The organism is Curtobacterium sp. UNCCL17, from assembly GCF_000686685.1.
Lineage (GTDB): Bacteria > Actinomycetota > Actinomycetes > Actinomycetales > Microbacteriaceae > Curtobacterium > Curtobacterium flaccumfaciens.
This window is the reverse complement of the sequence record NZ_KK366000.1, coordinates 1005349-1047958: the sequence shown is the minus strand read 5'-3', so window position 1 is coordinate 1047958 and position 42610 is coordinate 1005349. Positions and strand designations below refer to the sequence as shown.

The window sequence follows — 42610 nt, the reverse complement described above, 5'->3', positions numbered from 1 at the left end:
ACCTTGTGGGAGAGTAGGACGCCGCCGGACTTAACGTAGAAGAACCAGGGAACCCCTGACCATTCATGGTCAGGGGTTTTCTGCGTTCACGGCCCATCCACAGGGCAGGTGGGAGGGACAGGTGCCGCGGTAGGGTTGACGGGTCATGACTGCGCCATTCACCACCGCCTCCGGCTCCGACATCCGCGTCCGCTTCTGCCCGAGCCCGACGGGGACTCCGCACGTGGGGCTCATCCGTACGGCGCTCTTCAACTGGGCGTACGCCCGCCACACCGGCGGCAAGCTCGTGTTCCGCATCGAGGACACCGACGCCGCCCGCGACAGCGAGGAGTCGTACGCGCAGATCCTCGACGCGCTCCGCTGGCTCCGGCTCGACTGGGACGAAGGGGTGGACGCCGGCGGCGAGCACGGACCGTACCGGCAGTCCGAGCGAACCGCGATCTACGACGACGTGATCGCGAAGCTCAAGGAATCCGGCCACGTCTACGAGTCCTTCGTCACGCCGGACGAGATGGAAGCCCGCAACAAGGCCGCCGGTCGTGACCCCAAGCAGGGGTACGACAACCACGAGCGTGACCTGACCGATGCCGAGCGCCAGGCCTTCCGCGACGAGGGCCGCGAGCCGGCACTCCGGCTGCGGGTCCCCGACCGTGACCTGAGCTTCGACGACCTGGTGCGCGGTGAGATCACCTTCAAGCAGGGCACGTTCCCCGACTTCGTGGTGGTCCGCCCGAACGGCAAGCCGCTGTACACGTTCACGAACCCGGTGGACGACGCCCTGATGGGCATCACCCACGTGCTCCGGGGTGAGGACCTGCTGTCGTCGACGCCACGGCAGATCGCCCTGTACGAGGCCCTGTACGAGATCGGTCTCGCGCCCTCCATCCCCGTGTTCGGGCACCTGCCGTACGTGATGGGGGAGGGCAACAAGAAGCTCTCGAAGCGTGACCCCGAGTCGAACCTGTTCCACCACCGTGCCGCCGGCATGATCCCGGAGGGGCTCGTCAACTACCTGGCGCTGCTCGGCTGGTCGATCGGCCCGGACCGCGACGTGTTCTCGATCGACGAGATGGTCGCGGCGTTCGACGTCACCGACGTGAACCCGAACCCGGCCCGCTTCGACCACAAGAAGGCCGAGGCGATCAACGGGGACCACATCCGTCTGCTGGCGCCGGAGGACTTCCGGTCGCGCCTGCTGCCGTACCTGTCGGAGTTCATCAGTGACCCGGCGACCCCGGAGCAGTTCGAGGTCCTGACGAAGGCGGCTCCGCTCGTGCAGGAGCGCATGCAGCTGCTCGGCGAGGCACCGGCGATGCTCGGGTTCCTGTTCACCTCCGACGCCGACCTGGTGGTCGAGGACGACGCCCTGGCCTCGCTCAAGGGCGACACGGCGACGGTCCTGGCGGCGAGCACCGCGGCACTCGAGGGCGTCCAGGACTGGACCACCGAGGCCGTCGAGGGCGCGCTCCGTGCAGCCCTCATCGACGAGCTCGGCCTGAAGCCCCGCGTCGCCTTCGGCCCGCTGCGCGTGGCGGTGTCCGGACGTCGGATCAGTCCGCCGCTGTTCGAGTCGATGGAGATCCTGGGCAAGGAGTCCACCCTGACCCGGCTCCGCGCCCTCGCGGCGCGCTGACCGACCGTGAGCAGCACGGCGCACACCGTCCCGGTCGTGCACGACGTGGCGATCATCGGCGCTGGTCCGGCCGGGCTGAGCGCTGCGCTCAACCTGGTCCGTGCGAAGCGCACCGTGCTGCTCGTCGACGCGAACCGCCCCCGGAACGCCGCGACGCTCCGGTCGCACGGGTTCCTGACGCGCGATGGCATCTCGCCGCTCGAGCTCCGGAAGCTCGGGCGGACCGAGGTCGAGGGGTACCCGGAGGCGACGGTCGTCCAGTCCGTCGTCGACCTGGTGGCCCCGGACGTCGACACGGACACCTGGCGGGTGCACGGCTCGTGGCGGGGCACCGAGCACGAGGCCCGCGCCCGGACGGTCGTCGTGGCGACGGGGTTGCGTGAGGAGTTCCCGGCGCTGCCGATGCTCCGCGCGTTCTACGGCACCGCGGTGCACAGCTGCGTCGAGTGTGATGCGTACGACAAGGCCGGGCAGCCGCTCGCGTTCATCTGCGAGACCGACGACGTGGTCGACCGGGCGCTGCTCATCGCCTCCTGGACCGACGACCTGATCGTCTACACGAACGGGGTGGCGCCGCTCGACGACGCCGGCCGCGCTCGGCTGGCGTCGGCGGGGGTCGTCGTGGACGAGCGGGTCGTCGAGGACCTCGAGGGCGATCGCTCCGGGATGACCGGCGTCCGGCTCGCCGACGGCCACGTCGAGCCGCGGACCGGTGGGTTCGTCCGACCGGTGTGGCACGCCGACCTCGACTGGCTGCGCACCAGCGCCACCACGAGTACGAGCGCCACGAGCGGGAACACGGCCGCGAACGGCGACACGCCCGGAGCGCTCGAGGGGCTCCAGCGCGACACGCAGGGACTCCTCGTGGTCGACCGGGTGGGCCGGACGTCCGTCCCGGGGCTCTACGCCGTGGGAGACGTCACGCCTCCCGGGCCGGAGCAGCTCATCGTCGCCGCCGGACACGGAGCCGCGACCGCCGCCGCCGTGCACCGAGACCTGGTGGGTGGTCTTGCAGACCTCCGGGATGCTGTACAGTAGTTGATCGTGCCCCGGGTGACCGGGCCAGAAGGCCGACAGGCCTTTTGGGGTATGGTGTAATTGGCAACACAGCGGTTTCTGGTACCGTCGTTCTTGGTTCGAGTCCAGGTACCCCAGCACTCGATGAACAGCCCCCGGGATCTCCCGGGGGCTGTTCTCGTTCCAGGCTGTTCTCGTTCGCGGCCGCGCTGGTTCCGAGCGTCCTCATCGGGGATGCACGGCACATCCACGGTCACGCCACGGCTGATCCGGAGGTTGCGCGGAACCGCACGATCCCCGAGCCGGCGCGAGCCGCCGTGCGGAAGGCGCCCACGGCGGTGGTCCGGTCGTTCCGGAGTCGTACCGTCCGTGGCGGGCGCAGGCCACGCCTCCAGGCCGGTTGCGGTTCCCCGCACCGGACTCTCGACTGCTCGCGGGCGGGGGGAGCGCGGACCTACGGTCGGAAGACCGTCGCGGGAGTCGTGGCGGTCCGCTGCTGAGCACCCGAGGTGTCATCGTGACCTCCGTCGACCCGCTGACGACCGTCGATCCCTGGAACCACCCCGCAGCCGTGCCCGCGGCGGCCGACCACTCCGTGCTGGACCGCTGGGACCGCGTGGTGGCACTCCGGGGCGACGCCGCCGCGCTCGCGGGCGACGGCCGCCCGTACACCTACGCCGAAGCGGACCGGGCCTCGCGCGCGCTGGCCGCAGCCCTGGCCGTGACGCTCCGACCCGACGACCACAGCGGCGCCGGCGTCGGCGACACCCCGGGCGGGGCGTCGAAGCCGGTCGGGCTGATGGCGGGGCAGTCGACCGAGGCCGTGATCGGCATCCTCGCGCTGGTGCGTGCCGGACGGACCGTGGTGGTGCTCGACGACCACCTGCCCGCAGCACGCCTGGCGCACGTGGCCCGGCTCGCCGGCGTCGACGAGATCGTGGCAGACACCGAGCGTGCGGCGCTGGCCGCTGCCGTCGTCGCGGAGCGGGACGGCCGGGTGCACGCACTCGGCGAACTGCTGGACGCGGGCGAACCGCTGGACGCGGGCGAACCGCTGGACGCGGGCGAACCGCTGGACGCGGGCGGTCCCGGCGCGGCCCCGTCGGGAGACACCGTCGGCGTGCGCCCGGGCGGGCGGGACCCCTTCGCCATCGTCTTCACCTCCGGCTCGACCGGCATGCCGAAGGGCGTCGTCCTGACGCACCGGCAGCAGATCGCCGATGCCGAACAGGACGCGGTCGCGCTCGGACTCGGCCCCGGCGACCGGCTCGGTGTCGTCCTGCCGCTGTCCTTCGCCGCCGGGCTCCTGTTCTCGTTCGACACGTTGCTCTGCGGCGGCACCATCGTGCTGCTCGAGCCGCGTGAACTCGGTGTCGAGCGGCTGCTCGGGCGGTTCCGGGACGACGACGTGAACGTGCTCGTCTGCACCCCGCACCTGCTGCGGTCGATCATCGGGTCGCAGAGCGCCCCCGGGTCGCACGGGACCGCAGCCGGGACCGCACCGGTGCTCGGCGGGCTGCGCTTCCTGATGACCACGGGCGAGTCCGTCACCGGCGCCGACCTCGCCGCGGCTCGACCCCACCTGGACCCGGACACACTGCTCCTGAACGCCTTCGGCTCGAGCGAGACCGCGTGCGTCGCCTACTGCCCGGTGGCCCCGGGCGAGCCGGTGCCCGAGGGCGTCGTGCCCGCCGGGTGGCCGTTGCCCGGCAAGACGGTCCTCGTGCTCCGTGAGGACGGCAGCCCTGCCGACCCAGGGGAGACCGGCGAGCTCGTCGTGGTCTCCGACGCCCTGACCGCGGGCTACTGGGGCGCGCCGGAGAAGACCGCCGAACGGGCCGGACACACCGGCGAAGCCGAGGCCGTCGCCGGCATCCCCGTCGGGACCCCGAGCTGGCGGCAGGGCGACCTGGCACGCGTCGACCCCGACGGGCGGCTCGTGCTGCTCGGCCGATCCGACGACGCCGTGAAGGTCCGCGGCTACCTGGTCGAGCCGAGTGAGGTCGAGGCGGCGCTCCGCGCGGTCCCCGAGGTGCACGACGCGGTCGTGACGGCACAGGTCGACCCCGGTTCCGTCACCCGGCTCGTCGCCTACGTGGTCGGTCGCCCGGGGCACCGCACCCCGGCACCGGGCGCGCTCCGCCGGGCGCTCCGTGAGCGGCTGCCCGAGTACATGGTGCCGGCGTCGATCGTGCCGATGACCGAACTGCCGCGGAACGAGCGTGGCAAGGTCGACCGGGCCGAACTCCCCGGGGCGCCGAGCGTCGAGACCGAGATGGTCGAGGGCGAGTACGACCAGTGGGAGCTCGTCGTGGGGCAGATCTGGGCCGAGGTGCTCGGGCTCCGGGGCGTGCACCTGGACGAGGACTTCTCCGCGCTCGGCGGCGACTCGCTGTCCGCTGAGGAGATGCTCGCCGTCGTGCAGGACCGGCTCGGCGTCGACCTGCGCTCCTCGGACGTGCTCGAGCACCCGACGCTCCGCGCCTTCGCCCGACGGGTGCGGAGCGGGACGAGCGCGCTGCCGAGCCACCCCGACGTCGTGAAGGTGTCCGAGGCACGCGAGGGCGGCCGTCCGCCGGTGTTCTGCTTCGCCGGTGGCGGTGCCCTGGCGCTGACGTTCCTGCCGCTCTCGCGGCACCTGCCCGCGCACGACCTGTACGCGTTCCAGCAGCACGCCCTCGAGCGCCGCGGGATGCCGGACTGGAACATCGAGCGGAGCGCCCGCCGCTACCTCGCCCTGATGCGCATCGTGCAGCCCCGCGGCCCGTACCTGCTCGTCGGGCACTCGCTCGGCGGCCTCGTCGCGCTCGAGATCGCCCGGCTCCTGACCGAGAGCGGGGAGCAGGTGGAGCACGTCGTCCTGCTCGACACCTACCTGCCCCGCACGAAGTCCGAACAGGCCCGCCTGCACTTCGGCCGGATGGAGCCGCGCGACCAACCGAACACCGCCGTCCGGGCCGTGCAGCGGGGGCTCGACCGCGCCGTCAGGCGGGTGCTGCCCGCGGGCGTGCCGTACGGAGCGCTGTTCGCCAAGCGGCTCCGTGCGTACACGGCCGGCGTGCTGCGACACGGTGGGCAGAAGGACTTCGACGCGTTCTTCGACCAGGCCGAGATCGTCACCAGACGCCACCACCCGACGCCGTTCCACGGGAGGGCCACCTACGTCCTCGCCGACGCCAACCCCGACGCCGCCGGGTGGTCCGCCCTGCTGCGCGGGCCCACCGAGATGGTGCGGATCGCGAGCGAGCACACGTCGCTGCTGCGGGAACCGCACGTCGCCGAGCTGGCGGTCGCGCTGCGGGCCGCCTTCGAGACGGCGGACGTACCGCAGGTCTGAGACCGGCCCACGACCGGACGGGAGGCGCGGTGCCGGCTGGCACACCTCCCTCGCAGGCTCGGTCAGCGCGCCCCGCGCAACGCTTCGCGTTGCCGCTCTGCGGGGCGCGCCCGTCCGCTCGTCCTGCGTCCACCACCCGTCGGCCGCCGCGCCGGAGGGCCAACCTGCACGAGGGTTGCGGGTTTCCGTATCCGCACCCGGGTGTCCGCAAGGGACCGCACCGCGCATTGACCCTCCCGCTGGCCACGGCGATGGTTGGAACCGCGGGGGAGAGTACCCACTCACCCGCGGCAAGCAGGCGGCGTCGTACCCGCGTCCCGCTGCTCGACCGACGACGGTCACCGTCGTCGATGCGTCATCCGAGGACGCGCCGCTCGTCTCGACGAGCCACCACCCGACAGCAACCCTGACCCGACAGGACCGCGCCATGCCCGCACGTACCGTTCGCCCTGCAGACCCGAGGGTCTCCGTCGTCATCCCGGCACGGAACGAGGCCCGCAACCTCGAGATCATCCTCCCGAAGCTCCCGCCCGTGTACGAGGTGATCCTGGTCGACGGCAACTCCGTCGACGACACCATCGCCGCCGCCCAGCGCGTGATGCCCGACATCCGCGTCGTGCACCAGACCCGCAAGGGCAAGGGCAACGCCCTGGCCTGCGGCTTCGAGGCCGTCACCGGCGACATCGTCGTCATGTTCGACGCCGACTGCTCCGCGGACCCCGACGAGATCCCGCGGTTCGTCCAGGCACTCATCGACGGCGCCGACGTCGCGAAGGGCACCCGGTACTCGCTCGGCGGTGGCAGCGACGACATCACGATCGTCCGGAACATGGGCAACCGCGGCCTGAACATGCTCTGCAACATCATCCTCGGCACCCGCTACAGCGATCTCTGCTACGGCTACAACGCCTTCTGGGCGGACGTCCTGCCGGAGATCGGTCTGCTGTCGTCCGAGCTGCCGAAGCCGGCCGACGGTTCGATGCTGTGGGGCGACGGGTTCGAGATCGAGACCGTCCTGACCTGCCGCTGGTCGGCCGCCGAGCTCGCGATCACCGAGGTGCCGAGCCACGAGAAGCTCCGGGTGCACGGCTCCAGCAACCTCAACGCCGTGACCGACGGCATCCGCGTGCTGAAGTCGATCATGCACGAGCGTCGTCGTGCCGCCATCGGCCGTGCCGAGGTCCGTCGCGCGGCGATGAGCGTCGTCCCGCCGGCCGAGCAGCTCGCCGCGCCGGCTGCTGCTCCTGTCGCTGCTGCGCCCGTCGCTGCGTCGCCGGTCGCTGCGTCCGTCGCGACCCCCGTCGCCGCGTCCGCCGTTGCCGGGGCGTCCGTCGTCGCCGGGGCGTCCGTCGTCGCGTCCGTCGTCGCCCTCGAGGAGGACGTCGCGTGACGACCGTCGCGGTCGTCATCTGCGCCTACACCCAGCAGCGCTGGGGTGACCTGCAGGACAGCGTCGAGTCGGCCAAGCGCCAGCCCGAGGGCCCCGAGGTCGTCGTCGTCATCGACCACGAGCCCGAGCTCCTGGCCCGCGCCGCCGCGCGCTGGCCGGAACTCCGGGTCGTCCCGAACACCGAGGACCGCGGACTCTCCGGGGCCCGCAACACCGGTGTCGCCCTGACCGACGCCGACGTCGTCGCGTTCCTGGACGACGACGCCACCGCGGACCCCGACTGGCTCGGGCACATGCTCACCGCGCTCGAGGACCCCGACGTCGTCGGTGTCGGCGGTCGTGCCACGCCGTCCTGGCCGACCGCGACCGGCCCCGGCCCGTACGCCGACGAACTGCTCTGGATCGTCGGGTGCTCGTACCGCGGGCTGCCCGAGGCCCCGGGCGACGTCCGCAACGTCATCGGGTCGAGCATGGCGTTCCGCCGCGACGCGATCCTGCTCGCCGGCGGTTTCCGCTCCGGCATCGGCCGCGTCGGCAACCAGCCGCTCGGCTGCGAGGAGACCGAACTCTGCATCCGCATCGCCCAGGCCCGTCCCGGCGCGCGGATCCGGCACGAACCGCGCTCGAACGTCTCGCACCGGGTCTCCCCGGACCGTGTGACGATGCGCTACCTTCGCCGGCGCAGCTACTACGAGGGCATCTCGAAGGCCGTGCTGAGCCGTCGGGTCGGCACCGGTGACTCGCTCGCCAGCGAGTCGACCTACCTGACCCGCGTGATCCCGGGCGCCGTGCTGCGCGAACTGCGTCACGTCGGTCGTGGCGGAGGCCTGCGGGCGTACGCGATCGCGCTCTCCGTCGTCTCGACGGTCGCGGGCTACGCCGTCGGCCGGGTCCTCGGCACCGTCGTCGTGCGGACCCCGCCCGCACCCGCCCCGCTCCCGCAGCCGGTGGGCACACCGTGACCCGCGCGACCCTGGCGATGGTCCTCTCGCCGGTCGTGACCGGGCCGCTCGTCCCCACCTGGGACGGCGCGCTCTGGGTCGGCGAGGTCGACCGTGCCGACGTGCACGCGTCGAGCCACCGGGACGTCATCGCCCTGCAGGGATCGGCCGGGTACGGGCGTGCACGACTGCTCGTGCGCGACCACGGCGAGCCGCTCGGCTTCGTCGAGGCCGAGATCACCGAACGCCGCCGCATCGGCGGCACCATCGACGTCCGTGCGCTGCAGCGCGCGATCCGGCCCATGCCGGCACCCGAGCGTCGGCCGGCAGCAGGTCTGGTGCTGCCGTCCGTCACCGTGGTGCTCTGCACGGACGGTGCCGCCGGCACGACCATGCGGTCGGTGCTCGCGAACGGGCACCCTGACTTCGACGTCGTCGTCGTCTCGCACGGCGCCGACGACGACGGTGTGGCGACCGTCGACATCGGCGGACGCCGCGTCACCACCATCGCCGCGCCCGACGGCGGCCTCGCCGCCGCGCGGAACGCCGGCCTGCTCGTCGCGACCGGCGACGTCGTCGCGTTCGTGGACGAGGGCGCCGTCGTCGACGGCAGCTGGATCGCCGCGATCGCCCGTGCCTTCGCGGCCGACCCGGACGTGGCCTGCGTCACCGGGCTCGTGCCGAGTGCCGAGCTCCGGACGCCGGCGCAGCGCTGGCACGACGACCGCACCCCCGGTGGGCGGACCGTCCGCCGCCGGGTGTTCCGGCTCGACGACCCGGTCGACGACCTCCCGCTGCACCCCTTCGCCGCCTCGGCCTACGGCACCGGCGCGAACCTCGCCGTGCACCGCGCGACCGCGCTCCGGATCGGTGGGTTCGACACCGCCTTCGGCCCCGGCACCCGCGTCGGCGGCGGCGACGACCTCGACCTCTTCACACGACTGCTGTTCGCCGGATCCGCGATCGCCGTCGAACCGGCCGCGATCGCGTGGCAGCGATCGGCGGACGACGTCGCGTCGCTCCGCGCCGCCGCTGCCGCGCACGGCCACGGACTCGGAGCCTGGATGACCAAGAACGCACTCGACCGCGACACGCTGACCGCCTCGGTGGACGCGGCACCGGAGGCCATCAGCGCCTTCGCGCGCCTCGGCCTCGAGCAGGGCGACGACGCTGCCGACGCTGCTCCGGCGAACGGCCACGGGACGGGCACCGCGCGCGACGCGGACACCGTCGACGCCGTCGACGCGGAGTTCGCGGCGACGAAGCGTCGGTTGCGTCGCGTCGAGCGGCGCTCCGTGCTCACCGCTCCGGTCCTGGCGCTCCGGGAACGCATGGGCGGCGCGGGGACGATCGACCGCACGGCGCACGGCCGCCACGAGCTGCAGCGCGGCCTCGACACCGCGGGGCCGGCGCGACCGACCCCCGGTGGCGCGATGGGGCCGGCGGCGCGACTCGGTGCCGCCGCGATCGTCGTGCTGACGCTCGTGCTGGCCGCCGTCGGCAGCGTCGTCGAGCTGCCCACGCTGCGGGCGAGCGCCGTCGCGGTCTTCCTGTTCGCCCTGCTCGGGGTCGCCCCGATGCTGCTCGTCCGTCCGATGTCCCTCGCACGGTTCGCCGTCCTCGCCGTCACCGGGTCGCTCGTCGGCACGATCGCCATCGGGTACACCATGGCGACCTTCCACATCTGGGCGCCGGCGGTCCCCTTCGTCGGTGTCGTCGTGCTCACCGCGGCGGCGCTCGCCGTCTCGGTACCCCGTGACGTGGCGGAGCTCCGTCGCGCCGGACTCGTGCACCGTGCGACCGCTCGGCCCCGGTGGAGCACGACCGCCACCGTGACGGCGCTCTCGCTCGGCGGGCTCGTCGTCGTGGTCGTCGCCGCGCTCACCCACATGGGCGACCCGGTGCCCGCCGGCCTGTTCGGCTCGCTCGGCCCGGGCCTGGTCGTCGGCCTGGTGCTCGTCGTCGCCGCCGCGGTCATCGCCCTGGTGCGCGGCCGCGCACTCGCCGTGCCCGTCGTCGTGCTCGGCGGTGTCGTGCAGCTCGCCCAGGCGATCACGTACGGCGTGCCGACCGTGACCGCCGCCGCCCGGCACATCGGTGTCGTCGAGTACATCCGCCAGTTCGGTGGGACCAACCCGTCGGCCGACATCTTCCAGACCTGGTCCGGCCTGTTCGCCGGCGCTGCCTGGGTCGCCGATGTCGGGGGCATCGTCAACACGATCCTCATCGCCGCGTGGGTGCCGGTCCTGCTCGCGTTCAGCACGACCATCGCGGTCGGGGTCCTGGCGGCGCACTGGCTGCCCGGCGCCCGTCGGCCGTGGATCGCAGCGCTGCTGACCGCGATGACCGGTTCGCTCAACACCACGTACTTCTCGCCGCAGTCGACCGGCATCCTGATGTCGATCGTGATCCTCGTGCTCGCCACCGGACCGCTGCGCGACGCCGCCGTCACCACCGCCGACGGCTCGGTCGCCGCCAAGCCGCGGGCACGGCGGGTGGGGCTCTCGCGGATCATCGCGATCACCCTCATCGGCATCGTGCTCGCCGTGACGCACCAGATCTCGCCGTACCTGACGGTCGCCGCACTCGTCACGCTCATCGTCTTCCGGATGCTCCGCCCCTGGTGGCTGCCCGTCGTCGTGCTCGTGCCGGCGGTGGTCTTCGCCGCGCTGAACGGTGACATCCTCGGACGGTTCCTGTCGCTCGCGGCGGTCGGACGCGTGCTCGACAACGTGCAGCCGCCCGCGCACGACATGACCGTCCTGCCGAAGCCGCTCGTCACGCGCCTGGCGTTCGACATCCCGGCAGCCGCGCTCGTGGTGCTCGGGCTCATCGCCCTGGTGACCGTGCTGATGCGGCGCGACCGGACGCACTGGGCGCTGCTCGCCACCGCCGCGAGCCCGATCTCGCTGCTCGTCGCCACGAACTACGGCCAGGAAGGCGTCTTCCGCGTCGTGCTCTTCGCGACGCCGTGGATCGCGATCCTGGCGGCGGCGCTCCCGATGCCCGCCGGTCGGTTCGCCCCGGTCGGGGCGGTCCTGCAGCGGGGGATGCGCCCGTCCGCCGTGCGGTTCGCGGTCGCCGGAGCAGCGGTGGCGGCGCTCGTCGCGATCGGTGCGTTCGGGCAGACCTCGCTCGACTGGAACCGCGTCATGACCCGGAGCCAGTCCGCGGCGACGCAGTACTACGACCGCACGGCACCCGCGGGCTCCGTGATGCTGCTCACCGGTTCGGCCAACGCCGTCCCGAGCAACACCGGCGCACGGTACTTCGACGTGGGCTACCTGTCCCGCGAAGCACTCGGCCCGTACCCGGACCCGACCGGCGGCTACGACGCCGAGGCCGACCTGTCGAACGTGACGCGGGAACTGGTCGTGAACTGGTCGGCCACCGGCTACTACGCCCTGGTCGCGGAGCCCTTCGGCGCCTACGACGCGCGGTACGGCTACCAGAGCGATGCCGACTACCAGGAGCTCGCCGCCGCCATGGCGTCCTCGCCCTACTGGAAGCGGGTCTGGTCGTCGGGGACGACCGCGATGTACGAACTGACGACGGAGGGCCTGCGCCATGCAACCGACTGAACCGACCTCCGACAGACCGCGACGGACGCGACGGGCCACCGTCGCGTCCGTCGCGGGCGTGGTCGCCACGGTGCTCGCCGTGCTGGTCGCGCCGAACCTCGCGGTCCAGCCCGCCGTGGCCGCGGCCGCGGACTGCAGCGCCGGGCGGGTGCTCAACGTCGTCGCCCACCCCGACGACGACCTGCTCTTCCAGGGCACGGACCTGCGGAAGGACATCGACGCGGGGCGCTGCGTGCGCTCGGTGATCGTCACCGCCGGTGACGCCGGCAAGCCCGACTGGTACTGGCAGGAACGCCAGGTCGGGCTGATGGCCGCCTACGCGAGCATGGCCGGCGTCGACCCGGCGTCGACGACCGGCTCCACGACGGTCGCCGGACGGACCCTGCTCACCGAGACCCTCACTGCCGACCCGCGGATCAGCCTGGTCTTCATGGACCTGCCGGACGGCAACGTCGAGGGCAACGGCTTCTGGGCGAACGGGTACGAGAGCCTCCAGCGCCTGTACACGGGCGACATGGACACCCTGCACACCGTCGCCGACGCCCCGCACAGCGCCACGTACACGCTCGCGCAGCTCCGGGCGACGCTGCAGGGGATCGTGCAGGACTTCGCACCGAGGGACATCCACACCCTCGACCACGAGGGCGAGTACGGCGACGGGGACCACAGCGACCACCACACGGTCGCGTACCTGACCGACCAGGTGCAGCGGCAGTACACCGGCGCGCACGGCTTCACCGGGTACATGGGGTACCCGATCGCCGACCGTCCGGCGAACCTGACGACGGCCCAGACCCAGGCGAAGGCCGACGCGTTCTTCACCTACGCCGCCCACGACAGTGAGACCTGCGCGTCGTACCAGGCCTGCTCGGCGCGACCGGAGACCTCGTGGCTCAGCCGGCAGTACACCGCCGGCTCGCCGGTGCCGACGAACCCCACCGACCCCACGGACCCGACCCCCACCCACACGGACGTGACGGGTTCGGCGTCGGTGACGGCGAGTGCGGAGAACCCGGCTGACGGTCAGACGGCCGTGAAGGCGGTCGACGGTGTGGTGAGCGGGTACCCGGATGCGCCGACGGCGGAGTGGGTCGCGCCGTCTGGTCGTGTGGGGACGTGGATCCAGCTCGGGTGGGCGAAGGCGACGGCGTTGGACGCGGTCGACCTCGCTGATCGGCCGAACTCGGTGGACCAGGTGCTGGGCGGGACGTTGACGTTCTCGGACGGCTCGAGTGTGCAGGTGCCGGCGTTGAGCAACGGTGGTGCGGTGCAGCGGATCACGTTCGCGGCGCGCAGTGTCACGTGGGTGCGGTTCACGGTGACCTCGGTCAGTGGCGGGACGCAGAACGTGGGCCTTGCCGAGATCCGCGCGCTGGCCCCGGCGAGCAGCGGCGGCACGACGCCGACCCCGACGCCGACGCCGACGCCGACCCCGACGCCGACCCCGACCCCGACCCCGACCCCGACCCCGACCCCGACCCCGACCCCGACGCCCACGCCCGCTCCGGGCCTGCGGGACGTCACCGGCTCGGCCACCCCGACGGCGATCGCCGACAACCCGGCCGACGGCCAGACCGTTGCGAAGGCCGTCGACGGCGTGGTGTCCGGCCACCCGGTCGACCACACCGCCGAGTGGGCCGTGCCCTGGGGACGGACCGGCATCTGGATCCAGCTCGACTGGGCTGCCCCGGTCGCGCTCCAGCGCATCGTCCTGCACGACCGTCCGAACAGCGACGACCAGATCACGAGCGGCACGCTGACGTTCTCGGACGGCAGCCAGGTCGCCGTGGGTGAGCTCCCGAACGACGGCAGCGCCCGGACGGTGGACTTCACCGCCCGGAACGTCACCTGGGTGCGGTTCACCACCACCGGGGTGTCGAACAGCACGATCAACGTCGGTCTCTCGGAGGTCCGCGCATGGGCAGCTGGATGACCGCGGACGAGGACGGCCCCCGCCCCGTCGCCCAGCAGTCGGCCGCCGCGCACGGCGCAGCACCCGCGCACGGCCTCGGCGCCTCCCGCCACCGCACCCCGCTCCGGACACGGGGACGACGGGTCGCGATCGTGGCCGCGGCCCTGGTGGTCGCGGTCGGTGCCGTCGCCGCGGCGACCACCGGCACGACGTCCGTCGGCCCCGGCCCCAGCGGGGTCGCGATGCCGACCGGCGACGGTGACGGCTGGAAGCGGGTGTTCTCCGAGGACTTCGACGACACCACCCCGTCGGGCGGGTTCGAGGCGGCCTACGACGACCGGTTCACCGTCTACCACGGCTTCGCGGACACCGCGGGGACCGGTCGGTACCAGGCGTCCACGCTGAGCGCCCACGACGGGATGCTCGACATGCACCTGCGCACGACGAAGGCGGGCACCCCGCTCGCCGGCGGGGTCGTCCCGCTCGTCGACGGACGATGGGGTGGTCAGACCTCCGGGCGCTACAGCATCCGGATGAAGAGCGACGAGGTCGACGGGTACGGGGTGGCGGTGCTGCTCTGGAGCGACGAGAACGTCTGGGCGCACGGCGAGATCGACTTCCCCGAGGGCGCGCTCGGTGCGCCCGCCTGGCTGAACGTGCACTGCCTGGTCGACCCCGCCGAGAAGTGCGTCCACCACGAGACCGAAGCGTCGCTGGCCGACTGGCACACGTACACGATCGAGTGGACGCCCTCGCGGATGTCGTTCCTGGTCGACGACGAGGTCGTCGGGAGCACCACGCAGGACATCCCCGTGGAACGCATGCACCTGGTCGTGCAGACGGGATCCCTCGAGGGCCTGCCGCCCCGGGACGCCGCCGGGTCGTTGCTGGTCGACTGGATGACGATCGACGTGCCTGCCCGCGGCGAGAGCCCCCGGGCCACGCTGCCGTCCACGGGCCCCGCCGCCGGCTGACGGCGCCGAGCCCGGCGCGGTCAGAGCGAGCCCGGCGCGGTCAGCGCCGAGCGTGTGCCAGCAGCGCCAGCAGCAGCGCTCGCACGTGCGGCTCGCGCCCGTAGCGGTCACGGACCCACGCGCGGCACCGTGCGGCGAGGGACGGGTCGAGCTCGGCGTCGTCGAGGGTGTCGAGCAGCTTCTCCGCCAGTGCGTCGGGGTCGGCCGGGTCGACGGTGTACCGCGCCCAGTCGCCCGACAGGATCTCCCCGGTGCCGCCCGATGCGGCGGCGACGACGGGACGGCCGGCGGACATCGCCTCGACCACGACCCGCCCGAAGCCCTCGGGCTCGATGGACGGCGCCACCACGACGTCGGCGGCGTGCAGGAGCGGGACGACGTCGTCCCGCTCGGGGAGCACGAGCACGGAACCGGCGGGGAGCGCGTCGATCGCGGCGTGCACGGCGTCGGCCTCTTCCGGGTAGAGCGCACCGGCCAGCACGAGGAGCGGCGCGGGCGCCGCGTGACCGGCCACGGGGGGAGTGGTCACCGGCACGCGTGCCGCAGCGGCCGTGCGGACGCGACCCCATGCCTCCAGGAGGGCGAGCACGCCCTTCGACCGGGTGAGCCGACCGTAGTACAGCACCGTCGGGGTGTCCTCGGGGATGCCGAGTGCCGCGCGGGCGTCGTGCACCGATGCCGGGGTGGCGGCCGGGAACGCGTCGGTGTCGACACCGTTCGGCACGATCGTGATGCGGTCCGTCGGCACGCCGGACTCCGCCCAGGCGCGCGCCATCGCGTGCGAGACGGCGAAGTAGCGGGTGCGGCCGCCGGCGATCGGACCGAGCCGCCGGTAGTTCGGCGCGTGGTGCAGGTGCACCGCGAGCGGGACTCCGGAGACGAGCGACGCGACCCGGCCGAACGGCAGGTACTCGGGCCGGTTCAACCAGAGGACGTCGAGGTGCGATCGTCGGATCCGCAGCCCCTCGCGGGCGAACCGCCAGGCGTCGCGGAGCGCGGTCGTGATCCCGAACCGGTAGTCGGTGGCCTCCACCAGCTCCACGCCCATCGCCTCGTAGGGCGGTGGGCCCTCGGCGGCGCGCGGGGACTGGGCGTTCCGGTGCCAGACCTCGACCTCGTGGCCGGCGGCGACGAGCTCGCGGGTGTCCTCGAGCACACAGCGTTCGAGTCCGCCGGTGATGGCGAGTCCGGTCACCAGGACGCCGACGCGGAGTCGTCGTGTGCCGTCGTGTGCAGTCTGTCGCGCTCTCACGAGACACCACCCCTTGCGGTCTTCAGTCGGCGGAGGAACCAGGGGAGGCAGGCGACCACCCCGGCGATGCGGACCCAGTTCCAGAGGACGTCCTGCGGCAGGAGCAGGGACGCAGCGGCCACGACGAGCGCGGCGAGGGTCGTCAGGACGATCCGGGCACCCGGTCCGCGCCACTCACGGCGGTCGGGCAGGGCCAGCAGCTGCATGGCGGCCAGGATCGCGTAGGCGACGACGGTGGCCAGGCCCGCGCCGGCGATGCCGAGCACGGGCACGAGCACGAGGTTCGCGCCGATGTTCACGGCGCCGGCGATCGCGGCGATCACCCCGACGGCGACACCGCGGCGTTCGACCAGGAGCAGGCGTCCGGTCGCACCGCTGGCGACGACGGGGAACGCGGTGATCGCGACGACGAAGACGACGACCGAGAGCTCCTGCACGCGGTACGACGCCGGGGCGAGGATCGGCAGCGCGACCGGTGACACCAGGGTCACGGCGAGCAGGACCGGTCCGAGCATCTTGTACAGCTCGTCGCGGGAGTGCATCGCGAGCTGCCGGCGGGCGACCGGGTCGCGGAGGGCGGCGAAGTGCGGCGCCCACGCCTGGTTGGTGAAGGTCAGGAGCAGGATGACGGCCGAGCCGACGACGTAGGCGATCTGGTAGCGGGCCACCTCGTCCGGGCCGAGCAGCCGCTGGACGACGATCCGGTCGCCGGCGTTCAGCACGAAGTACGACAGGTTGCCGAGGGCGATCGGCACGCCCAGGCGGAACGCCCGGGCGGTGGTCTTGCGGTCGAACAGGCCGGCGAGACGCGGACGGGTCGCCGCGATGCCGATGACCATCGCCACGCCCTGGGCGACGACGCCGCCCCACGCGTAGGTGGTCGCGTCGGCCTGCACCCAGGTGAGGAGCCCGAGGCCGATGACCGAGCCGCCGATCGAGGACAGCAGGCTCGTGACCGCGAAGACCCGGATGCGGTCCTGGGCGACGAGCAGCGCGAGGGAGATCTGCACGATGGCGGCGGGGCCGGTCCAGAGCACCGCGACGAGGAGCAGCGGGTGGTTGCCGACGAAGCCGGCGGCGTCCGCCCAGACCGGGATCGTGGTGAGCGCCGCGACGGTGACGATGATCGCGGTGACCATGCCGACGGCGAGCAGGCCGCGCGCCCGGCGGTCGTCGCCGTCCTCGGCCCGCTGCAGCACCGACGCCTGGTCGATGCCGAGCACGGCCAGCACGACGAGCGCCTGGTACAGGGCGATGGCCGAGGCGAGGACGCCGAACTCGGCCGGCGGCATGAGGTGTGCGAGCACCGGGGAGATGAGCGACGAGACGACGAGCTGCATCGACCAGACGACGACGTACAGCAGGCCGCGGCCGAACAGGACGGAGGCGCCCTTCCGCACGGCGACCGACCCGGTGTCGAGCGACTCGGGCACGGGTGCGGTGGCTTCCGGGGCGATGGGTTCCCGGGCGATGGGCGCGGGCGCCTCGGCCTCGCGCGCTGCGCGGGCCTCACGGCGGGTCTGCGGGGGGAAGCTCACGGCGCGACCACCGCTGCCGCATCCTGCCGTGCTGACGCCGACGCCGACGGCGTCGCCGCGCCCTGGCGCAGCCCGAAGGCTGCGTCCACGACGTCGAGCAGGTCACCGCTCCGGTCGGTCGAGAACTTCCGTGCGAACAGGTGCTGCACCTCGACGTCCGCGTCCGTCCGGCGCTCGAGCAGCTGCCCCGCGTCGGCGACGGTCAACCACGGCGGGCTCTTCCGCGCGGTGCCGTCCCACCCGATCCACCAGAGCGGCTGGGAGACGTGCTCGTCGGCGAACCCCGGTGTCAGCGACGGCGAGTTGAGCACCGACGGCACGAAGGTCTCGTCGGCGACCCAGGTGCGCTGCCAGAACCGGACCAGGTCGGGGCGCTGGTCGACGGTGTCCACGACGGCGGCGGCGTGCCGGCGGGCGAGGACCTTGAGCTGTGAGCCCCCGGCGAAGGAGACGTTCGCCGGCACGCGGCGGGGGACCGGCAGCCGGAGCATGTGCTTCCGCCAGGCCCAGTGCCGGAACCGGATGCGGGAGATGCCGCCGTCACGGCCCCACGGTGCGAACGGCAGCGGGTTGACCGAGATGAACGACTCCTCGCGGTGCGCCTCGAGCAGGGCCGTGATCTCGGCGGGGTTCGCGAGCGGGTAGTCGCTGCCGGTCAGCACGGCCACGTGCGAGGCGTCGGTCTCGGCCAGGGCAGCCCGGTAGCCGGACACCTCGGCGGCGACGTTCTCCCAGCGCGCCCAGCCGGTCCGGATCCGGGGGAGCAGCCGGACACGATCAGGCAGTCCGTCGGTCATGGCGCGGAACACCGTCTCGGGGGTGCGCGCGTCGCAGTGCAGGAACACCGGGAACGGGTCGAGCGCCTCGACGAGTCGGCGCACGTGTGCCGGGTCCTCGTGGGCGAGGACGATGCACGCGGGGACCGCGGGGGAGATGGCCATGGACGCGACGCTAACCGCGCCGTTCCGGGGCCGACAAGGCGACCCGTGCCCGTCTGCGGGGAAGCGGCGGTTTCCCGCACCGCCCCCGATCGATCAGTGCCCGGAAGGCCTGATCAGCGCTTCTTGCGGAACTTCTGGCAGTCGCAGAGGGCGCAGTCCGTGCCCGGACGGTAGTGCTCGTGGGCGTCCTGCACGTGGCCGCAGACGCAGGTCACGGAGTCGACCACGAAGACGCTCTGTTCCGAGGGGAGCACGGCGCCGAGCTCGTCGGTGGGGCCCATCGACATGCGTCCTCCTCGTGCCCGGCGTGCTGCCGCCGAGTCGTCCTCACGATCCTACCGTCCGGGGGCGTGTGCTGGCGGCAAACCGCAAGTCGGACGACCGTCGCCGCAACCGCGGGCGGCCGCCGTTGACCCTGCAGCAGCCCCACCGGAGCATCGGACCATGACCGACCAGCAGGCCACCACCACCCGCGTGCTCACGCTCACGCCCGCGATGCCATCCCCGGACGTGCCCGCCTGGGCCGGCGCGGCCTGGGTCGGCGCCGTCGACCGACAGGAGGCGCTCGCCGCGTCCGCCGTCGGACTCGCCGGCGCCACCGGCTTCCGCCGCGCCCGCCTGCTCGTCCGCGACGGACGCGAGATCGCCGGGTTCGTCGACGTCAGCGTCGACGCGGACGGCGGCGTGGACCCGGCCGAGCTGGGACCGGCCCTGCGCGCCCTGCGCACCACGGGCCTCCCGGCCGCCCCCGCGGGGCCGCCGGTCGGACGCGTCTCCGTCGTCATCGGGACCCGCGACCGGCCCGAGGACCTGCGCCGCTGCGTGCGCTCGGTGCTCGCGTCCGAGCACGACGACTTCGAGGTGCTGGTCGTCGACAACGCGCCCACCACCACCGCGACCCGCGACGTGGTCACGTCGCTCGCGGACCCGCGCCTGCGGTACGTCCTGGAGGCCCGACCCGGCGTCTCGCGCGCACGGAACGCCGGACTCGCCCTCGCGTCCGGGGCCGTGGTCGCCTTCGTCGACGACGACGTGGTCGTCGACCGGCACTGGCTCGCAGCGCTCGCCGACGCGTACGCCCGCGACGTTGACGTCGTCTGCGTGACCGGCCTCGTGCCCAGCGGCGAACTCCGGACCCCCACGCAGCGGTACTTCGACGAGCGCGTGACCTGGGCGCGCAACACCGACCGCCGGGTGTTCCGCACGTCGGCGCCGCCGGCGGACCTGCCGCTGTTCCCGTTCTCCGTCGGCGCGTTCGGCACCGGTGCCAACATGTCGCTCCGCCGTTCGGCCGCGCTCGACCTGGGCGGGTTCGACGTCGCACTCGGCCCGGGCACCCTGGCCCGCGCCGGCGAGGACCCCGACCTGTTCACCCGGGTGCTGTTCTCCGGCGGTGCGCTCGCGGTGGAGCCCTCGGCGGTCGTCTGGCACAAGCACCGGCCGGACCGTGCGGCGCTGCGCTCGCAGGCGCTCGGCTACGGGACCGGTCTCGGTGCGTGGGTCGCGAAGCTCATGCTGCGACCGCGCACCGCACTGGCCGTGCTCCGTCGGGCGGTCGGGGCGCTGCGGCAGCTCGGGGCGCTCGGACAGGGCGCCGGCGCGGATGCGGACCAGGTGTCCGCCGCGGTGGACGCCGTCGGGGGGTGGCCCGTCGACGACGCGTTCCGCGAGGCGACGGCCGGCCTCAAGCGCGTCGAACTGGTGGCGGCGCTGGGCGGACCGTGGCGCTACGTCGTCGGGCGGTCGCGGCGCGGGTGACCGCGGCGCGGGCGACCGCGGCGCAGGTGGCCGCGCTTCGCGTGCACGGCACGCACCGCGTGCACGGCACGCACCACGTGCACTGTTCTCCACCGCACGCATCGGAACGGACGGGAGGCCCGTGGCGACGCTGCCACGGGCCTCCCGTCCGTTCCGGTGCGGACGTCTCCTGCACGCCGCCTACGGGCGGAAGCGGCCCTCCTCGACCTCGCGCCAGAACCGACGGCTGCGGAAGTACGCCGCCGGGCCAGCCGGGAAGCCGCGGAACTCGTGGTAGGCCAGCGAGCGCGGGATCCGGGTCGTGGAGGCCTCGGTGATGCTCTCGGCCGCGGCGTCACGCCGGCCGGCCAGTCGTGACACGAGCTGCTTCAGCTTGATCTTGCCGGCGCGGGGCATCAGCCGCGCGAGCACGATCGCGTGCCGGCGGTCCTTCGCGATGAGCTCGCACATCAGCGCCGTGAACCCGACGCCGTTCGAGTGGAGCTGCCCGTGCAGCCCGGCGAGGTCCTGCCGGTGCCGGTGGTGCACGACCGCGCGGGGTTCGAAGCCGATCCGGCCACCGCTCCACAGGATGTCGATGAAGATCGCCAGGTCCTCGCCACCGCGGGCGGGCACACCGGCACCGAGCACGGGGTCGAACCCGCCGACGGCGTCGAACGCCGACCGTCGGACGGCCCAGTTCGCGCCGGCGCCGTAGCCGCCGATGCCGTACACGGCGAAGTGCTTCTGCACCGAGCCGTCGGGGCGGACGGCCCGGGCCTGCGCGTGACGCATGACCCCGGGGACGTCGTCCGGCACGATGGTCACCGGCTGGAAGGTGCGCTCGCCGCTGAAGCCGCCGTAGTACGCCTCGTACCAGATCTGCGCGGGGGTCTCGAGCTCGACGGGCAGGATCATCCCGGTGACCGCGGCGACCTCGGGCTCGCGGACGAAGCGCGTGCCGATGGACCGGAGCCACTGTGCGTCCACCCGGACGTCGTCGTCGGTGAACGCGATGATCTCGCCGTGCGCCGCGGCGACTCCGGCGTTGCGACCGGCGGAGCAGCCCGGACGGCGTTCGGTGACCAGCCGGACGTCGCGGCCCTCGAGCAGCCCGGGCAGGGCGTCGACCTCGGGCAGCTTCACACGGTTGTCGACGAGGATGACCTCGTACCGCGGGTAGTCGAGGTGCTCGAGGAAGTCGAGCAGCTTCCGGATGTCCTCGACCCGGGTGACGATGGTCGACACGACGATCGAGATGAGCGGGAGGTCGAGGTCGGGGATGGGGGTCTGGGTCGCACCGGAGGTCCGTGCGAGGCCGTCCACCAGGGGCGCCATCGCGCGGGCGGCGTCGGCCGGGTCCGCGGTGAGCAGCACGTCGAGGGTGGTGACGGGGAAGCCGTCGCGGTAACCGACGACGAGCGCGGAGGAACCCGACTCGTCGGCGACCAGGCGCGGCAGCGGAGCGTCGAGGTCGACGCTGACGACCCGACGGGGGCCGGGCACGGTGACGGAGGAGTGCAGGGTCATGGTCGGGACGCTACGACCGCCCGCGGTGTCCGGACAACGGACCGGACCAGCAGTGGCGGGGTTCGTGCGGGGTTCCGCAGCGCGGTGCGTGTGCCCCCGACGGGGGTGAGCGCTCACCCAGGAAGCCACGGGAACCTCATGGGTCACGCTCAGGTCACGGAACCGATGCAACCGGTTGCGCTCCCGCTGGACCGGGCGTAGCTTCCTCCACCAGCAGGCAGCGGCGCTTGCTCCAGGGCAGTGTCGTCGAACCCGGTCGATGCCCCCTGGTGATCTCAACGAGGAGACAACGCTGTGAAGACAACACGCTCAAGGGTGCGGTTCGCATCCGTTGCCGGGGTCGCCGTCATCGGCCTCGTGCTCACCGGCTGCTCGAGCGGGAGCTCCGGCGCCGGCTCGGACGACGCCAAGAGCGGCCAGGACAGCCGCGGACCCATCACCTACGTGCAGGGCAAGGACAACTCGAACGTCGTCCGCCCGCTCATCGCGAAGTGGAACAAGGCCCACAAGGACGAGAAGGTCACCTTCAAGGAGCAGTCCGACCAGGCCGACCAGCAGCACGACGACCTCGTGCAGCACTTCCAGGCGAAGGACGCGAACTACGACGTCGTCGACGTTGATGTCGTCTGGACCGCCGAGTTCGCCGCGAAGAGCTGGCTGACGCCGCTGACCGGCGACATGAAGATCGACACCTCGAAGCTCCTGCCGTCGACGGTGAAGACCGCGACCTACAACGACACCCTCTACGCCGCGCCGCAGACCTCGGACGGCGCGCTGCTCTACTACCGCAAGGACCTCGTCAAGACGCCTCCGACCACGTGGAAGGAGATGATGGCCGACTGCAAGATCGCGAAGGACGCCGGCATCGGCTGCTACGCCGGGCAGTTCGCGAAGTACGAGGGTCTGACGGTGAACGCCTCCGAGGCGATCAACGGCTCCGGTGGTTCGGTGCTCAGCAAGAGCGGTGACCCGGACGTCGACACCTCGGACGCCAAGGCCGGCCTGCAGAACCTGGTCGACGCGTTCGAGGACGGGAACATCCCGGCCGAGGCGATCACCTACCAGGAGGAGCAGGGCCGCACCGCGTTCGAAGCCGGCAAGCTGCTGTTCCTGCGCAACTGGCCGTACGTCTACAACCTGGCGAAGACCGACGGTTCGAGCAAGGTCAAGGACACGTTCGGCATCGCGCCGATCCCCGGTGCCGACGGCGTCGGTGCCTCCACGCTCGGTGGGCACAACGCGGCGATCAGCGTGTACTCGAAGCACAAGGCGACGGCGCACGACTTCCTCGAGTTCCTCATCTCGAACGACACGCAGAAGTTCTTCGCGACGCAGGGGTCGCTCGCCCCGGTCGTCGGTGACCTCTACACCGACTCCGAGCTGACGGCGAAGCTGCCCTACCTGCCGACGCTGCTCAAGTCGATCGAGTCGGCGGAGCCGCGCCCGGTCACGCCGTTCTACCCGGCGGTGACGAAGGCGATCCAGGACAACACCTACGCGGCGCTCAAGGGATCGAAGTCGGTCGACGAAGCCATGAAGGACATGCAGGACGCCCTGAAGTCGGCGACCAGCAGCTGACACACAGCGGCTCACGCCGCATCGGACGGGAGGCCCGTGGCGGGTCCGCCACGGGCCTCCCGTCCGCCCCGTACTTGCGTTCCGACACCCCCGGCAAGGAGGCCGACACGTGTCAGCAGCAACCGAGATCCCCGCAGCCATCCCCAACCCGACGGGCATGGAACCGAAGCGCCGACGGCGCAAGGGCGGACTCAACGCCGAGCACGGCCGGTGGGCCGTGTACCTCATCGGCCCGACGATCCTGCTCCTCGCGATCGTCATCGGCTACCCGGTCGTCAGTGCGATCATCCAGTCGTTCCAGCTCGACCAGGGCCTCGACAAGGCCACCGGCCTGTTCGTGCAGGGCGGGTTCGCCGGCATCACGAACTACGCGCACTGGCTCGGTCAGCAGTGCGGCAACGTCACGTGCCCGCCCGGCAGCCTCGGTTCCCAGTTCTGGGTGTCGATGGGCAACACGTTCTTCTTCACCGTCGTCACCGTGCTCGCCGAGACGGTCATCGGCGTGTGGATGGCCATCATCATGAACCGCAACTTCAAGGGCCGCGCCCTCGTCCGTGCCGCGATCCTGGTGCCGTGGGCGATCCCGACGGCCGTCACCGCGAAGCTCTGGTACTTCATCTTCGACGCGAACGGCGTGCTGAACCACGTCCTCGGGCAGCAGATCCTGTGGACGAGCGGCGAGTGGGCGTCCCGGTGGGCGGTCATCATCGCCGACACCTGGAAGACCACGCCGTTCATGGCGCTGCTCATCCTGGCGGGGCTGCAGCTGATCCCGGAGGAGGTCTACGAGGCAGGCAAGATGGACGGCGCCTCGACGTTCCAGCGCTTCGTGCTCATCACCCTGCCGCTCATCAAGCCCGCGCTGATGGTCGCGATCCTGTTCCGCGTGCTCGACGCGCTGCGCATGTACGACCTGCCCGCGATCCTCACCGGCGGTGGCGGTGGTTCCGGCAACGCCACCACGACCCTGTCGATCCTGGTCGTCGAACAGATCCGGCAGGGCTTCAACTCCGCGTCAGCGCTGTCGACCATCACCTTCCTGGTGATCTTCATCGTGGCGTTCGTCTTCGTCCGGTTCCTCGGCGCCAACGTCGTGCAGACGCAGGCCGCCCAGCAGAAGGGTGAACTCAAGTGACCCTCGCAGCAGACCGCCCCCGGTCCTCCGCAGCAGCACGCGACCGCGCCGTCGACCGCACCGAGGTGCGCGTGCGCCGCGACACCGGGCCGCGCATCCGCACGGCCGTGCAGGCGATCGTCATCGCCGTGTGGTGCCTCCTGCCGTTCTACTGGATGGTGGTGACGAGCTTCCGCGACGTCGGGTTCACGTTCGACGCCACCCCGTGGCCGACGCACGTCACGCTCGACAACTACGCGACGGCGTTCTCCACGTCGCTCGGCAACCACCTCGGTCGGGCACTCGCCAACAGCCTGCTCATCGGTGGGGTCGTGACGATCATCGCCCTGCTCGTCGGCACCACGGCGGCGTACGCCCTCGCCCGGCTCGAGTTCCGCGGCAAGTCGCTCATCGCCGGCGCGATCCTGGCCGCGTCGATGTTCCCCGGCGTCGCCCTCATCTCGCCGCTGTTCCAGCTGTTCACCGACATCGGGTGGATGGGGTCGTACCAGGCGCTCATCCTGCCGAGCATCTCGTTCGTGCTGCCGCTGACCGTGTACACGCTCGCGTCGTTCTTCCGCGAGATGCCGTGGGACCTGGAAGAAGCAGCCCGCATCGACGGGTGCACCCGGGTGCAGGCGTTCCGGCGGATCATCCTGCCGCTCGCGGCGCCCGCGGTGTTCACCACGGCGATCCTGGCGTTCATCTCGAGCTGGAACGAGTACCTCATCTCGTCGCAGCTGTCGAGCGACGCGACCCAGCCGGTGACCGTGGCGATCGCCTCGTTCGCCGGGTCGCAGCCGCACCAGGAGCCCTACACGGCGGTGATGGCCGCCGGCACGATCGTCACGATCCCGCTCGTGGTCCTCGTCCTGATCTTCCAGCGGCGCATCGTGGCGGGGCTCACCGCCGGCGGCGTGAAGGGCTGACGGCCATGGCGCAGCGCGGACCCACCCGTCCCACCGCCCGCATCGAGGAGTCGATCGGCTTCGTCGGGATGTTCGGCGTCCTGTTCCTCGGCGTGACGGTGTTCTGCGAGCTCACCGGGCGACCGGCGCTCGGCTGGGCGCTCACCCTGCTCGTGTGCGTGCTCGGCGTCGTCGCCCTGGACCGGTGGCGGGTCGCCGTCCTCCGCCGGAGCGCACCGCAGGACGGCACGGGTGCGTCCGTACCCCGGGGCGTCGGTGCTGCGCCCGCGGTGGCCCCGGTGCACACGTCGGTCACCGACCCCACCGGTCGCAGGCCTCGACCCGGCGCGGACGGACGGGTGCACCAGCACGCCGGCTGGGACGAGGTCGCTCCGGCTGCACGACGGCAGGCGCGCACCGCACGGGTACCGGAACGCCGGGCGGACCGCGGCGTGCCCGCGGTGGCGGCCCGACGCCGTGGACCCGACGCACCGGCGGACGTGACGCACGGCGCGGACGGCTGACGGGCCTCCCGGGTCGCACCGATGGGGATCCAGGAGATCGCGACCGTCACGGGGCTGTCGAAGTCCACGGTGTCGCGGGCGCTCCGCGGCATGTCGAACGTGGCCGACACCACGATCGAGCAGGTGCAGCGGGTCGCCGACGAACTCGGGTACGTCCCGAGCTCGGCGGCGGCCGGCCTCGCCACCGGTCGTCAGCGCGCCGTCGGGGTGGTCGTGCCCGTCATCGACCGCTGGTTCTACGTCAAGGCGCTCGGCGGTGTCGACGCGGAGCTCCGCCAGGCCGGGTACGACCTGGTCCTCTACAACCTCGGCGGCCCGGGCGGCGACCGCGACCGGGCGTTCCGACGCTCGATGCTGCGGCACCGCGTCGACGGCCTCGTCCTGCTCTCCCTGGTGCTCGACGCCACCGAACGGGCCGAACTCGAACTCAGCCGGCACCCCATCGTCGTCATCGGCGGCCCGGCACCGGGCTTGCGGAACGTGGGCGTCGACGACCGCGAGGTCACCCGGATCGCGGTCGAGCACCTGCACGGCCTCGGCCACCGGCGCATCGCCTACGTCGGCGGGCAGGACGAGGCCGGCATGAACGTCGCCGTGCCGCACCTGCGGCGGGACGGGTTCCTCGACGCGGTGCGGTCGTCGGGACAGGTCGTACCGGAACGGTGGTCGCTCGACGGCCGGTTCTCGTTCGCCGGCGGGGCCGCCGCCGGGGCCGTGCTGTTCGCCGAGCCCGCGTCGGTGCGACCGACGGCGGTGCTCTGCGCCTCGGACGAGATGGCCCTCGGCGTCCTGCTCGCCGCACGCCGAGCCGGACTCGCGGTACCGGAGGACGTCTCCGTGATGGGGGTCGACGGCCACGAGTACGGCGCCACCGTCGGACTCACCACCGTCGCGCAGGACCCGGTGGCGCAGGGACGGACCGCTGCCCGTGCGGTGCTCGCCGAGGTTGACGGCGGTGTCGCCGGCCCGATCGCGGCGGCACCCGCGCACCTGGTCGTCCGCGCGACCACGGGGCCCCGCCCGCACGGTGCCGCGTAGGGTCGCCCGCATGGAGGTCACCAAACTCGAACACGCCTGCCAGATCATCACCGAGGGGGACGCCCGCCTGGTCCTCGACCCGGGGAACTTCACCCGACCGGTCGACGTGACCGGGGTCGTCGCCGTCGTCGTCACGCACGAGCACCCGGACCACGTCACCCCCGAGCAGGTCCGGCGCATCCTCGACGCCAATCCCCGTGCGGTCGTCATCGGGCCGGAGGGGGTCCGCGCGGCGCTCGCCGAGGCGGGTGTCACCGTCGGCGTCGTCACGGACGGCGACCACCGGACGATCGGGCCCTTCGCGCTCACCTTCCACGGCACGCGGCACCAGCTGATCCACGCCTCGGTGCCGATCGTCGACAACACCGGCGTGCTCGTGGACGGCCGGCTGTTCCACCCGGGCGACTCCTACACGGACCCGGGCGTCCCGGTCGAGGTCCTCGCGGCACCCGTCGGGGCGCCGTGGCTCAAGGTCGCCGAGATGATGGACTACGTCGCCGCGATCGCGCCGTCCCGCGCGTACCCGATCCACGAGGCCACCCTCTCCGAGGTCGGGCTCGGCATGCACACGGGGCGGCTCCGCGAGGCCGTCGAGCCAGCCGGGTCGCTCGTCGTGCTGCGTCCAGGGGAGTCGCTCACGCTCTAGGGCTGCGCTGCGCGGCCTGGAGGCCCGTGGCGGCGCCGCCACGCGCCTCCTGTCCGCATCGTGTGCAGGAATGGTCGGGTCCGTGCGCCCGAGGCGACCGTCTCTGCTCACGAAGCGCGGCGCAGTCGCGCCGCGACCAGGCGGTCGAGCGTCAGGGCGTCCCACGGAGCGTGCCGCTCGGCGTCGTTGTCGAAGTACACGTAGACGTCACGGCCGGCCTCGGCGTGCTCGAGGACCGTCGTCGCCCACCCGCCGAGCGCCCGGGGCGAGTACCCGTCGTGGTAGGTCCGGGGTGCACCGTGCAACCGGAGGTACGCGAGCGGTGCCCCGGTGTCCGCCCGGAAGCGGGGGAAGTCGCCGGCGTGCGAGTCGACGAGGGCGACGCGGTGCCGTCGGAGCACGTCGAGGTGCTCGTCGCCGAAGCCGGCTGCCCGGACCTCGAGCGCGTGGTGGATCGGCCTCGCCGGTTCCTCCGGCTCCACGAGTCCGTCCGGTTCGGCGGGGACCTTGTCGTCGTGGTGGCGTGCGTGCTCGGCGGCCGCACCGTGCGTCCGGGGGAGCACCCCGAGGAACGCGTCGAGCACCTCCGGCGTCGGCAGCAGGCGCTCGGGCAGCTGCCAGAGCACGGGCCCGAGGGTGTCCCCGAGCTCCAGCGGACCCGAGGCGAAGAAGTTCGCCAGCGCGGTCTCGACGTTCCGCAGCCGCAGCATGTGCGTGACGTACCGGCCGCCCTTGACCGCGAACCGGAACGGCTGCCCGCCCGAGGCCGCACGCCACGCCCGGTACCGCGCCGGACGCTGCAGCGAGTAGAAGGATCCGTTCAGCTCCACCGTCGGGAACCGCGACGCCACGTGCTCGAGCCACCGCCGCTTCGCGAGGCCCTCGGGGTAGAAGTCCCCACGCCAGCCGTCGTACTGCCACCCGGACAGGCCGATCCGGACCGTGGCCGAGGGGCTGCCGCCGACGTGTCGAGGCGCTGCGATCGCGTCGTGGTCCGCCGTCATCGATCCACCGTATGCCCGCTCCGACATGGCGGCACACCCGGGCGACACGCCCCGTTTTGGTACGGATGCGAGCCTTGTGCAATACTTGTCGAGTTGTCGGAACGGCCCCATCGTATAGCGGCCTAGTACGCTGCCCTCTCACGGCGGTAACGCGGGTTCGAATCCCGCTGGGGTCACCACAGGTGACATGCTCCGAGTCCGACAACAGCCGCGGCCCCATCGTATAGCGGCCTAGTACGCTGCCCTCTCACGGCGGTAACGCGGGTTCGAATCCCGCTGGGGTCACCAGCACGCAAACCCCCGTCCAGCTCCGGCTCGGCGGGGGTTTCGTCGTCTCGGCTAGCCTGGATCGTCCCCGTCACCCGGGGAACGATCGCCTCGCGACGGGAGCACGATGCACGCCGAACGCCCACCGCACCTGCGCTGGAGGCTCGTCGCACTCGTCGCCCTCGGCGGCGCGATCGGGACGGCCGTCCGCGCACTCCTCGCCGCGGCGTTCCCCGCGCACGACGGGATCAGCTGGACCATCCTCGTGATCAACGTCGTCGGGGCGTTCTGCCTCGGGTTCCTGCTCGACGCGCTCGCACGCCGCGGCCCGGACGTCGGTCGTCGTCGCACGGTCCGGCTGTTCGTCGGCACCGGCGTCCTCGGCGGTTTCACGACCTACAGCACGCTCGCCGACGACACCGCGCAGCTGCTCGACCTCGGCCGCTGGACGGCGGGCAGCGGGTACGCCCTGCTGTCGGTCGTGCTCGGACTCGTCGCGGTCGTCCTCGGTCTGTGGGTCGCCGCGGCCACCCGGCCCCGCACCCGCCCCGAACCGCTGCAGGACGCCCGATGAGCCCGGTCGAACTGGTCCTGGTCGCCGTCGGCGGGGGAGCCGGCGCCGCCCTGCGCTTCGTGCTCGACGGCGTCGTCAAGGGCCGCCTCGCCGGTTCCCGGTTCGCCGGGTTCCCGGTCGGGACCCTGCTCATCAACGTGTCCGGATCGCTCGTGCTCGGGGTCCTGACGGGCCTCGGGCAGGCCGGCGCCGTCCCCGCCTCGACGGTCGCTGTGCTCGGGACGGGCATGATGGGTGGGTACACGACGTTCTCGACGGCGAGCGTCGAGACCGTACAGCTCCTCCGATCCGGCAAGACCCGGCTCGCCGTCCTGAACGGCCTCGGGATGCTCGTCGTCTCGGTCGGCGCAGCTGCGCTCGGCCTCTGGATCGGAAGGAACTCATGACCTCGGAACGCCCCGGCGAACTCGTCCTCGTCCGTCACGGAGAGACGGAGTGGTCGAAGAGCGGGCAGCACACCGGCCGCACCGACATCCCGCTCACCGACAACGGTGTCGAGCAGGCGAAGCGCGCGGGCCGGTACCTCGGGGACCGGTCGTTCGCGCTGGCGCTGTCGAGCCCGCTGCAGCGCGCCCGCGACACCGCGCACCTGATCGGCGTCGAGCCGGAGCTCGACGAGGACCTGTACGAGTGGGACTACGGCGCGTACGAGGGTCTCACCACCCCGCAGATCAAGGTGCTGCGCCACGGGCCGTGGGACCTCTGGACGGACGGGGTCCCCGCCGGCGACACCCCCGGTGAGAACGCCGCCGAGGTCCGCGTCCGCGTCGAACGCATCCTGAACCGTGCCCGACCGGTGCTCGCCGAGGGCCACGACGCCGTGTTCATCGCCCACGGCCACGTGCTGCGGGCACTCGGTGCCGCGTGGATCCGGCTCGCGCCGCAGGACGGCGCCGTGCTGAAGCTCGGCACCGCCTCGGTCAGCATCCTCGGCTACGAGCACGGCCGCCCCGTCATCGACGCCTGGAACATCCAGCCGCGCGACTGACGCGGGGGTGGGGCCGGCGGGCTCGCGTCAGCGACGGACGCGGTGGTCGCGACCACGGACGGACGGGAGGCCCGTGGCGGCGCCGCCACGGGCCTCCCGTCCGCCGTCCACGCCCGTTCCTTCCCCTGTCACGCGCGATGGCAGGCGGAATCGGGCGTTCCTGGTCGAAAGGAACGACCAGGTACGCCCGGTTCGACCCGGTACGCCCGGTTCGACCGGCCGCGTCAGACGGTCCGGATCGCGCTCGTCGCACCCAGGGCACGGCCACGCCGGCGCTCGATCGCACGCCCGACGAGCAGCAGCCCCACGCTGACCACGGCACCGAGCACGGTCTGCGCGATGCGGTCGAGCGCCAGCAGCTGGGGTGCCTCGGGCAGGCTCAACCACGACACCGCCAGGGCGAGCGGGGTGAGGAACAGCAGGCACACGGCGTAGTTCCGGGCGACGAAGATCTCGGCGAAGAACTGTCCGACGACGGCCAGCACGACGATCCACCACGCCGACGGCTCGAGCAGCAGGATGCCGACCGCGATGACCGTGCCGCCGATCGTGCCGACCACACGCTGCCCGGCGCGGACCACGGTGTGCCGCTGGCGGATCGCCGGCAGGGTCGAGACCACCGCGATGACCGCCCAGTAGGGGTGTCCGAGCCCGGGGATCGACTCCGCGACGGCACCGGCGACGAGTGACCCGACGACGTTGAGCGCGACGGTCTCCCACAGCGCCGGGGTCCCGAGGATCGCGAGCGACCGGTGCTTGCGGTCGGCCAGCGGGCGGAACCGGTGCGGGGCGTGCGGGTGGAACACCCGACGGAGGACCGCACCGGACATCGCGACGAGCCAGGCCCAGACCACCGAGCAGACGATGATCGTCGTGACGAGCGGGACGTCCGCCGGGCGCATCGGCACGAGTGCGGACACGACGAACGCGAACACCGGGAAGATCGGCTGCGCGGGGATCGCCCGGAGCGTGGAGAGGGTGCAGACCGCGACCACCAGGACGACGACGAGACCCACGGCCTGCAGCCAGAGCGGCGACCCGACGAGCCCGACCCCGATGCCGGCGAACATGCAGAGCGCCTGCAGTGCACCAGCGACACCGGTGGTGACGGCACGCTGCCGGTAGGGCTCGGTCGCACCGAAGATGGCGGTGAACCCGGCGAACATGGCGAAGGCTGCGTACCCCGGCATGCCGAGGGCGATGAGCAGCGCGAGCGGTGCGCCACCGGCGATCGCGGCGCGTGCCGCGCCCTCGAGGTTGATGGTCCGGGTCGAGTGCGCAGGTGTCGTCATGTCGTCACCATCTTCCCACCGCGACGGGTGTCGGGAGTCGCCACGGGCCTCCAGGCTGTGCCGCCACCGGGTGACGGACCCGCGACGGGCGGGGTGCCGCGCGTTGGTATACCAATGGTAGAGTCGCCTGATCGGGCCGCGGTCGCGGCGCAACGACGAGGACGAGGAGGGCTGAGCTCATGGGAAAGACGCTCGCCGAGAAGGTGTGGGACGACCACGTCGTGGTCAAGGGCGAGGACGGCAACCCCGACCTCCTCTACATCGACCTCCACCTCGTGCACGAGGTGACGAGTCCGCAGGCGTTCGACGGTCTGCGGCAGGCCGGGCGACCGGTGCGTCGCCTCGACCTGACGATCGCGACCGAGGACCACAACACCCCGACGCTCGCCATCGACCGCCCCATCGCGGACCCGACGAGCCGGATCCAGATCGAGACCCTCCGTCGCAACTGCGAGGAGTTCGGCGTCCGGCTGCACTCCCTGGGCGACAAGGAGCAGGGCATCGTCCACGTGGTCGGCCCGCAGCTCGGCCTGACCATGCCCGGCATCACCGTCGTCTGCGGCGACTCGCACACCAGCACCCACGGGGCCTTCGGCGCGATGGCGTTCGGTATCGGCACGTCCGAGGTCGAGCACGTCCTCGCCACGCAGACCCTGCCGCTCAAGCCCTTCAAGACGATGGCGATCACGGTCGAGGGCACGCTGCGCCCGGGGGTGACGGCGAAGGACATCATCCTCGCCGTGATCGCGAAGATCGGCACCGGCGGCGGACAGGGCTACGTGCTCGAGTACCGCGGCTCCGCGATCCGCGCCCTCTCGATGGAGGGCCGCATGACGATCTGCAACATGTCGATCGAGGCCGGTGCCCGCGCCGGCATGGTCGCCCCCGACCAGACCACCTACGACTACGTGCAGGGCCGCGACCACGCGCCCACCGGGCAGGACTGGGACGACGCCGTCGCGTACTGGGAGACGCTCGCCACCGACGACGACGCCGTCTTCGACGCCGAGGTGTTCATCGACGCGGACGATCTCGAGCCCTTCGTCACCTGGGGCACGAACCCCGGCCAGGGCGTCTCGCTGTCCGAGAGCGTGCCGGACCCGGCCGCCTACAGCGACCCCAACGACCAGGCCGCCGCCCGCCGCGCCCTGGAGTACATGGACATCACCGCCGGCACCCCGATGAAGGACATCGCCGTCGACGCGGTCTTCATGGGGTCCTGCACGAACTCGCGCATCGAGGACCTGCGGGCCTTCGCGTCGATCATCAAGGGCCGCACCAAGGCCGAAGGCGTCCGGGTCATGGTCGTGCCCGGCTCCGCGCGGGTCCGGCTCGAAGCCGAAGCCGAGGGGCTCGACAAGGTGTTCACCGAGTTCGGTGCCGAGTGGCGGTTCGCCGGCTGCTCGATGTGCCTGGGGATGAACCCGGACCAGCTGGCACCGGGGGAGCGCTGCGCGAGCACCTCGAACCGCAACTTCGAGGGTCGCCAGGGCAAGGGTGGCCGCACGCACCTGGTGTCGCCGCTCGTCGCCGCGGCCACCGCGGTGCGCGGCACGCTGTCCAGCCCGTGGGACCTGGAGACCGACGACGAGATCGCGGCGGCGACGTCCGCCACCGCCACCGAGGGGACCTTCTGATGGACAAGATCACCACCGTCTCCGGCATCGCCGCGCCGCTCAAGCGGTCGAACGTCGACACCGACCAGATCATCCCCGCGGTCTACCTGAAGCGCGTCACCAAGACCGGCTTCGAGGACGCCCTGTTCGCCGGGTGGCGGCAGGACCCCGACTTCGTGCTGAACCAGGAGCGCTACCAGGGCGCCCGTGTGCTCGTCGCCGGCCCCGACTTCGGCACCGGCTCGTCCCGCGAGCACGCCGTCTGGGCGCTCCGTGACTTCGGCTTCACGGTGGTCGTCTCGCCCCGTTTCGCGGACATCTTCAAGGGCAACGCCGGCAAGCAGGGCCTGGTCACGGCGATCGTGACCGAACCGGAGGTCGAGCGCCTGTGGGCCGCCATCGAGGCGAACCCGGGCATCGAGGCGACGGTCGACCTCGCGACGCAGCGCGTGTCGCTGGGGGATGTGGACGTCCCCTTCGAGATCGACGCTTACACTCGTTGGCGGTTGATGGAAGGGCTCGACGACATCGGGCTCACCCTCCGTGACGAGACCTCGATCACGGAGTTCGAATCCCGCCGCTCCAGTTGGCGGCCGAAGACATTGCCGGTGAAGTAGTGAACTCTCTCGTACAGGACGCAGCGGCCGCAGGGGCGCGCGTGGGCCTCAAGTCGGACGAGATCGTCATCCGCGGGGGCAAGCCGCTCGTGGGACGCATCGAGGTCCGTGGGGCGAAGAACCTCGCGACCAAGGCCATGGTGGCGTCGCTGCTCGGTGACACCCCGTCGATCCTCCGTGACGTGCCGGACATCTCCGACGTCAAGGTGGTCCGCGGGCTGCTCGAGGTGCACGGCGTGCGCATCACCGATCCTGCACGAGGCGAACTCATCCTCGACCCGTCGCGGGTCGAGTCGGCGCACTTCGCCGAGATCGACGCGCACGCCGGGTCGAGCCGCATCCCGATCCTGTTCTGCGGCCCGCTGCTGCACAAGCTCGGCGAGGCGTTCATCCCCGACCTCGGCGGCTGCCGCATCGGCGACCGTCCGATCGACTTCCACCTCGACGCCCTCCGCGCCATGGGCGCGGTCGTCGACAAGCAGGTCAACGGCATCCACCTGACGGCCCCGGACGGACTGAAGGGCGCCTCGATCGAGCTGCCGTACCCGAGCGTCGGCGCCACCGAGCAGGTCCTGCTCTCGGCGACCCTCGCCAAGGGCGTCACGGAGCTGCGGAACGCCGCGATCGAGCCCGAGATCATGGACCTCATCGCGATCCTGCAGAAGATGGGCGCCATCGTCTCGGTCGAGCCGAACCGCGTCATCTTCATCGAGGGCGTCGAGTCGCTCCGGGGCTACACGCACCGCGCGATCAACGACCGCAACGAGGCCGCGAGCTGGGCCTCCGCCGCGCTCGCCACCAACGGCGACATCTTCGTCGAGGGCGCGAACCAGCAGGAGCTCATGACGTTCCTCAACGTCTTCCGCAAGGTCGGCGGCGGGTTCGACATCCAGGAGGACGGCATCCGGTTCTACCGCGAGCTGGACACCCTGAAGCCCGTCGTCATCGAGACTGACGTGCACCCCGGCTTCATGACGGACTGGCAGCAGCCGCTCGTCGTCGCGCTGACCCAGGCCGAGGGCCAGAGCATCGTGCACGAGACCGTCTACGAGAACCGCTTCGGCTTCACCGACGCGCTGAACGAGATGGGTGCCGACATCGTCGTGCACAAGGAGGGGCTGCCCGGCCACGACCGCCGCGTCGCCCGCCGCCCGTTCGAGCAGGCCGCCGTCATCACCGGTCCGACGAAGCTGCACGCCGCCAACGTCCGCGTCCCCGACCTGCGTGGCGGGTTCAGCCACCTCATCGCGGCGCTGACCGCCGAAGGCGAGTCGCACATCACCAACGTCGGCATCATCAGCCGCGGCTACGAGCACTTCATCCCGAAGCTGCGCAAGCTCGGCGCCGACTTCGACTTCGCTGGGTAGGCACAGTGCCGGCAGAAGCGAGAGGCGACGGTCTGGAGGCCCGTGGCGGCTCCGACGCGCAGGTCACGACCGGCCTCCCCGTGCGTGGGCGCCGGTGGCGCCGCGGTGAGCTGAACACCGCGTTCCGGATCGTCGCGTCGATCGTCATCCCGACGTTCCGGTTCTCGGCGCGCTACCACTGGCACGGCCCGAACCGCCTGCCGGCGGAGGGTGCGTTCGTGCTCGCGCCGAACCACTTCACGAACATCGACCCCCTGGTCGTGGGCACCGCCGTGTACATCTCGAAGCGGGCACCGCGGTTCCTGGCGAAGGCGTCGCTGTTCAAGGTCCCCGTGGTCGGCAATCTCATGTCCGGCATGGGACAGATCCCGGTCGAACGCTCCGGCCGGACGCGCCTGAGCGACCCGCTCGGGGGCGGCCGGTCCCTGGTCGAGCAGGGTGGGGCGATCATCGTCTACCCCGAGGGCACGCTCACCCGCGACCCCGACCTGTGGCCGATGCGCGGCAAGACGGGCGCGGTGCGGATCGCGCTCGAGAACGACGTGCCGCTCATCCCGATGGCCCACTGGGGCACGCAGAACATCATGGCCAGGTACGGCAAGAAGCTCCGGCTGTTCCCGCCGTCCCGCGTCGACGTGATCATCGGTGACCCGGTCGACCTGTCGGCGTACCGCGGTCGGCAGATCGACCAGCAGATGCTCGGCGAGGCCACCGAACTCGTCATGCGCGAGATCACCGCGCTGCTCGAGGTGCTCCGTGGCGAACGGGCACCCGCGACCCGCTGGGACCCGGCGGCGAACAACCAGAAGGAGACCGGCCGGTTTGAGTGACCTCCGACCCCACGACGACCGACCCGACCCCGCCGCCGCGGCTCCGGGGGCCTTCGACACCGCCGCGATCCGGGTGGTCATGCAGTCGACCGACAAGCCCCGGGTGGCCGTGATCGGTGCCGGCAGCTGGGGCACCACGTTCGCGAAGGTGCTGGCCGAGGGTGGTGCGTCCACCGTGGTGTGGGCCCGACGCCCCGAGGTCGCCCGCGAGATCACCGAGACCAAGCGCAACTCGGACTACCTGCCCGGCATCAACCTGCCGCGCACCCTGACCGCGTCGACGTCCCTCGAGCGCGTGCTCGACGGCGCCTCGCAGGTGTACGTCTCGGTGCCCTCGCAGACCCTGCGCTCGAACCTCGCCGCGATCCGCGAGCTGCTGCCCGCGGACGTGCCGGTCGTCAGTCTGATGAAGGGCGTCGAGAAGAGCACGGGACTGCGGATGAGCGAGGTCCTGCTGCAGGGCCTCGGCATCGACCAGGACCGCATCGCGGTGGCCAGCGGCCCGAACCTGGCGCTCGAGATCGCCCGTCGGCAGCCGACCGCCGCCGTGGTGTCGTCGTCGTCGCTGGAGACCGCCACCGACGTCGCCGCCGTCGCGACGAACCCGTACTTCCGGTCGTTCATCAACACCGACGTCATCGGCACCGAGTTCGGCGGCGTGCTGAAGAACCTCATCGCCGTCGCGATCGGCATCGTCGACGGGGTCGGCTACGGCGAGAACACCAAGGCCTCGATCATCACGCGCGGCCTCGCCGAGATGACCGACTTCGCGGTGTCGCTCGGCGCGCAGTCGTCGACGCTGTCCGGGCTCGCGGGCCTCGGCGACCTCATCGCCACGTGCCAGTCGCCGCTGTCGCGGAACAACACCGCCGGGCGGTTGCTCGGCCAGGGCTACCGGTTCGACGAGGTCGTCCGCCAGATGAACCAGACGGCGGAGGGGCTTGCCTCGGTCGCCCCGATCCTCGAGCTGGCCGCGGCGAACGGCGTCGACATGCCCATCGTCAGCCAGGTCGGCGAGGTCCTCGCCGGTAGGCTCGATCCGCGCAACATCGCGCCGCACCTCACCGAGACCGACGAGCCGCAGGGCGAGTGACCGGTCCCGCACCGAGTCACGAAGGGACTCCCGTGCCCACGATCCCCGAGGGAACCCCCATGCCCAGGACCACCGTCGCCGTGCTCTTCGGCGGTCGCTCGAGCGAGCACGAGATCAGCTGCGTGACCGCCGGCGGCATCATGGACGTCGTCGACCGGGCCGAGTACGACCTCGTGCCGATCGGGATCACCCAGGACGGTGCCTTCACGCTGCAGTCGGACGACCCGGCGCAGTGGACCATCCGCGACGGCGCGCTGCCGACGGTGCCCGACAACGGCACGCGGATCGCCTTCCCGACCTCGCCGGCCACCAACGAACTCGTCGTGTCCCACCCCGACGGCACGGTCACCGCGATCCCGGTCGACGTGGTGTTCCCGATCCTGCACGGCCCCTTCGGCGAGGACGGCACGATCCAGGGCCTGCTCGAGATCGCCGGGCTGCCGTACGTCGGCGACGGCGTGCTCGCGAGCGCACTGGCGATGGACAAGCACGTCGCGAAGGCCGTGCTCGAGCACGCCGGGCTGCGGGTCGCACCGTGGACCACCGTGCTCCGCCGGCAGTGGGCGGCCGACCCGGTGGACGTCGCCGAGACGATCGCCGCGCACGGCTGGCCGCTGTTCGTCAAGCCGGCCCGCGCGGGGTCGAGCATGGGTGTCTCGCGCGTCGACGAGCCCTCGCAGCTGGGTGCCGCCATGGACCTGGCGTTCGAGCACGACTCCAAGGTGATCGTCGAGCCCCGTGTGGTCGGCCGCGAGGTCGAGGTCGCCGTGCTCGAGGGTCGTGACGGTGTGCCGCGCACGAGCCTGCCGGGCGAGATCGTCGTGGCCGAGGACGGCTTCTACGACTTCGCCTCGAAGTACCTGGGCGGTGACGAGTCGCTGCTCTGCCCGGCCCCGCTGACCGACGACCAGACCGACGAGATCCGCTCCATCGGTGCCCGCGCGTTCGAGGCCATCGGTGGTTCGGGGCTCGCCCGTGTCGACTGCTTCCTGACCGACGACGGCTTCGTCGTGAACGAGGTCAACACGATGCCGGGCTTCACGCCGCTGTCGATGTACCCGCGCTGCTGGGCGGCGTCGGGGGTGTCGTACGGTGAGCTCATCACCGAGCTCATCGAGCTGGGTCGCTCGGCCGTCCGCTGACCAGGCCGTGCTGGCCCCGTCGGCGCGCGAGCGTCAGGCGGGCGTCAGCCCTGCACGTCGTCCGGGTCGAGGCACTGGTTGAGTTGGCGCTGCCCGTCCGCTGGGTCAGCCCTGCACGTCGTCGGGGTCGAGGCACTCGTGGCCGTCCTTCGGCAGCGACGACACGGCGTCGGACAGCTCCTGCACGACCGTCGACGTGGTCTTCGTCGAGTCGACCACGACCTGCACCGCCGGTGACCGACCGAACGTCGTGAAGACGACCTGGTCGCCCCGGTCGTCGCGGATCCAGTCGACGCCGCCCTGTGAGAAGCACGGCAGGTCGGACACGGTGGGGACGGCGACACCGCAGTGGTAGATCGCCACCTCGGGGTCGCCCCAGGCAGCGGTCGCCTGCGCGTTCGTGTTCCGCAGGTCGAACTTCGAGTCCACGGTCGCGGGCAACCGGACCTGCACGGCGGCGCACGCCGCTGCGTTGGCCGACGGGGCTGCGGACATCGACACGGCGTTCGTGCACCCGGTCAGCCCGGCGGCGAGGGTGATCACGGCCCCCACGATCGCGAGGGTGCGAGGGGTGCGGCGCGCGGTGTCCATCGTCGTCCAGGCTACCGTTCTCGTGTGGATGCGACGGACGACGCCTGGGCCGGACCGACGGTGGGGGAGCTCGGCGAACTCGTCGTCCTCGACCGGATCACGAGTCGCCTGCCCGCGGGAACGCCGATCGTCGGCCCCGGAGACGACTGCGCGGTCGTGGCCGCCCCCGACGGCCGCTTCGTCGTGACGACGGACATGATGGTGCACGGTCCGGATTTCCGGTGGGCGTGGTCGTCGCCGACGGACATCGGCTGGAAGGCGGCCGCCACGAACCTCTCCGACGTCGCCGCGATGGGTGCCGTGCCGAGCGGCCTCGTGATCGCGCTCGCCGCACCGCAGGACACCCCCGTGGCCGTCCTCGAGGGCATCGCCGACGGCTTCCGACTCGCCGTCGACGCACTCGCGCCGGGGTGCGGGGTCGTCGGGGGAGACCTCTCCACCTCGGCGACGTTCACGGTGGCCGTCACCGCCTTCGGCGACCTGCTGGGCCGCGCGCCCGTGCTGCGGTCGGGTGCGACCGTCGGTGACGTGCTCGCGGTGTCCGGCGAGCTCGGACGTGCCGCCCGTGGGCTGTCCCGGCTGTTCCGCGACGGCGTCGACGGCCGGGGCGAGCCGGACCGTGCCGCGACGGTCGCGAGCGGCGCGGACGTCGACCCCGACGTCGGACGCCAGCGCCGCCCGGTGCCCCCGATCGCCGACGGGCCGCTCGCAGCCGGGGCCGGGGCCACCGCGATGCTCGACCTGTCCGACGGCCTGGCGATCGACGCCGGTCGGCTCGCCCGTGCCAGCCGGGTGACGCTCGAACTCGATGCCGCCACCGACCTCGACGAGGTCGCGCTGCACGGTGGCGAGGACCACGGACTGCTCGCCACGTTCCCGGCCGACGCGGTCCTGCCCGGGGGCTTCCGGCGCATCGGTGTCGTGCGGGAGCGCGGCGACGCGGACCTGCTGCGCGCCGGTGCCGCGGTGCCGACGACCGGCTGGGACCCCTACGCCGACTGGGACGGCGTCGCCGGCTGACCCTGCTGATCCGCTTGCCCCCGCTGCCTCAGCCGGCGGCGACGGCCTCCCACGCGACGGTCTCGCCGTAGCTGCGCTTGCTGAACGGCGCGAGCCCCGCCGGCCAGGTGGGCTCGGGGGAGCGCTTGCTCCGCTCCACCACGACGACGGCATCCGGCGTCAGCTTCGGCGCCAGGGCCTCGAGCACCTCGGCGAGCTCGTGCTCGGTGACGTCGTAGGGCGGGTCGATGAACACCAGGTCGAAGGTGCGGACGGTCCCGCGCAGGTACCCGAGCACCGGCTGCGGCTGCACGTCGATCCGGACGCCAGGCACCCGCTGCTGCACCGCCTTCGCGTTCGCCCGGCAGGCCTGCGCGGCGGCGGATGCCCGGTCGACCAGGACCACCTCGGCCGCACCGCGGGACGCTGCCTCGAGCCCGAGCGCGCCCGTCCCCGCGTACAGGTCGGCCACCGACGTGGCCTCGACGAGCCCCCGTGCCTCGAGCGACGAGAACAGCGCCTCGCGCACGCGGTCGCTCGTCGGGCGGGTGCCGGACTTCGGCACCCGGAGCGTCAGGGAGCCGGCGGCGCCGGCGATGATGCGGGTCATGCAGCCACCGTATCGGCCCGGCGGGTCCGGTCCGGTCTTCTCCACAGGCCGCTCGGGAGGCGCGGGTGGGGTCGGTCGTGCCCGGTACCGTTGGAGAGTGGTCACCTCCGGAACCCCCGCTGCGCCGGCCGCGCCCGACCTCGGTCCGGCGCCGCTCGACGCGCGGCTCGCGAACGTGCTCGGCGGTCGGACGGCGACCGCGATCGAGAAGGCCTTCGGCTACCGCACGGTGGGGGAGTTCCTCGAGCACGCGCCCCGCCGCTACGCCGAGCGTGGTGCACTGACGGCCCTCGACTCGCTCGCGATCGGCGAACCCGTCACCATCGTGGCCGAGGTCGTCGACGTCCGTGAACGCACCATGCGCGCGCGCCGCGGCTCGATCCTCGAAGCGAAGATCGGCGACGGCAAGGGCCTGCTCACCCTCACGTTCTTCAACCAGGGGTGGCGCACGAAGGACCTCGTCCCCGGCGCCCGGGGCATCTTCTCCGGCAAGGTCAGCGACTACCGGGGTGCCCGGCAGCTCGCCCACCCCGACTACGAGCTGTTCGACCCCGACGACCCCCGCGCCACGGCCGAGCCCGGTTCCGACGAAGCGATCCGGTGGTCGCGCCAGCCGATCCCGATCTACCCGGCGACGGCCTCGCTCACGTCGTGGCAGATCGCGAAGTCCATCGGGATCGTCCTCGACACCCTGCCGGACCTGCCCGACCCGGTGCCGGCGTCCGCGCGGTCCCGGCTCGACCTCGTGCCGTTCCGCCGCGCGCTCGAGCTGCTGCACCGTCCCGAGAAGGTCGCGGACTTCAAGCGCGCGCAGGACGCCCTGCGCTACCGCGAGGCGTTCGTGCTGCAGACCGCCCTGGTGCAGCGCCGGATCGCGGCCCGTCGCACCGCGGCCACCCCGCGCGTGGCCGCCCCGGGTGGCATCCTCGAGCGCTTCGACGCCACCCTGCCGTTCACGTTGACGGACGACCAGCGGGCCGTCGGTGCCGACATCGACCAGGACCTCGCCCACACCTGGCCCATGCACCGGCTGATCCAGGGCGAGGTCGGGTCCGGCAAGACCCTCGTGGCGATCCGGGCGATGCTCACGGTGGCCGAGTCCGGCGGCCAGTCCGCGCTCATCGCCCCGACCGAGGTGCTGGCGGCCCAGCACCTGCGCTCCATCGTGAAGTTCCTCGGGCCGGACCTGGCCGCCGAGCTCCGACCGGTGATCCTGACCGGGTCGCAGTCCACCGACGAACGTCGCCGGGCCCTGCTCGCCGCGGCGTCGGGCAGCTCACGGCTGGTCGTCGGCACCCACGCGCTCCTGGGGGACCGGGTGGACTTCGCCGAGCTGGGGCTCGTGGTGGTCGACGAGCAGCACCGCTTCGGTGTCGAGCAGCGCGAGGCCCTCCGCACCAAGGGCACGACCCCTCCGCACGTGCTCGTGCTCACCGCGACGCCGATCCCGCGCACCGTCGCGATGACGGTGTTCGGCGACCTCGACGTCTCGACCATCACGGGCATGCCGTCGGGGCGCGCCGGTGTCGAGACCTTCACGGTCCCGCTGGCGGAGCACCCCGGGTGGGAACCCCGGATCTGGTCCCGCATGGCCGAAGAACTGGCCAAGGGTCGCCAGGCGTTCGTCGTCTGCCCGGCCATCGACGACGCCCACACCGAGGACGACGGCGAGCCGGAGCCGGCCGAGGGCGAGGACGACACCCCGAAGCGTGCCCCGGCGACCGTGCTCGCCACCGCCGAGCGGATGCGCACCATGCCCGTGCTCGACGGGCGCTCGATCGCGGTCCTGCACGGCCGGATGACCGCCGACGAGAAGGACCGCGTGATGACGTCCTTCGCCGCCGGCGACCTCGACGTGGTCGTGGCGACGACCGTGATCGAGGTCGGCGTCGACGTCCCGAACGCGGCGATGATGGCCGTCCTCGACGCCGACCGGTTCGGGGTCTCGCAGCTCCACCAGCTCCGCGGCCGCATCGGTCGTGGGCAGTGGGCCGGGGTCTGCCTGCTGGTCACCTCGGCCGAGCTCGAG

35 protein-coding genes and 3 tRNA genes (1 of these 38 cut by a window edge) are annotated in these 42610 nt (G+C 72.3%); 29 read left to right on the top strand and 9 right to left on the bottom strand.

The window, feature by feature from the left end:
* Positions 1 to 145 precede the first annotated feature (145 nt).
* The 9 genes from gltX to BR70_RS20360 all read left to right on the top strand — a co-directional run bounded on the left by gltX (position 146) and on the right by BR70_RS20360 (position 14785).
* Complete coding sequence (gene gltX, locus BR70_RS0109815) at positions 146 to 1633, top strand: glutamate--tRNA ligase (RefSeq protein WP_027465919.1); 1488 nt, start codon at positions 146 to 148, stop codon at positions 1631 to 1633.
* A 6-nt stretch (positions 1634 to 1639) separates the two neighbouring features.
* A complete protein-coding gene (locus tag BR70_RS0109810; RefSeq protein ID WP_027465918.1) occupies positions 1640 to 2671 on the top strand; it encodes an NAD(P)/FAD-dependent oxidoreductase in 1032 nt (343 codons plus the stop codon).
* A 45-nt stretch (positions 2672 to 2716) separates the two neighbouring features.
* Positions 2717 to 2788, top strand: a tRNA-Gln gene (locus BR70_RS0109805).
* Between the two features lie 379 nt (positions 2789 to 3167).
* A complete protein-coding gene (locus BR70_RS20380) occupies positions 3168 to 5987 on the top strand; it encodes an AMP-binding protein (RefSeq protein WP_051596771.1) in 2820 nt (939 codons plus the stop codon).
* A 427-nt stretch (positions 5988 to 6414) separates the two neighbouring features.
* On the top strand, positions 6415 to 7377 hold the full coding sequence (locus BR70_RS0109795) for a glycosyltransferase family 2 protein (RefSeq protein WP_027465917.1): 963 nt from the start codon (positions 6415 to 6417) through the stop codon (positions 7375 to 7377).
* The gene (locus BR70_RS20375; RefSeq protein ID WP_081827317.1) at positions 7374 to 8339 is read left to right on the top strand and encodes a glycosyltransferase family 2 protein; all 966 of its coding nucleotides are present in this window, start codon (positions 7374 to 7376) and stop codon (positions 8337 to 8339) included. Before BR70_RS0109795 ends, BR70_RS20375 begins: the two co-directional genes overlap by 4 nt.
* Positions 8336 to 11899, top strand: coding sequence for a glycosyltransferase (locus BR70_RS22310; RefSeq protein WP_051596770.1), 3564 nt, complete (start codon positions 8336 to 8338; stop codon positions 11897 to 11899). Before BR70_RS20375 ends, BR70_RS22310 begins: the two co-directional genes overlap by 4 nt.
* Before the next feature lie 58 nt (positions 11900 to 11957).
* On the top strand, positions 11958 to 13832 hold the full coding sequence (locus tag BR70_RS20365) for a PIG-L family deacetylase (protein ID WP_035808362.1): 1875 nt from the start codon (positions 11958 to 11960) through the stop codon (positions 13830 to 13832).
* On the top strand, positions 13817 to 14785 hold the full coding sequence (locus tag BR70_RS20360; protein ID WP_051596769.1) for a glycoside hydrolase family 16 protein: 969 nt from the start codon (positions 13817 to 13819) through the stop codon (positions 14783 to 14785). The genes BR70_RS20365 and BR70_RS20360 overlap by 16 nt, the downstream gene beginning before the upstream one ends.
* A gap of 40 nt (positions 14786 to 14825) precedes the next feature.
* On the opposite strand, the gene BR70_RS22305 is transcribed toward BR70_RS20360, so the two are convergent.
* The 4 genes from BR70_RS22305 to BR70_RS23255 all read right to left on the bottom strand — a co-directional run bounded on the left by BR70_RS22305 (position 14826) and on the right by BR70_RS23255 (position 18803).
* Positions 14826 to 16037: a glycosyltransferase family 4 protein gene (locus tag BR70_RS22305; protein ID WP_197019632.1), complete on the bottom strand. Its 1212-nt coding sequence runs from the start codon at positions 16035 to 16037 to the stop codon at positions 14826 to 14828.
* The gene (locus BR70_RS20350; protein WP_081827314.1) at positions 16034 to 17575 is read right to left on the bottom strand and encodes a lipopolysaccharide biosynthesis protein; all 1542 of its coding nucleotides are present in this window, start codon (positions 17573 to 17575) and stop codon (positions 16034 to 16036) included. Before BR70_RS20350 ends, BR70_RS22305 begins: the two co-directional genes overlap by 4 nt.
* Positions 17572 to 18516: a beta-1,6-N-acetylglucosaminyltransferase gene (locus tag BR70_RS20345; RefSeq protein WP_051596767.1), complete on the bottom strand. Its 945-nt coding sequence runs from the start codon at positions 18514 to 18516 to the stop codon at positions 17572 to 17574. The genes BR70_RS20350 and BR70_RS20345 overlap by 4 nt, the downstream gene beginning before the upstream one ends.
* A gap of 113 nt (positions 18517 to 18629) precedes the next feature.
* Positions 18630 to 18803, bottom strand: a complete 174-nt coding sequence (locus BR70_RS23255) for a hypothetical protein (protein WP_155896838.1) — start codon at positions 18801 to 18803, stop codon at positions 18630 to 18632.
* A gap of 157 nt (positions 18804 to 18960) precedes the next feature.
* On the opposite strand from BR70_RS23255, the gene BR70_RS20340 reads away from it, so the two are divergent.
* Positions 18961 to 20274, top strand: a complete 1314-nt coding sequence (locus tag BR70_RS20340) for a glycosyltransferase family 2 protein (protein ID WP_051596766.1) — start codon at positions 18961 to 18963, stop codon at positions 20272 to 20274.
* Positions 20275 to 20454: 180 nt separating this feature from the next.
* Here BR70_RS20340 and BR70_RS22300 read toward each other — a convergent pair whose 3' ends face one another.
* Positions 20455 to 21783 (bottom strand): glycosyltransferase, encoded by a 1329-nt coding sequence (locus tag BR70_RS22300; protein WP_051596765.1) that lies wholly within the window; start codon positions 21781 to 21783, stop codon positions 20455 to 20457.
* Positions 21784 to 22077: 294 nt separating this feature from the next.
* On the opposite strand from BR70_RS22300, the gene BR70_RS0109730 reads away from it, so the two are divergent.
* From BR70_RS0109730 to BR70_RS0109705, 6 genes are all read left to right on the top strand, one after another.
* Positions 22078 to 23361 (top strand): ABC transporter substrate-binding protein, encoded by a 1284-nt coding sequence (locus BR70_RS0109730; protein ID WP_035808360.1) that lies wholly within the window; start codon positions 22078 to 22080, stop codon positions 23359 to 23361.
* Between the two features lie 157 nt (positions 23362 to 23518).
* Complete coding sequence (locus tag BR70_RS0109725; RefSeq protein ID WP_027465915.1) at positions 23519 to 24496, top strand: carbohydrate ABC transporter permease; 978 nt, start codon at positions 23519 to 23521, stop codon at positions 24494 to 24496.
* 65 nt (positions 24497 to 24561) lie between these two features.
* On the top strand, positions 24562 to 25404 hold the full coding sequence (locus BR70_RS0109720; protein ID WP_051596808.1) for a carbohydrate ABC transporter permease: 843 nt from the start codon (positions 24562 to 24564) through the stop codon (positions 25402 to 25404).
* Between the two features lie 5 nt (positions 25405 to 25409).
* Positions 25410 to 25907 (top strand): hypothetical protein, encoded by a 498-nt coding sequence (locus tag BR70_RS23250; RefSeq protein WP_035808358.1) that lies wholly within the window; start codon positions 25410 to 25412, stop codon positions 25905 to 25907.
* 21 nt (positions 25908 to 25928) lie between these two features.
* Positions 25929 to 26945 (top strand): LacI family DNA-binding transcriptional regulator, encoded by a 1017-nt coding sequence (locus BR70_RS0109710; protein WP_027465913.1) that lies wholly within the window; start codon positions 25929 to 25931, stop codon positions 26943 to 26945.
* A 10-nt stretch (positions 26946 to 26955) separates the two neighbouring features.
* The gene (locus BR70_RS0109705; RefSeq protein WP_027465912.1) at positions 26956 to 27591 is read left to right on the top strand and encodes an MBL fold metallo-hydrolase; all 636 of its coding nucleotides are present in this window, start codon (positions 26956 to 26958) and stop codon (positions 27589 to 27591) included.
* A gap of 107 nt (positions 27592 to 27698) precedes the next feature.
* Here BR70_RS0109705 and BR70_RS0109700 read toward each other — a convergent pair whose 3' ends face one another.
* Positions 27699 to 28595 (bottom strand): DUF72 domain-containing protein, encoded by an 897-nt coding sequence (locus BR70_RS0109700; protein ID WP_081827312.1) that lies wholly within the window; start codon positions 28593 to 28595, stop codon positions 27699 to 27701.
* Between the two features lie 103 nt (positions 28596 to 28698).
* Between BR70_RS0109700 and BR70_RS0109695 the strand changes: the two genes are divergently transcribed.
* The 5 genes from BR70_RS0109695 to BR70_RS0109675 all read left to right on the top strand — a co-directional run bounded on the left by BR70_RS0109695 (position 28699) and on the right by BR70_RS0109675 (position 30424).
* A tRNA-Glu gene (locus BR70_RS0109695) sits at positions 28699 to 28774 on the top strand.
* 33 nt (positions 28775 to 28807) lie between these two features.
* Positions 28808 to 28883: transfer RNA gene (locus tag BR70_RS0109690), tRNA-Glu, on the top strand.
* A 106-nt stretch (positions 28884 to 28989) separates the two neighbouring features.
* Complete coding sequence (locus BR70_RS0109685) at positions 28990 to 29436, top strand: fluoride efflux transporter FluC (protein WP_027465910.1); 447 nt, start codon at positions 28990 to 28992, stop codon at positions 29434 to 29436.
* Positions 29433 to 29822 (top strand): fluoride efflux transporter CrcB, encoded by a 390-nt coding sequence (crcB, locus tag BR70_RS0109680; RefSeq protein ID WP_027465909.1) that lies wholly within the window; start codon positions 29433 to 29435, stop codon positions 29820 to 29822. The genes BR70_RS0109685 and crcB overlap by 4 nt, the downstream gene beginning before the upstream one ends.
* Positions 29819 to 30424: a histidine phosphatase family protein gene (locus BR70_RS0109675; RefSeq protein WP_027465908.1), complete on the top strand. Its 606-nt coding sequence runs from the start codon at positions 29819 to 29821 to the stop codon at positions 30422 to 30424. Before crcB ends, BR70_RS0109675 begins: the two co-directional genes overlap by 4 nt.
* Positions 30425 to 30648: 224 nt before the next feature.
* Here the strand turns inward: BR70_RS0109675 and BR70_RS0109670 are convergent, their stop codons facing one another.
* Positions 30649 to 31716, bottom strand: a complete 1068-nt coding sequence (locus BR70_RS0109670) for an FUSC family protein (RefSeq protein WP_027465907.1) — start codon at positions 31714 to 31716, stop codon at positions 30649 to 30651.
* 179 nt (positions 31717 to 31895) lie between these two features.
* Here BR70_RS0109670 and leuC point away from each other — a divergent pair, with 179 nt between their 5' ends.
* From leuC to BR70_RS0109640, 6 genes are all read left to right on the top strand, one after another.
* Positions 31896 to 33353 (top strand): 3-isopropylmalate dehydratase large subunit, encoded by a 1458-nt coding sequence (gene leuC, locus BR70_RS0109665; RefSeq protein ID WP_027465906.1) that lies wholly within the window; start codon positions 31896 to 31898, stop codon positions 33351 to 33353.
* Positions 33353 to 33949, top strand: a complete 597-nt coding sequence (gene leuD / locus BR70_RS0109660; RefSeq protein WP_027465905.1) for a 3-isopropylmalate dehydratase small subunit — start codon at positions 33353 to 33355, stop codon at positions 33947 to 33949. The genes leuC and leuD overlap by 1 nt, the downstream gene beginning before the upstream one ends.
* A complete protein-coding gene (gene murA / locus BR70_RS0109655) occupies positions 33949 to 35316 on the top strand; it encodes a UDP-N-acetylglucosamine 1-carboxyvinyltransferase (protein ID WP_027465904.1) in 1368 nt (455 codons plus the stop codon). Before leuD ends, murA begins: the two co-directional genes overlap by 1 nt.
* Positions 35317 to 35321: 5 nt before the next feature.
* A complete protein-coding gene (locus BR70_RS0109650; RefSeq protein ID WP_027465903.1) occupies positions 35322 to 36146 on the top strand; it encodes a lysophospholipid acyltransferase family protein in 825 nt (274 codons plus the stop codon).
* A 79-nt stretch (positions 36147 to 36225) separates the two neighbouring features.
* On the top strand, positions 36226 to 37239 hold the full coding sequence (locus BR70_RS0109645) for an NAD(P)H-dependent glycerol-3-phosphate dehydrogenase (protein ID WP_031259730.1): 1014 nt from the start codon (positions 36226 to 36228) through the stop codon (positions 37237 to 37239).
* Positions 37240 to 37298: 59 nt separating this feature from the next.
* Complete coding sequence (locus BR70_RS0109640) at positions 37299 to 38381, top strand: D-alanine--D-alanine ligase family protein (protein ID WP_027465902.1); 1083 nt, start codon at positions 37299 to 37301, stop codon at positions 38379 to 38381.
* 105 nt (positions 38382 to 38486) lie between these two features.
* On the opposite strand, the gene BR70_RS0109635 is transcribed toward BR70_RS0109640, so the two are convergent.
* A complete protein-coding gene (locus tag BR70_RS0109635; protein WP_027465901.1) occupies positions 38487 to 38972 on the bottom strand; it encodes a DUF3515 family protein in 486 nt (161 codons plus the stop codon).
* A gap of 24 nt (positions 38973 to 38996) precedes the next feature.
* Between BR70_RS0109635 and thiL the strand changes: the two genes are divergently transcribed.
* On the top strand, positions 38997 to 39992 hold the full coding sequence (gene thiL, locus BR70_RS0109630) for a thiamine-phosphate kinase (protein ID WP_027465900.1): 996 nt from the start codon (positions 38997 to 38999) through the stop codon (positions 39990 to 39992).
* 28 nt (positions 39993 to 40020) lie between these two features.
* On the opposite strand, the gene BR70_RS0109625 is transcribed toward thiL, so the two are convergent.
* Complete coding sequence (locus tag BR70_RS0109625) at positions 40021 to 40581, bottom strand: RsmD family RNA methyltransferase (RefSeq protein WP_027465899.1); 561 nt, start codon at positions 40579 to 40581, stop codon at positions 40021 to 40023.
* A gap of 97 nt (positions 40582 to 40678) precedes the next feature.
* On the opposite strand from BR70_RS0109625, the gene BR70_RS0109620 reads away from it, so the two are divergent.
* Positions 40679 to 42610: the 5' portion of an ATP-dependent DNA helicase RecG gene (locus BR70_RS0109620; protein ID WP_051596764.1), read on the top strand. The gene runs 297 nt beyond the window's last position; 1932 of the gene's 2229 nt are visible here — the first part of the coding sequence; its start codon is at positions 40679 to 40681; its stop codon lies off the right edge, out of view.

Coding starts and splice junctions, on each gene's coding strand:
- BR70_RS22300 (WP_051596765.1), bottom strand. CDS start 21,783: ATGACCCTGCACTCCTCCGTCACCGTGCCCGGCCCCCGTCGGGTCGTC.
- BR70_RS20345 (WP_051596767.1), bottom strand. CDS start 18,516: ATGGCCATCTCCCCCGCGGTCCCCGCGTGCATCGTCCTCGCCCACGAG.
- BR70_RS0109625 (WP_027465899.1), bottom strand. CDS start 40,581: ATGACCCGCATCATCGCCGGCGCCGCCGGCTCCCTGACGCTCCGGGTG.
- crcB (WP_027465909.1), top strand. CDS start 29,433: ATGAGCCCGGTCGAACTGGTCCTGGTCGCCGTCGGCGGGGGAGCCGGC.
- BR70_RS23255 (WP_155896838.1), bottom strand. CDS start 18,803: ATGTCGATGGGCCCCACCGACGAGCTCGGCGCCGTGCTCCCCTCGGAA.
- BR70_RS0109700 (WP_081827312.1), bottom strand. CDS start 28,595: ATGACGGCGGACCACGACGCGATCGCAGCGCCTCGACACGTCGGCGGC.
- BR70_RS0109670 (WP_027465907.1), bottom strand. CDS start 31,716: ATGACGACACCTGCGCACTCGACCCGGACCATCAACCTCGAGGGCGCG.
- BR70_RS0109635 (WP_027465901.1), bottom strand. CDS start 38,972: ATGGACACCGCGCGCCGCACCCCTCGCACCCTCGCGATCGTGGGGGCC.
- BR70_RS0109710 (WP_027465913.1), top strand. CDS start 25,929: ATGGGGATCCAGGAGATCGCGACCGTCACGGGGCTGTCGAAGTCCACG.
- BR70_RS20340 (WP_051596766.1), top strand. CDS start 18,961: ATGACCGACCAGCAGGCCACCACCACCCGCGTGCTCACGCTCACGCCC.
- gltX (WP_027465919.1), top strand. CDS start 146: ATGACTGCGCCATTCACCACCGCCTCCGGCTCCGACATCCGCGTCCGC.
- leuD (WP_027465905.1), top strand. CDS start 33,353: ATGGACAAGATCACCACCGTCTCCGGCATCGCCGCGCCGCTCAAGCGG.
- BR70_RS0109640 (WP_027465902.1), top strand. CDS start 37,299: ATGCCCAGGACCACCGTCGCCGTGCTCTTCGGCGGTCGCTCGAGCGAG.
- BR70_RS0109795 (WP_027465917.1), top strand. CDS start 6,415: ATGCCCGCACGTACCGTTCGCCCTGCAGACCCGAGGGTCTCCGTCGTC.
- BR70_RS0109705 (WP_027465912.1), top strand. CDS start 26,956: ATGGAGGTCACCAAACTCGAACACGCCTGCCAGATCATCACCGAGGGG.
- BR70_RS23250 (WP_035808358.1), top strand. CDS start 25,410: ATGGCGCAGCGCGGACCCACCCGTCCCACCGCCCGCATCGAGGAGTCG.
- leuC (WP_027465906.1), top strand. CDS start 31,896: ATGGGAAAGACGCTCGCCGAGAAGGTGTGGGACGACCACGTCGTGGTC.
- BR70_RS0109685 (WP_027465910.1), top strand. CDS start 28,990: ATGCACGCCGAACGCCCACCGCACCTGCGCTGGAGGCTCGTCGCACTC.
- BR70_RS0109645 (WP_031259730.1), top strand. CDS start 36,226: ATGCAGTCGACCGACAAGCCCCGGGTGGCCGTGATCGGTGCCGGCAGC.
- BR70_RS0109725 (WP_027465915.1), top strand. CDS start 23,519: ATGGAACCGAAGCGCCGACGGCGCAAGGGCGGACTCAACGCCGAGCAC.
- BR70_RS20360 (WP_051596769.1), top strand. CDS start 13,817: ATGGGCAGCTGGATGACCGCGGACGAGGACGGCCCCCGCCCCGTCGCC.
- BR70_RS0109675 (WP_027465908.1), top strand. CDS start 29,819: ATGACCTCGGAACGCCCCGGCGAACTCGTCCTCGTCCGTCACGGAGAG.